38 protein-coding genes, 1 tRNA gene and 3 pseudogenes (1 of these 42 cut by a window edge) are annotated in these 44,557 nt (G+C 51.8%); 22 read left to right on the forward strand and 20 right to left on the reverse strand.

Features of this window, described 5'->3' with window-relative positions:
- Nucleotides 1–461, reverse strand: partial view of an L-serine ammonia-lyase gene (locus ACLJRS_RS07195; RefSeq protein ID WP_001673731.1) — the 5' portion only. The gene continues 907 nt to the left of window position 1, outside the view; only the first 461 of its 1,368 coding nucleotides appear in the window; its start codon is at nt 459–461; its stop codon lies beyond the left edge, outside the window.
- 216 nt (nt 462–677) lie between these two features.
- Between ACLJRS_RS07195 and serB the strand changes: the two genes are divergently transcribed.
- Together serB and ACLJRS_RS07205 are read left to right on the forward strand one after the other, a co-directional pair.
- On the forward strand, nt 678–1,565 hold the full coding sequence (serB, locus tag ACLJRS_RS07200) for a phosphoserine phosphatase SerB (protein ID WP_001625053.1): 888 nt from the start codon (nt 678–680) through the stop codon (nt 1,563–1,565).
- Between the two features lie 32 nt (nt 1,566–1,597).
- Nucleotides 1,598–2,920 (forward strand): MFS transporter, encoded by a 1,323-nt coding sequence (locus ACLJRS_RS07205; protein WP_000023807.1) that lies wholly within the window; start codon nt 1,598–1,600, stop codon nt 2,918–2,920.
- A gap of 43 nt (nt 2,921–2,963) precedes the next feature.
- Here the strand turns inward: ACLJRS_RS07205 and cirA are convergent, their stop codons facing one another.
- From cirA to yieE, 3 genes are all read right to left on the reverse strand, one after another.
- Nucleotides 2,964–4,955 (reverse strand): catecholate siderophore receptor CirA, encoded by a 1,992-nt coding sequence (gene cirA / locus ACLJRS_RS07210; RefSeq protein ID WP_000488255.1) that lies wholly within the window; start codon nt 4,953–4,955, stop codon nt 2,964–2,966.
- A 344-nt stretch (nt 4,956–5,299) separates the two neighbouring features.
- Nucleotides 5,300–6,769, reverse strand: coding sequence for a lysine-specific permease (lysP, locus tag ACLJRS_RS07215; protein WP_000535000.1), 1,470 nt, complete (start codon nt 6,767–6,769; stop codon nt 5,300–5,302).
- A 189-nt stretch (nt 6,770–6,958) separates the two neighbouring features.
- Entirely contained in the window at nt 6,959–7,822 is an 864-nt protein-coding gene (gene yieE, locus ACLJRS_RS07220) for a DNA-binding transcriptional regulator YeiE (protein WP_000548316.1), read from the reverse strand.
- Nucleotides 7,823–7,942: 120 nt separating this feature from the next.
- On the opposite strand from yieE, the gene ACLJRS_RS07225 reads away from it, so the two are divergent.
- Complete coding sequence (locus ACLJRS_RS07225; protein ID WP_000137961.1) at nt 7,943–8,992, forward strand: YeiH family protein; 1,050 nt, start codon at nt 7,943–7,945, stop codon at nt 8,990–8,992.
- Between the two features lie 78 nt (nt 8,993–9,070).
- Complete coding sequence (gene nfo / locus ACLJRS_RS07230) at nt 9,071–9,928, forward strand: deoxyribonuclease IV (RefSeq protein WP_000873920.1); 858 nt, start codon at nt 9,071–9,073, stop codon at nt 9,926–9,928.
- 64 nt (nt 9,929–9,992) lie between these two features.
- Here nfo and fruA read toward each other — a convergent pair whose 3' ends face one another.
- Genes fruA through fruB form a run of 3 tightly spaced genes read right to left on the reverse strand, consistent with a single transcriptional unit; the run spans nt 9,993 to nt 13,766 of the window.
- On the reverse strand, nt 9,993–11,681 hold the full coding sequence (gene fruA, locus ACLJRS_RS07235; RefSeq protein WP_000854408.1) for a PTS fructose transporter subunit IIBC: 1,689 nt from the start codon (nt 11,679–11,681) through the stop codon (nt 9,993–9,995).
- Nucleotides 11,682–11,697: 16 nt separating this feature from the next.
- Entirely contained in the window at nt 11,698–12,636 is a 939-nt protein-coding gene (gene fruK / locus ACLJRS_RS07240) for a 1-phosphofructokinase (RefSeq protein WP_000091249.1), read from the reverse strand.
- The gene (fruB, locus tag ACLJRS_RS07245) at nt 12,636–13,766 is read right to left on the reverse strand and encodes a fused PTS fructose transporter subunit IIA/HPr protein (protein ID WP_410957767.1); all 1,131 of its coding nucleotides are present in this window, start codon (nt 13,764–13,766) and stop codon (nt 12,636–12,638) included. Before fruB ends, fruK begins: the two co-directional genes overlap by 1 nt.
- Nucleotides 13,767–14,134: 368 nt before the next feature.
- On the opposite strand from fruB, the gene setB reads away from it, so the two are divergent.
- Nucleotides 14,135–15,316, forward strand: a complete 1,182-nt coding sequence (gene setB, locus ACLJRS_RS07250; protein ID WP_000551934.1) for a sugar efflux transporter SetB — start codon at nt 14,135–14,137, stop codon at nt 15,314–15,316.
- Between the two features lie 63 nt (nt 15,317–15,379).
- On the opposite strand, the gene ACLJRS_RS07255 is transcribed toward setB, so the two are convergent.
- The 3 genes from ACLJRS_RS07255 to ACLJRS_RS07265 form a co-directional block, all read right to left on the reverse strand.
- A complete protein-coding gene (locus ACLJRS_RS07255; RefSeq protein WP_001213886.1) occupies nt 15,380–16,045 on the reverse strand; it encodes a GNVR domain-containing protein in 666 nt (221 codons plus the stop codon).
- Between the two features lies 1 nt (nt 16,046).
- Complete coding sequence (locus ACLJRS_RS07260) at nt 16,047–16,169, reverse strand: membrane protein (RefSeq protein ID WP_001519564.1); 123 nt, start codon at nt 16,167–16,169, stop codon at nt 16,047–16,049.
- 387 nt (nt 16,170–16,556) lie between these two features.
- Nucleotides 16,557–16,811: a YkgJ family cysteine cluster protein gene (locus ACLJRS_RS07265; protein WP_001669233.1), complete on the reverse strand. Its 255-nt coding sequence runs from the start codon at nt 16,809–16,811 to the stop codon at nt 16,557–16,559.
- Between the two features lie 324 nt (nt 16,812–17,135).
- Here ACLJRS_RS07265 and yeiP point away from each other — a divergent pair, with 324 nt between their 5' ends.
- The 9 genes from yeiP to yejF all read left to right on the forward strand — a co-directional run bounded on the left by yeiP (nt 17,136) and on the right by yejF (nt 28,154).
- Nucleotides 17,136–17,708, forward strand: a complete 573-nt coding sequence (gene yeiP / locus ACLJRS_RS07270; protein WP_001136822.1) for an elongation factor P-like protein YeiP — start codon at nt 17,136–17,138, stop codon at nt 17,706–17,708.
- Between the two features lie 211 nt (nt 17,709–17,919).
- The gene (locus ACLJRS_RS07275) at nt 17,920–18,906 is read left to right on the forward strand and encodes a CobW family GTP-binding protein (RefSeq protein ID WP_000169353.1); all 987 of its coding nucleotides are present in this window, start codon (nt 17,920–17,922) and stop codon (nt 18,904–18,906) included.
- A 29-nt stretch (nt 18,907–18,935) separates the two neighbouring features.
- On the forward strand, nt 18,936–19,655 hold the full coding sequence (locus tag ACLJRS_RS07280; protein WP_000178091.1) for a phosphatase PAP2 family protein: 720 nt from the start codon (nt 18,936–18,938) through the stop codon (nt 19,653–19,655).
- A 413-nt stretch (nt 19,656–20,068) separates the two neighbouring features.
- Nucleotides 20,069–20,641 carry a bifunctional murein DD-endopeptidase/murein LD-carboxypeptidase gene (mepS, locus tag ACLJRS_RS07285; protein WP_000241015.1) on the forward strand — a complete coding sequence of 191 codons (573 nt, stop codon included), beginning with the start codon at nt 20,069–20,071 and terminating at the stop codon, nt 20,639–20,641.
- Between the two features lie 324 nt (nt 20,642–20,965).
- Nucleotides 20,966–22,522: a cyclic di-GMP phosphodiesterase gene (locus tag ACLJRS_RS07290; RefSeq protein ID WP_000957745.1), complete on the forward strand. Its 1,557-nt coding sequence runs from the start codon at nt 20,966–20,968 to the stop codon at nt 22,520–22,522.
- A gap of 106 nt (nt 22,523–22,628) precedes the next feature.
- Entirely contained in the window at nt 22,629–24,434 is a 1,806-nt protein-coding gene (locus ACLJRS_RS07295; RefSeq protein ID WP_000561742.1) for an extracellular solute-binding protein, read from the forward strand.
- A 9-nt stretch (nt 24,435–24,443) separates the two neighbouring features.
- The gene (locus ACLJRS_RS07300) at nt 24,444–25,538 is read left to right on the forward strand and encodes a microcin C ABC transporter permease YejB (RefSeq protein ID WP_000501623.1); all 1,095 of its coding nucleotides are present in this window, start codon (nt 24,444–24,446) and stop codon (nt 25,536–25,538) included.
- Nucleotides 25,538–26,563 carry an ABC transporter permease gene (locus ACLJRS_RS07305; protein ID WP_001137748.1) on the forward strand — a complete coding sequence of 342 codons (1,026 nt, stop codon included), beginning with the start codon at nt 25,538–25,540 and terminating at the stop codon, nt 26,561–26,563. The genes ACLJRS_RS07300 and ACLJRS_RS07305 overlap by 1 nt, the downstream gene beginning before the upstream one ends.
- A 1-nt stretch (nt 26,564) precedes the next feature.
- Nucleotides 26,565–28,154 (forward strand): microcin C ABC transporter ATP-binding protein YejF, encoded by a 1,590-nt coding sequence (gene yejF / locus ACLJRS_RS07310; RefSeq protein WP_000203619.1) that lies wholly within the window; start codon nt 26,565–26,567, stop codon nt 28,152–28,154.
- A gap of 3 nt (nt 28,155–28,157) precedes the next feature.
- On the opposite strand, the gene ACLJRS_RS07315 is transcribed toward yejF, so the two are convergent.
- The 3 genes from ACLJRS_RS07315 to rsuA form a co-directional block, all read right to left on the reverse strand.
- Nucleotides 28,158–28,502, reverse strand: a complete 345-nt coding sequence (locus ACLJRS_RS07315; protein WP_001094639.1) for a YejG family protein — start codon at nt 28,500–28,502, stop codon at nt 28,158–28,160.
- A 390-nt stretch (nt 28,503–28,892) separates the two neighbouring features.
- Nucleotides 28,893–30,083, reverse strand: coding sequence for a Bcr/CflA family multidrug efflux MFS transporter (locus ACLJRS_RS07320; RefSeq protein ID WP_000213349.1), 1,191 nt, complete (start codon nt 30,081–30,083; stop codon nt 28,893–28,895).
- A 27-nt stretch (nt 30,084–30,110) separates the two neighbouring features.
- Nucleotides 30,111–30,806 carry a 16S rRNA pseudouridine(516) synthase RsuA gene (rsuA, locus tag ACLJRS_RS07325; RefSeq protein ID WP_001234836.1) on the reverse strand — a complete coding sequence of 232 codons (696 nt, stop codon included), beginning with the start codon at nt 30,804–30,806 and terminating at the stop codon, nt 30,111–30,113.
- Between the two features lie 151 nt (nt 30,807–30,957).
- Between rsuA and ACLJRS_RS07330 the strand changes: the two genes are divergently transcribed.
- Nucleotides 30,958–32,718, forward strand: coding sequence for a DEAD/DEAH box helicase (locus tag ACLJRS_RS07330; protein WP_000578121.1), 1,761 nt, complete (start codon nt 30,958–30,960; stop codon nt 32,716–32,718).
- 124 nt (nt 32,719–32,842) lie between these two features.
- A complete protein-coding gene (gene rplY / locus ACLJRS_RS07335) occupies nt 32,843–33,127 on the forward strand; it encodes a 50S ribosomal protein L25 (RefSeq protein ID WP_000494192.1) in 285 nt (94 codons plus the stop codon).
- Between the two features lie 107 nt (nt 33,128–33,234).
- Here rplY and ACLJRS_RS07340 read toward each other — a convergent pair whose 3' ends face one another.
- On the reverse strand, nt 33,235–33,855 hold the full coding sequence (locus tag ACLJRS_RS07340) for a hypothetical protein (protein WP_000033442.1): 621 nt from the start codon (nt 33,853–33,855) through the stop codon (nt 33,235–33,237).
- A 27-nt stretch (nt 33,856–33,882) separates the two neighbouring features.
- A complete protein-coding gene (yejK, locus tag ACLJRS_RS07345) occupies nt 33,883–34,890 on the reverse strand; it encodes a nucleoid-associated protein YejK (protein WP_000050806.1) in 1,008 nt (335 codons plus the stop codon).
- Nucleotides 34,891–35,069: 179 nt separating this feature from the next.
- On the opposite strand from yejK, the gene ACLJRS_RS07350 reads away from it, so the two are divergent.
- The 3 genes from ACLJRS_RS07350 (at nt 35,070) to ACLJRS_RS07360 (ending at nt 37,239) form a co-directional block, all read left to right on the forward strand.
- Nucleotides 35,070–35,297 carry a YejL family protein gene (locus ACLJRS_RS07350; protein WP_001135906.1) on the forward strand — a complete coding sequence of 76 codons (228 nt, stop codon included), beginning with the start codon at nt 35,070–35,072 and terminating at the stop codon, nt 35,295–35,297.
- Between the two features lie 31 nt (nt 35,298–35,328).
- Complete coding sequence (gene yejM, locus ACLJRS_RS07355; protein ID WP_000256150.1) at nt 35,329–37,089, forward strand: LPS biosynthesis-modulating metalloenzyme YejM; 1,761 nt, start codon at nt 35,329–35,331, stop codon at nt 37,087–37,089.
- A 73-nt stretch (nt 37,090–37,162) separates the two neighbouring features.
- Nucleotides 37,163–37,239, forward strand: a tRNA-Pro gene (locus ACLJRS_RS07360).
- 310 nt (nt 37,240–37,549) lie between these two features.
- Here ACLJRS_RS07360 and ACLJRS_RS07365 read toward each other — a convergent pair.
- From ACLJRS_RS07365 to ACLJRS_RS07375, 3 pseudogenes are all read right to left on the reverse strand, one after another.
- Nucleotides 37,550–37,770, reverse strand: a pseudogene (locus tag ACLJRS_RS07365) (DUF4113 domain-containing protein); the annotation flags it as partial.
- A gap of 87 nt (nt 37,771–37,857) precedes the next feature.
- Nucleotides 37,858–40,223 (reverse strand): annotated as a pseudogene (gene sspH2 / locus ACLJRS_RS07370) (SPI-2 type III secretion system effector E3 ubiquitin transferase SspH2).
- A 934-nt stretch (nt 40,224–41,157) separates the two neighbouring features.
- A pseudogene (locus ACLJRS_RS07375) lies at nt 41,158–41,838 on the reverse strand (phage tail protein); the annotation flags it as partial.
- Here ACLJRS_RS07375 and ACLJRS_RS07380 point away from each other — a divergent pair.
- Entirely contained in the window at nt 41,798–41,956 is a 159-nt protein-coding gene (locus tag ACLJRS_RS07380) for a hypothetical protein (RefSeq protein ID WP_000340080.1), read from the forward strand. The pseudogene ACLJRS_RS07375 and the gene ACLJRS_RS07380 overlap by 41 nt on opposite strands.
- A gap of 30 nt (nt 41,957–41,986) precedes the next feature.
- A complete protein-coding gene (locus ACLJRS_RS07385; RefSeq protein WP_001142121.1) occupies nt 41,987–42,175 on the forward strand; it encodes a hypothetical protein in 189 nt (62 codons plus the stop codon).
- Between the two features lie 191 nt (nt 42,176–42,366).
- Here ACLJRS_RS07385 and pagL read toward each other — a convergent pair whose 3' ends face one another.
- Nucleotides 42,367–42,930, reverse strand: coding sequence for a lipid A 3-O-deacylase PagL (pagL, locus tag ACLJRS_RS07390; protein WP_000281877.1), 564 nt, complete (start codon nt 42,928–42,930; stop codon nt 42,367–42,369).
- 729 nt (nt 42,931–43,659) lie between these two features.
- On the opposite strand from pagL, the gene narP reads away from it, so the two are divergent.
- Complete coding sequence (gene narP / locus ACLJRS_RS07395) at nt 43,660–44,307, forward strand: nitrate/nitrite response regulator protein NarP (protein WP_001115497.1); 648 nt, start codon at nt 43,660–43,662, stop codon at nt 44,305–44,307.
- Nucleotides 44,308–44,350: 43 nt separating this feature from the next.
- Here the strand turns inward: narP and ACLJRS_RS07400 are convergent.
- On the reverse strand, nt 44,351–44,557 hold a 207-nt coding region (locus tag ACLJRS_RS07400), incomplete at its 5' end, for a tetratricopeptide repeat protein (protein ID WP_410957768.1).

Consider the following 44,557-nt stretch of genomic DNA (forward strand, 5'->3'; position numbering starts at 1 on the left):
CCATGTTTGCGAACCTGTCCGGCGCCGGTCGAAAACCAGGTCTCTTCATACACCGTAAAATAATCATCTCTGGCGCGAAACGTCATGGCATAAGGATGGCCTGGATGCGCCTGGTGATTGGCGATAATCTTGACTTTTATCGTGATTCCGCCCGCGTCAGAGAGCGGGAGTTCGATTTTGTTTTCATTTTCCGCACGCTTAATCACCGCCATATGCGAACGGAGATCGACATTCTCCGGCTGGCAACCCAGCAGCCCAAGATACAGGGCGGTATCCACATTGTGGCACTTGCGGCTTAACGATAACGCGCCATACAGCTCGATTTCAATTTCCCGAATTAGCGGCAACGTCTCTTGTTCTCTGAGCAATGAAATAAAGTGACAGGCGGCGCGCATCGGCCCTACGGTACGTGAGCTGGATGGACCTATTACTATTTTGAATATATCAAGGCAACTCTCCATCGTTATATCAATCCTTTCAGTGTCATTCGCGTTCAGTAATAAATAACATCCTCGCACAGTTGGCATATCAAAAGTGATACCTTTTGTGTCTGAACTTTACCTGGTATCAAAAACAACGCTTTTTTAGCCCTTTTCTGGCTGTGATATCTGTGATAGCACGAGATTCCACGCCACAAAAGAGCCATTATAATACCCGTAAATTAAGGGAGTTATCATATGAGCATTATTTATTTTATTACTACACAGGATATCGATACGTTTCAGAAAAAATTACAGGAAACGTTACTTAATGCCGTCACCATGCCGTTTCCGCTATTATTTGATAAACGTTATGCCGCGCTTATCAATACCGCTTATTTAAAGCTTACGCTTCCAGCGGAATGTCTGACGCCTGAATTTTATCGCTATTTACGCGAACTCTCATTGCAATGGCAGTTTGATTTTTTTATTAAGCCGCAGCCACTGCCTGCTAACGGTATTATCGCGTTTGATATGGACTCGACATTTATTGCGGAAGAAGGCGTGGATGAAATTGCCCGCGAGCTTGGCATGTCGACGCAAATCACCGCCATTACCCAACAGGCGATGGAGGGCAAGCTTGATTTTAACGCCAGTTTTACCCGACGTATCGGAATGTTGAAAGGCACACCGAAAGCAGTGCTGAACGCCGTATGCGATCGCATGACCCTTTCGCCAGGCCTGTTAACTATTCTGCCAGTCATCAAGGCCAAAGGATTTAAAACCGCGATTATCTCCGGGGGACTGGATATATTCACCCAGCGTCTAAAAGAACGGTATCAACTGGATTATGCCTTTTCGAATACGGTTGAAATACGCGATAACGTTCTGACGGATAACATTACCTTGCCGATTATGAATGCCGCAAACAAAAAACAGACGCTGGTTGACCTGGCTGCCCGGTTAAATATTGCCACGGAGAATATTATTGCCTGCGGTGATGGCGCCAACGATCTGCCGATGTTAGAACATGCTGGTACCGGTATTGCATGGAAAGCGAAGCCGGTTGTACGGAAAAAAATCCACCATCAGATTAATTATCACGGTTTCGAATTGCTTCTTTTTCTTATTGAAGATGAATTATAACGCGACTCACCTCGCCGGAAGGGAATTTTAAAATGAGTATAAAAACATTTATTTTCAGCCAGCCCGATAAGCCGATTGTAAAAGAGAAAAAAGAGATAGACCAGACCTATAAAAAATTTCGTTTTGAGATTATCGCCTCGGTCTTTATCTCTTATGCCGTCTTTTATCTTACCCGTAAAAACTTCTCCGCCGCGATGCCGGCCATGCTGACGGAAACGTCGCTGACCGCAGAAGACTTCGCCATTATGTCTTCTATTTTTTACATTCTTTATGGCGCGATGAAGTTTGTCGGCGGGATGCTGGTCGATAAAATTAACCCGAAAGCCATGACCGGCCCGGTGTTGATTGGCGTGGGGATTGTAAATATTCTGTTCGGCTTTTCCGATAGCGTGGCGGCATTCTACGTACTGTACAGCCTCAACGCGATATTACAGGGCACCAGCTTTCCGCCGATGGCGAAAATTATGGCCTCGTGGTTTTCGAAAAACGAACGGGGACGCTGGTGGGCTATCGTTGAAGCGGCGCACAATATCGGCGGCAGCCTCGCGCCACTGCTGACCAGCTTTGCTATCGCCTTTAGCGGTAGCTGGAAAATGGGGTTTTATGTTCCCGGCGCCATTTCGCTGCTGATGGGGATAGTGGCGCTATTTACCATTAAAGATCGTCCCGGTACGTTAGGTTTGCCCAACGTGGGGCAGTGGCGTAACGACCCGACGGAACTGGCCCAGGTCAAGGCCAGCCCGGTCAACCTGAGCTTCTGGCAGATTTTTGTGAAATATATCCTGACCAATCCACTGGTATGGATCATTATTATCGGCGATATGTCAGTTTATATTGCGCGCACTATTCTTAACGACTGGCCGCAGATTTACTATTCGCAGGTTCACGGCTGGAGTCTGATAAAAGCGAACTCGATTATTTCCTGGTTTGAGGCGGGCGGACTGGCAGGTGGGTTGCTGGCAGGCTACTTGTCTGACTTTATGTTCAAAAGTAACCGCTGGATGACCGGATTAATCTTCGCGTTAGCGCTGTGCATATGCATCGTGCTGGTGCCGCTGGTTCAGGATACCTCTTACACCCTCACCGCGATTCTGTTCACCATCATGGGCTTCGCCTTATACGGACCGCATATGCTTTTTGCCGTCGGCTGTCTGGATGTGACCCATAAGGATGCGGCGGGATCGATTACCGGCTTTCGGGGATTGTTCAGCTATGTCGGCGCGGCAATGGCCGGTGTGCCGGTAATTATGGTGAAAAATAGCTGGGCGTGGTCGGGCGTTTATATCTATGCGGTGATCGCCATTCTGCTAACGACTCTGTCGCTGGCGCTGCTCTCCAGGCTGCATCGGTTATAACATTCTGGCGACAGCGGCAAAACGCGGCTGTCGCCAGTCTCTGTCAGAAACGGTAATCCACCGCCATAAAGTAACGACGTCCGTCTTCGGTATAACCGTAGTCGTCGCGTTTGAGATCTTTATCGCCCACGTTCAGAACGCCCGCACGCAGTTTAACGTTTTTCGTCGCCTGCCATGCCGCGCCGGTATCCCAGACCACGTACCCGCCCGGCGTTTTCGCTGTTGCGCTGTCGGCCCGCTTACGCCCGGTATAATTCCCTGATACGTAGAATGACCAGTCTTCGAGCTGCACCGGTTTCCAGTCCAGCGTACCGTTCGCGGTGTGGAACGGCAGATCGGAAAGCGGCTTGTTCCCGCCATTACTGACGTCGCGTCCGTCGTTATAGGTGTAATTCAACGACAGTTTCCACGCCTCGTTAAACGGAACTTTCAACTCGGTTTCCACGCCCTGAATACGCGCTTTATTCACGTTGTAATAACGGAAGACCGGAACGCGCTGTCCCCGACTGTTGGTTTCGAAACCGACAAAGTTGGAATAGCCGGGCGCGGCGTTAACGTCAGGGGTACGACTAATGCTGATGCGATTGTCCACATCGTTACGGAACGTGGTAACGCTCGCTTCCACGCCCTCCAGTATGCCTTCTTCGCCCCGGTAATAAAGGCCGAGCTCCCAGCTTTCACTGGTTTCAGGTTTCAGATCCGGGCTACCGACAATACGGCATCCGCCACGGCAGGAGTTGGTCGCCCAGTCCGGGCTTAATTGCAATAGCGACGGCGCTTTAAAGGCCGTGGCCCACCCACCTTTCACCGTCAGGGTATCCGTTGCGTTATAGACCAGATAAGCACGCGGGCTCCAGTGATCGCCATAGGTTTCATGGTCATCCATACGAATACCGGTGGTCAGCGCCAGCGGTTCGAAGATGCGCCACTCATCTTCAAGGAACAGAGCATACTGGCTGGCGGAGGTTTTAGTACTGGAACCGCCGGTCAGGTTCACCGCATCGCTCAGTTTATCGTGACGCCATTCGCCGCCGAAGGTGAGGAACTGGTTGACAGACGCTAACGGCAGAACGTATTTCCCGTCAATCGAATTGCTTTCTGACGTGATAGGGCTACTGTTGCCGGGGTTTTTGTTTTCCACCTTTTCGCCGTAGAACTTGAGCTCGCTATTGCCGAGATCCCAACGTCCGTTATGGCTCAACGCGTAGTTTTGCCGTTCCAGTCGGTTTTTATCCAGCGAGTCGGAGTCCCGGTCCTGGCGATCAAAACCGTAGCCTGCGGTAACGTCATGATTTTCGTTTGGTGTCCAGGCAAACTCGACGTTTCCATCCCGGCTGGTAAATCCTTCAATGCGCGGCGTTTCACCCGTAGCGGTGGTGGCGGAGCTCTGCTGCTCGTCTTTTTCGCGTTTCGCCAGACTACCGTAGGCTTTCATTCCCAGCACGCCGTCGATCAGCGGACCGCTGGTAAAGAACTGACCGTTATAGGTATCGCCACGGTCGCGATGTTCCTGAATAGTGGAGTCAACCGTGACGCTGCCGTGCCATTTCTGACCAATTTTTTTGGTGATAATGTTGACCACGCCGCCCAGCGCATCGGAGCCATACAGCGAGGACATGGGGCCACGCACCACTTCAATGCGTTCGATAGCGTCAACCGGTATCCAGTTCAGATCAAAATCATTATGGCGGAAGACCGCGTTACGGGAGTTAACGCGCTTACCGTCGATCAGGATCAGCGTATAACTGCTGTCCAGACCACGAATACTCACGCCTTTACGGTTATCCCCTTCGTTAGTGAGCTGTACGCCCGGCACCTCTTTCAGGACATCTTTCAGGTTTTGCACGGGCCTGCGCTGTAAATCTTGCTGGGTAATGACGCTGATACTTGCTGGCGCATCTTTCAGATTTTGTTCGATGGCGGACGCGGTAACGACCATAGTTTCACCATCATCCGTTGCCGCGGCAACCGGCCAGGCCAACGTAACTGCAGACATACAAAGCCCTACCCGAACGAAAGGGTTAAACCTAAACATTCCATTTCTCCATGAGGTAAATACGACAAAAAAATCGGTTATCGCTCACAACGCATTACGTTTCGCCTGCGATAACGGTTATCACGGCGAACTCTTTTTATGCAGGCGAGTCGGGCTCATTAGTGACGGTCGCGCCCGAATCTTCATCCTTTCTGATTTCGAGCGTAACGATAAAGCAAACGATAATAATTATCAATTTAATTGTTAATAATTATGTCATTTGAACCAATCATAAAGAAAAAACAAAAAACCCTCTCGAATGAGAGGGTTAGAAGGGTCAGGTTCAGGCAGTCCGTGCCGGATGGCGGCATAAAGCCTATCCGGCCTATGACGAGAATACCGCGTTACTTTTTAACGCGTTCCGGGAAGTGCATTTCACTATAGCGCACGAAATGCGTACCTTTTATCAGCTTGTAGCCGAACCAGATAAGCAGGAACAGCGGAATACCGATATAGGTCGCCGCGACGCCGCCCCAGTCGATGGTATCTTTCAGGAACGCTTCATAGTTCTGCCCCAACGTAATAATCAGGCACAGTACAAAGGCGAAAATCGGCCCCAGCGGGAAGAACCCGGAACGGTACGGCAAATCATTCACATCATACCCTTGTAACACGTAACCGCGACGGAAGCGATAATGGCTAATGGCAATCCCCAGCCAGGCGATGAAGCCCGTCATACCGGAGGTGTTCAACAGCCACAGATAGACCGTCTGGTTGCCAAACATTGAGGTCAAAAAGCAAAGACCGGCAATCACGGTGGTGGCATAAAGCGCATTGCGCGGTACGCCGCCGCGGGACAATTTCGCAAAAATACGCGGGGCCTTACCGTCACAGGCCAGGGTGTAGAGCATACGGGTCGAGGCATACATCCCGGAGTTACCCGCAGACAGTACCGCCGTCAGGATAACCGCATTCATTATCGCCGCCGCAGACAACAAGCCCGCATGCTGGAACACTAAGGTAAACGGACTGACGCTAATGTCTTTGACGTCGTTACGCAGCAGGTTTGGATCGGTATAAGGAATGATCAGGCTGATAATCAAAATCGCGAAAACATAAAACAGCAGAATACGCCAGAACACCTGACGCACCGCGCGTGGAATATTCTTCTCCGGGTTTTCAGATTCCCCGGCGGCAATACCAATCAGCTCAGTTCCCTGGAAAGAGAAGCCCACGATCATCGCGACGCCAATCATTGCCGCAAAACCGCCAGCGAAAGGCGCATCGCCCGTCGTCCAGTTGCTCCAGCCGACCGGCTCGACACCTTTAAAAATGCCGATAATCATCGCTACGCCAACGATGATGAAGATAATAACGGTCGCGACTTTAATTAACGAGAACCAGTACTCCGCCTCGCCAAAACCGCGTACAGAAATGTAGTTCAGCAAGAAAATGACGCAGAGGAATAGCGCGCTCCAGATCCAGCCCGGCGTGTCCGGGAACCACCAGCCCATCACCAATTGCGCGGCAACCAGGTCAACAGCGATAGTCACCGCCCAGTTGTACCAGTAGTTCCAGCCCAGCGCGAAACCAAAGCCTTCTTCCACATAGTTCTGACCATATGTCGCAAACGAGCCAGATACTGGCATATAGGCCGCCAGCTCGCCAAGACTGGTCATCAGGAAGTAGACCATCAAACCAATCAGAATATAAGAAAACAGCGCGCCGCCTGGCCCCGCCTGAGAAATTGTCGCACCAGATGCAACGAAAAGACCTGTCCCGATGGAGCCGCCAATGGCAATCATCGTCAGGTGACGCGCCTTTAATTCGCGACGTAGCGCGGGCGCTTCTGTGGTTTTAGTTTTGGAACCCATGTGAAAATGCTATCCATCCAAAAAATGAGGCGCGATTGTAACAGACGAAATACTATCCTTCCGACACAAATGCGCGGTTATAAGAGACCTTCATGACCGGCCACGGATTATAAGTAAAGCAGAGAATAACGTATACGTAAGCGGATACTAAAAATGGCGATGCCGCCCGGGCAGCCCTCCTCTTCACCTTTATTCACAGTAACTCAAAAAACGCTGCAACGCGTTAGAAAGATGTTTCTGCCGATGATGAACACGCCACAACGTGCGCACCAGGCGCGGTAACGGCACCGCGACTTCGCCCAGGGTTCCCGCCTGGAGTTGTTCAGCAATCACCCGGCGCGATAAACAGCTTATCCCCAGTCCATGACGCACCGCATGTTTGATCGCTTCTGAATTCCCCAACTCCATCGCCATATGAAAGCGCGGCAAATGCGACAACAGCAAATAATCGACAATTTCCCGCGTACCGGAACCGCGCTCGCGTAAAATCCATGGGGATGCCGCAAGCTGTTCCAGCGTCACCGGCCCCTGCGTCAGCGGCGAAGACGGCGCGGCAAAGACCACCAGCTCATCTTCCAGCCACGGCTCAGAGATAATCTCTGTACTGTGACACGGCCCTTCAATCAGGCCGATATCAACCCGAAAATCCAGCACCGCGTTAATCACGTCCTGGCTGTTTCCCACGCTGAGTTCCAGCGGCAAGGCCGGATAATGCTGGCGATAGCGGGCAATCATGGCGGGTAAAATGTAATTGCCGATGGTGCTACTGGCATAAACCCGTATCGCGCCGTTATCTTCACGAAATAGCTGCTCAATTTCTACCGCTTGCTCCAGCAATGCCAGCGCGCGCGGGTATAACAAGCGCCCATGTTCGTTGACCACCAGCCGTTTCCCCACCCGATCAAACAACTGTACGCCGAGCTGACCTTCCAGATCGGTGAGCGCGGCGCTAACGGCGGACTGCGATAATGACAGCATGACCGACGCCTGGGTTGTTGAACCGCTTTTCAGTACTTCAGCAAACACTTCAAGTTGTCGTAGCGTAATATGCATAGTCGTATCCCACCGATAGCGTTTCACTTACCACTTATAAAGATTAATTATAAATATATAATCAATTTTATTTTTAAACCAGATCACCGTAACCTTATTGTCCATATACAGGAGAAGGTTATGACAGAACTCACCTTGCAGAATCATCGTCGTACAATGTGGCATTTTATACCGGGGCTCGCTCTGAGCGCCGTCATTACAGGAGTCGCCCTGTGGGGCGGCGCTATCCCTGCCGTTGCAGGCGCGGGGTTCAGCGCCCTGACCCTGGCTATCCTGCTGGGTATGGTTATCGGGAATACCATCTATCCACAAATATGGAAACAATGCGACGGCGGCGTGCTGTTTGCAAAACAACATTTACTGCGTTTAGGGATTATCCTTTACGGCTTCCGCCTTACCTTTTCACAAATCGCCGATGTGGGCATTAGCGGTATTGTGATTGACGTATTAACGCTTTCCAGCACGTTCATGCTGGCCTGCTTCTTAGGCCAAAAAGTCTTTGGTCTGGACAGGCATACCAGCTGGCTGATTGGCGCCGGTAGCAGTATCTGCGGCGCGGCGGCGGTACTGGCGACAGAACCGGTGGTAAAAGCGGAAGCCAGTAAGGTTACTGTAGCCGTCGCGACTGTCGTTATTTTCGGCACCATCGCTATTTTCCTTTACCCGGCAATGTATCCGCTGCTGGCGCACTGGTTCAGCCCGGAAACTTACGGCATCTATATCGGCTCAACCATGCATGAAGTCGCGCAAGTGGTCGCAGCGGGTCATGCCGTTAGCCCGGATGCGGAAAATGCGGCAGTTATCGCTAAGATGCTGCGTGTCATGATGCTGGCGCCGTTCCTGATCATTCTGGCGGCGCGCGTTAAACAGCTTTCACCGGCGACCGGCGCGGAAAAAAGCAAAATTACCATTCCGTGGTTTGCTATTTTCTTCATCGTAGTGGCGATCTTCAACTCTTTCCACCTGCTGCCGAAAGCCGTGGTGGATATGCTGGTGACGCTGGACACAGTGCTGCTGGCGATGGCAATGGCGGCGTTGGGTCTGACCACTCACGTTAGCGCATTGAAAAAAGCGGGGGCGAAACCGCTGCTGATGGCGCTGGCATTATTCGCCTGGCTGATTATTGGCGGTGGCGCCATTAACGTCCTAATCCATAGCCTTATCGCATAAATTATTACGTTTCACGCCTGTTAACCCGTTATCATAGCGTTCGTAATGAACCGTTAGCGGGTTTAACAGGAGTCTTTTATGAAATACATCGGAGCGCACGTCAGCGCTGCTGGCGGTCTGGCTAACGCCCCTGCCCGCGCGGCTGAAATTGGCGCAACGGCCTTTGCGCTTTTCACAAAAAACCAGCGTCAGTGGCGTGCCGCCCCCCTTACTCCCCAGGTCATTGATGACTTTAAAATCGCCTGTGAAAAGTATCTTTTCTCGGCGGCGCAAATTCTTCCCCACGATAGTTACCTGATTAATCTGGGCCATCCGGTCAGTGAAGCGCTGGAAAAATCACGCGATGCCTTTCTCGATGAAATGCAGCGCTGTGAACAACTCGGCTTAACCTTGCTTAATTTTCATCCCGGTAGCCATCTGATGCAGATTGCACAGGAGGATTGCCTGGCGCGGATCGCGGAATCCATCAATATCGCCCTCGCGCAGACCGAGGGCGTTACGGCGGTTATCGAAAATACAGCCGGTCAGGGCAGTAATCTGGGGTTTGAGTTTGAACAGTTAGCCGCCATCATCGACGGCGTGGAAGATAAGTCGCGCGTTGGCGTCTGTATCGATACCTGCCATGCCTTTGCCGCCGGATACGATCTGCGTACGCCAGAGGCGTGCGAAAAAACGTTCGCCGAATTCGGGAAAATTGTCGGATTTCAGTATTTGCGCGGAATGCACCTGAACGACGCCAAAAGCGCCTTCGGTAGCCGCGTTGACCGCCATCACAGCCTGGGTGAAGGCAATATCGGCCACGATGCGTTTCGTTGGATTATGCAGGATGGGCGTTTTGACGGTATTCCGCTGATACTGGAGACCATCAATCCTGATATCTGGGCGGAAGAGATTGCGTGGTTAAAAGCCCAGCAAATTGCCGAAGCGGTGGCCTGACGCTCAATGTTCTTCAGGCAATAAAAAAGGCAGAGCGCGCTCTGCCTTTTTTAGCGTGTTTCTCTTACGCCGCTTTTGCCGCGACTTCCGTCTCCGGACGTTTCAGGACGGCATAAGCCAGCCCTGCCACCAGCGTACCGGCCACAATTGCCAGCAGGTATCCCAATACCGGTGTAATTGCGCCTGGGATAAGCAGAACAAACAGACCGCCATGCGGCGCCATCAATTTTGCGCCTACCGCCATAGAAATGGCCCCGGTCAACGCGCCGCCAACGATACAGCACGGCAGTACACGCATCGGGTCGCGTGCCGCAAACGGAATAGCGCCTTCAGTGATAAAGCACAGCCCCAGCACCAACGCCGCTTTACCGCCTTCCTGCTGCGCTTTGTCGAACTTACGGCGCGCCACCATCGTCGCCAGACCCAGCGCTAACGGCGGTACCATACCTGCGGCCATGATCGCCGCCATCGGCGCGTAAGTTTGCGTACTCAGCAGACCAACGCCAAACGCATACGCCGCTTTGTTCACCGGGCCGCCCATGTCGGTACACATCATCCCGCCGAGAATCGCGCCCAGCAGCACCGCGTTTGCCGTCCCCATGGTTTGCAGCCAGTGGGTGAGCCCTTCCAGAATCCCGGCAACCGGTTTACCGATCAGGTAAATCATTGCCAGCCCCACCACCAGACTGGAAATTAACGGGATGATCAGGATTGGCTTCAGCGCTTCCATACTTTGCGGAAGTTTCAGTTTGGTACTGATAAGCTTCGCCATATACCCGGCAAGGAAGCCGGCAATGATCCCGCCGATAAAACCGGAACCGGTGCTAACCGCCAGCATACCGCCAATCAGACCTGGCGTAAGGCCTGGGCGATCCGCGATGGAGAAAGCGATATAACCCGCCAGTACCGGCACCATCAGCGCAAACGCCGAACCGCCGCCAATCTGCATCAGCGCCGCCGCCAGCGTGTCCGGCACCTTAAAGGCTTCAATACCAAAGGCGAAGGAAAGCGCAATACACAGTCCCCCGGCAACCACCATAGGCAGCATGTAAGAAACGCCCGTCAACAGATGCCGGTATGCGCCAGCGCTCTCTTTCTTCCCTTCGGTCGCCGCTTGCGATGCCTTACCCGCCGGTTGATACGGCGTTGCTTCCGCTACGGCTTTATCCAGCTCCTGCGCCGTCTTTTTCAGCGCCAGGCCGGTCGACGTGCGGTACATCGGGAGACCGGCAAACTTCGCCAGATCCACTTCGATATCCGCCGCCACAATCACTAAATCCGCTTCCGCCACCTCTTCCGGGGTGATGGCATTGCCGGCCCCCACGGAGCCGCGCGTTTCGACTTTTACCCACCAGCCGCGTTTTTTCGCTTCCGTTTCAATGGCTTCAGCCGCCATAAAAGTATGGGCGACGCCGGTCGGGCAGGCCGTTACCGCGACCACGCGTTTCGGACCGCCGCTCGCCGCAGGAGCAGCCGCAGCAGGGGCGCTGTAAGGGGTCGCATGGCTTTTGGCTTCACTCAGAAACAGTTCCGGATGCGCGACGGCGCGACCAATATCCCCCAGCCAAACCTTTTTGCCGTTCAGAGCATTGTCGTTCGGCAGAGATTCGCCCAGCACGATCGCCAGTTCAGCATCATTCGGATTGTCGATAATTTCCAGATTTGCTTTATGCGCCGCCGCTCCAAGCAGGGTTTTCGCCATGTAAGCGCGAGCCTGGCCGAGATTAGCGTCAATTATCAGCAGCGTTTTCATTATGCCTCTCCTGCTGTCAGTTAAACGGTTGTAAGTCGACACGCGCCATCATTGCGGCCAACTGAGGACGATCGGTAATACCCACATTGCTCTGGCTGACCGCCAGCGCGGCAACCGCCGTCGCCAGACGCAGCGTATGTTCGCTGGACTCGCGCATCAGCAGGCCGTAAATCAATCCGCCAACCATGGAATCGCCTGCGCCGACGGTACTTACCACGTCCACTGCCGGTGGTTTAGCGATCCATTCTCCTGAGGCGTTAACCCACAGCGCGCCTTCCGCCCCCAGCGAAATCACCACATGAGCGATACCCTGTTCGCGTAACGCGTGCGCCGCATCAATTACATCTTTCATTTCCGGGAGCTTACGACCCGCCCAAATTTCCAGTTCGCGGCGATTCGGTTTCACCAGCCACGGCGCAGCTTTAAGACCGGCGACTAACGCTTCACGGCTACTATCAAAGATAATGCATGGACACTGGCTGCGCAGACGCGTCATCCAGTCGGTGAACGCTTCCGGACTCACGCCAGCCGGTAAGCTACCGCTGACGCAGACCATATCGAACTGGCCCAGCCAGCTCAGGGAGTCGTTAACAAAGCGTTCCCAGTCTGCGGGGGTCACGTCAAAGCCGGAAAAGTTGAAGTCGGTCACTTCGCCATCTTTTTCCGTCAGCTTCACGTTGATGCGGGTCCGGCCCTGAACCACCTGAAAGCGGTTAGCGATGCCCAGTTCGCTGAATAATTGCTGAAAACCGTCCTGGTTATCTTTACCGAGAAAACCGCCGACGGTGACGTCGATGCCTAAGTCTTTCAGCACCTTGGCAACGTTAATGCCTTTGCCCGCCGCGTGCAGACCCGTGGTTTTCACCAGGTTCACTTCGCCGCGTTCGATTTCAGGGCAAAACCCAACCAGATCGTAAGCCGGATTAAGGGTAATGGTGGCGACACGCCTGCTCATTATGCGCCCTCCCCGAGACCGGCGGCGATCGCATCGCCAATCGCTTTCAGCGCCTGTTCAGCATCTTCACCCTGCGCGGTAAAGCGCAGACGATGGCCTTTCTTCACGCCTAATGCCACCACTTTCATCAGACTACGTCCGTTTGCCGGTTTGCCGGTTCCATCAAGGTTTGTCACGGTAATTTCACTGTTAAATTGTTTAATCGTATTCACCAGCATGGTGCCCGGACGGGCATGGAGACCATGCTCATTACGCACTACAAATTCCGCGCTCAGTACGTCATCCGTCAGCGCATCACCACTGGTCAGCAACGCCAGCAGCGTCGCGGCGTCGGCGCTCAGCAGACGATCGGCTTTATTGTTCAGCAACAGGTCGCCGAGGCGTTTTAGCACGGCAATCGGCTGCTCGTCGTTCATCGCGACAGTGACTAATAAGGCTGCTTTTTCACCCTCTACGTCAAACGCCTGGGTCGCACGGCTTACCGCAACAGCGCTGCGCAAATTGCCTTCCGCGCTGTCGTTCAGCCAGATGCCTTGTCCCAGATTCATCGGACTATCGTTAATCGTTTTTGCGACGAACGCCGCATCAACCGCTCCCGCCTCTTTCAGACGCGCCGCATTTAGCGCCTGCAATGTGACCAGCGAGCTGGCGATGACATCCAGCGTCATCGTCTCGTTATCAAGTTTTAATTGTTCACTTTGCTTCTCGCCCATCAGCAATGCGCGCAGCTCTTCCGCCGTTGTCGCGGATTTCAGCTGTTCAGCCACGGAGTCATCGCTCAGCACATGCGTCAGCTGACGCAGCAGGCCGAGGTGTTCGTCCGAACTGGCGGCAATACCAATCGCCACGTAGGCGACCTGGCCTTCTCCCCAGGTAACGCCCTGCGGGAATTGAAAGACCTGGACGCCGGTTTTCAGCACCTGATCGCGCGTGTCTGTTGTGCCATGGGGAATCGCAATACCATTGCCAAGAAAGGTCGAGGTTTGCTGTTCGCGCGCCAGCATACCGTCAACATAGCCGCCCGCCACATTCCCCGCCTGCGCTAACGCGGCGGCGATTTGCCGAATGGCCTCTTCTTTATTTCCGGCCTGCTCGCCCGGATGAATGTCCTGAACCGATAACTGGAACATGTGTCTCCTCTCCTGCTGAATTGAAACGATTCAGCCACTATGAGAAAAAAAGCGCCAATATGAGTTATCAAAAAAACCAGATCGCGCTGAAACGTTTCAAGAAGTCTGGATCTTTCTGCTTCAGCACGCAAGAAAAGTTACCGGTTTTGTAGCAATTTTTTGAGGTAAAGCACATTTTTTCTCCAACAGCCCCTCAATAGCTGACGCATAAAAGGCTTCAGCTTTTTTCTTTCAGCTTGCGTCAGCACACCCAGGTAACAAACTGGAATGCTATTTTGATTTTTCGTGTCGATTTTGATTCAGACGCCTGTTTATTTTCTGACGGGCAGCGTAAACTCCGCCTCTCTTCACACCACTGATATAGAAACATGCACAACAGTCCCGCCGCCGCTGCGCCTAAATCGTTTGACCTGACGTCTACCGCCTTTTTGATCGTGGCTTTTCTCACCGGTATTGCCGGTGCGTTACAGACGCCGACGCTCAGTATTTTTCTGACGGATGAGGTTCACGCCCGCCCCGGCATGGTGGGATTCTTTTTTACCGGCAGCGCGGTTATCGGCATTATCGTGAGCCAGTTTCTGGCCGGTCGCTCAGATAAAAAAGGCGATCGCAAAAAACTGATCGTTTTCTGTTGCGTGCTGGGCATGTTGGCCTGCGTGCTGTTTGCCTGGAACCGCAACTACTTTATTTTGCTGTTTATCGGCGTCTTTCTCAGTAGCTTCGGCTCTACCGCCAACCCGCAGATGTTTGCGCTCGCCCGTGAACATGCCGATCGTACAGGTCGTGAAGCGGTGATGTTCAGCTCAATCCTCCGCGCCCAGGTCTCATTGGCCTGGGTCATTGGGCCGCCGCTGGCCTATGCGCTGGCGATGGGTTTTAGCTTTACGGTGATGTATTTGAGCGCGGCGGTAGCTTTTATCGTCTGCGGCGTCATGGTGTGGTTCTTTTTACCGTCAATGCGCAAAGATGCGCCGCTGGCAACCGGCACGCTGGAAGCACCGCGTCGTAATCGCCGCGATACGCTGTTGCTGTTTGTCATCTGTACGTTAATGTGGGGAACTAACAGCCTGTATATCATTAATATGCCGCTGTTTATCATCAATGAGCTGCATCTTCCGGAAAAACTTGCAGGCGTGATGATGGGCACCGCCGCCGGGCTGGAGATTCCCACAATGCTGATTGCAGGTTACTTCGCCAAACGGTTGGGAAAACGCCTGTTAATGTGCATCGCCGTTGTCGCCGGACTGTGCTTTTATGCGGGGATGTTGCTGGCGCACGCGCCGGCAACGTTACTCGGCTTGCAGTTGCTGAACGCGATTTACATCGGCATTCTTGGCGGGATTGGCATGCTCTATTTTCAGGATCTCATGCCAGGCCAGGCGGGTTCAGCCACCACGCTGTATACCAATACCATTCGCGTCGGCTGGATCATTGCCGGTTCGCTGGCGGGAATCGCCGCAGAAATCTGGAATTATCATGCGGTCTTCTGGTTTGCGTTAGTCATGATTGTCGCCACCATGTTCTGCCTGGCGCGTATTAAAGATGTTTAACTTGCAAGCCTGATACTTTTACTCTTCGACACATTCAGCGCAGAGTTTATCTCTGCGCAATGTTCATGCGCGGTCATTCATTGTCTTTTTCTCAATACGATATTCTGTTAGCGCCCTCCTACATAAAAGACCGGTTATTGAGAAAATTACGCCCATCAGTCCGCAAAGAACCAACACCAGCCGCATCTTATATTTTGGTGTGACAGCAACATCTATCACTTCAATGTTAGCATTATTTTTAACCGCCTCCGACAACAAGGATAGCTTTGCATATGTTTCCGTTTGTAACATATTTTTATGCACGCTATAACGTTTAATGTCACCGTCATCGATATACCATGCTGCCATTTTATCGACACTATTTTTCAGGGTGGAAATAATATTATTGACGCTTTCTTCCCTCCCCTGCGCCTTAAAAAGGACAAGCTGATTTTTCGCGTCAAAACTTATTTTATTTTTATAGTTCGCAGGCAAGAAACGGCTAAACTGGTTAAGGATAACCGTTGTTTTACATTGAATATCATTAGCATAGCCACATAACGCATAGGTAGCAGGCGTATCCAGATTAGGTTTGATCGTAATACTCACAACCTTTGTATCATGCTGCACGCTCACAAAAACATAGCCAATGGCGACAAAAATAAAGGTAGCGATCACGATACTTAGCCATTTTCTTATAAGGAATAAGGAAACGTCGACTAAATCAATTTCACTATTTTCTCCCCGCATTTCACATCCCTTTTAAAACGCTAATAGTCAACCCGAATACTGAAATAACAAAAAGCAACACCAGCGTAAAAATAAACGCCCTGGCTGCGAACGTATATTTCTTCATAAGATAAAACCCACACATAAGAATTCGAGTATTTTAAAGGAAAATAACAACACATTCACACTGGTTATATCGATCGGTAAATACATCAATGATAGATATAAGCTATCAAATTCATGATATCGATCGTTACAAATAATTAAAATCGATCAAAATTCCTCTTTTTAATAGATAAAAACTATCATATAAATAAAATTGATCGTTTTTATTTTATGTGACGGTTTGTTCGGTACACGTTCAGGCACCAACGGGGTTGAGCGGCGACATCTACCGCTTCAGAAGCCACGAAATAAGGGAAGCATGTATTACGCTATTTAATGGTAAAAGGAGGTAATTTGATGCGCAGCTTTTGCAGACTATTTCGGGATATAACGTAAGCCCCTGCACATTTATCAAAAGCGGCTTAGATCATGGTAAGGTTTTCTGTTCGAGTTCCTGCAAATAAATAATGGCCTCTTCCCGGGTCGTTAAACACATGTCCCCTGTCGGTTGCAAACCAGAGCACACTTTTGGGCGTAAAGGCGAGCCAAAGATAAGGCACAAGTTATCTTCCGAAAGCTGCACGCATCTGGTATTCATCGGCTTGCCATTCGGCATTCCGGGTATCGGCGACGAAATTGAAGGCGCAATACAGCAAGCACCACAACCGCTACGACAGTCCATGCTCAGCCCCTCTATTTATAACCAAATGAAAGATAACAGAATTTGTCCAAAGAAAAATCCAGATTTAAAATGTGGACGTCATCATGATCAGGCCTGTCCTCAGACATTCCGAAGACAAGGCTGGAAACAGAAGGGCCAACACAGCACACTTCCCCCCTCCAGGCGACATGCCATCGCCTATTCTCGTTGAACGCGGAGCGGAAAGCGGACGAACAGTATCACCTTTTTTGCACCAGCAAAAGTGACAATTCCACTTGCCTGGACGGCCCGGCGCGAGTAGTTTTACGCGATATTTTAGATAATCTCTACAACAGGATCTCCTCGATGCCAAGAGCGAACGAAATCAAAAAAGGTATGGTACTGAACTACAACGGCAAATTGCTGATTGTGAAAGATATCGACATTCAGTCACCTACCGCCCGTGGCGCCGCCACACTGTATAAAATGCGTTTTTCCGATGTCCGCACCGGTCTGAAAGTGGAAGAACGTTTCAAAGGCGACGATATCGTTGATACCGTCACCCTGAGCCGTCGCGGCGTTGACTTTTCTTATGTCGATGGCAACGAATATGTGTTCATGGATAAAGAAGACTATACGCCGTATACCTTCACCAAAGATCAGATTGAAGAAGAGTTGCTGTTTATGCCTGAAGGCGGAATGCCGGATATGCAGGTTCTGACCTGGGACGGCCAACTGCTGGCGCTAGAGCTTCCGCAGACCGTGGATCTGGAAATCGTCGAAACCGCGCCGGGTATTAAAGGAGCGTCCGCCAGCGCACGTAACAAACCCGCGACATTAAGCACCGGTCTGGTGATTCAGGTTCCCGAATACCTGAGCGCAGGTGAGAAAATCCGCATTCATATCGAAGAGCGCCGTTATATGGGGCGCGCGGATTAAGTTTCGCATTTTTCGGCTGCGCCCCAGGGCGCAGTCTGACCCTTTTCTTTATTGACTGTTCTGCACCAGGCAAGAGAAACGTTAAAAATTTAACATTTTCTGCTCTTAAGATGGCAGAAGCACGACTTCGTCAACTCAGCCCTTCTCTTTTTCACGTTTATTCGCCAGGATTATTAAAGTTGTTATGTTGTATCAATATTCTGGAGCTGACGTGACCAAAACCAATCTTATTACTGGATTTCTCGGTAGTGGAAAAACCACCTCTATCCTTCATTTATTAGCTCATAAAGATCCGGCTGAAAAGTGGGCCGTCCTGGTTAATGAATTTGGTGAAGTGGGTATTGACGGCGCGCTGCTTGCCGACAGCGGCGCACTGCTAAAAGAGATCCCCGGCGGCTGCATGTGCTGCGTCAATGGATTGCCTATGCAGGTGGGGCTCAACACGCTGCTGCGCCAGGGCAAACCTGACCGGTTGCTGATTGAACCAACCGGACTGGGACACCCAAAACAGATTCTGGATTTATTAACTGCGCCGGTTTATGAGCCGTGGATTGATTTACGCGCCACGCTCTGCATCCTTGACCCTCGCCTGCTACTGGACCAACAGAGCGTCGCCAATGAAAATTTCCGCGATCAGCTCGCCTCAGCCGATATTATCATCGCCAATAAGACCGATCGCGCCACGGCGCAGAGCGATGCCGCCCTGCAACAGTGGTGGCGACAGTACGGCGGCGATCGTCAACTGATTCATGCCGAACATGGACAGATAGACGGTAAGCTTCTTGATTTACCACGGCAAAATCTGGCGGAATTGCCGGCCAGCGCCGCGCATTCTCACACTCATACCAGTAAAAAAGGACTCGCCGCGCTAAATCTGCCCGCCCAGCAGCGCTGGCGACGCAGCCTCAATAGCGGACAGGGTCATCAGGCCTGCGGCTGGATTTTCGATGCCGATACCGTGTTTGACACCATTGGCCTACTCGAATGGGCGCGTCTGGCGCCGGTGGGCCGGGTGAAAGGCGTTATGCGCATACAAGAGGGGCTGGTACGCATCAATCGCCAGGGCGATGACCTGCACATCGAAACACAGAGTGTCGCGCCGCCGGATAGCCGGGTTGAACTTATCTCAAACACAGAAACCGACTGGAATACGTTACAGACGGCCTTGTTGAAGCTTCGTTTAGCGACGCACGCGTAAGGTTGCCACCGTTTAAAAACTATGGCGAAATGACGATGAAAACCCGCTATTCCTTGATAATTCTGCTTAATGCCGCCGGTCTGGCGCTGTTTTTGTCATGGTATCTTCCCGTCAATCACGGTTTCTGGTTCACCATTGATTCCGGCATATTCCACTTCTTTAACCAGAAACTGGTGGAAAGCCACGCGTTCCTCTGGTGGGTCGCTATTACCAATAATCGGGCGTTTGACGGCTGTTCGCTGCTGGCGATGGGCGGACTGATGCTCAGTTTCTGGCTAAAAGAAGACGCGTCGGGCCGGCGGCGCATTGTGATAATCGGATTGGTCATGCTGCTAACAGCGGTGGTGCTTAACCAACTCGGTCAGGCGCTGATCCCCGTCAAGCGCGCCAGCCCAACGCTCTCTTTTGAGCATATTTATCGCGTCAGCGAGTTGCTGCACATCCCGACAAAAGACGCGTCAAAAGACAGTTTCCCAGGCGATCACGGTATGATGCTGCTGATATTTTCCGCCTTTATGCTGCGTTATTTCGGCAAAACTGCGGGGATTATCGCCCTTATTATATTTGTGGTTTTCGCGTTTCCGCGCGTTATGATTGGCGCTCACTGGTTCACCGATATTGTGGTCGGGTCGCTCACGGTTATTTTGATTGGCCTCCCCTGGTGGCTGATGACCCCGCTCAGCGACCGGGCGATAGCGCTTTTTGAGAATTATCTCCCGGGCGGAAATAAACAAATTTTAAACAAATAACCTATGTAATTAACATTACCTTCAGCGATAGTTTTACATCGTTGAAGGTAATTTATGATGATATTCCCCCAGCCCATCATTTTTCGGTCATATTATTCCTCTGCAAAATGAACAGCTTGCCCGATTTTTAAACGATTTGCGCTTAATTTGACCCGTGCTGATAGTTCACTTTTCGTATCATAAATTCTTATAAAAAATCACGCGAAATCGCTCGCAATGACAGCAACAATCGGGTAATCTCAAACTCGTTTTGCCTCGCCAGATAATTATTCTCATTGCGAATAAATTTGTGCGTTCCGCCACAGATTTGTGCACAAAGAATTGTCTCAAGCTGTGCAGGTAATTAGTCTCATCACGTTTGGCATTTTTATAACGATATTTATCGTTAAGGACTTCAAGGGAAAACAAACAACATGGTCAAATCTCAACCGATTTTGAGATATATTTTGCGCGGGATTCCTGCGATTGCAGTTGCGGTTCTGCTTTCTGCTTGTAGCACAACCACCAATACCGCAAAGAATATGCATTCTGAGACGCATGCTGTGGGCAATAGCGATAGCTCTTCACTGCAAGCCTCTCAGGATGAATTTGAAAATATGGTGCGTAACCTCGACGTTAAGTCGCGGATTATGGATCAGTATGCTGACTGGAAAGGCGTGCGTTACCGCCTGGGCGGCAGCACTAAGAAAGGCGTCGACTGTTCCAGCTTTGTACAGCGCACCTTCCGTGAACAGTTTGGTTTAGAGCTTCCGCGTTCAACCTATGAACAGCAGGAAATGGGCAAAGCGGTTTCACGCAATAACCTGCGTACGGGCGATCTGGTTCTGTTCCGCGCCGGCTCCACTGGTCGTCATGTCGGTATTTATATCGGCAATAACCAGTTTGTCCATGCGTCTACCAGTAGCGGCGTCATTATCTCCAGTATGAACGAACCGTACTGGAAAAAACGCTACAATGAAGCGCGTCGAGTTCTGAGCCGCAGTTAATCTTCATCAGGCAGCACCTCCCTTGGCTTACCTGATGAGACGACATAAAAAGCACTGCTTCGGCAGTGCTTTTGCTTGTTATCCCTTCTGAACCCGTTTTGCCGAATGGCGACGTGTCGCCTCTTATCCAGCCTATAACACACGAATGTAGGTCTGATAAACATAGCGCCATCAGACATTCAGGTCGTTTCCCCCAACGGCTACTGCGACAATACGCTTTCCTGCACATCACGAAAAGCATGACTATCCGGGGTAATCCAGGCTATAGTCTTATAAATCAACCAGTTTAACCGGCATCCGCCTTTTCAGGTCACACCAGGAATTATGCTTACACGCGACTCCTCTTCCGGTCGGAAAATCCTGCTTACCTGTATCATTACGGGGATAGCAGCAGCATTACTTATTGGTAGCCTGCAATTTTTCCTGTCGTGGCATAAACGGGATGTTAAATACAATACGCTCCTTTCTGATGTACAACATTACCTGGCCAGCTATTTCGCCGACCTGAAAGCCACCACCGATATTCTTCAACCGTTGACGATCAACACCTGTCAGCAGGTTGGCGCAGAACTCACCTCAAGAGCCGCTTTTAGCCTTAATGTCCGCGCCTTCTTATTGATTAAAGATAAAAAAGTGTTCTGCTCTTCCGCCACTGGCGCCATGAATATGCCGCTTCAGCAACTGGTACCGGATATAGATATCCGCAAAGACGTTGCTATGGCGATTCTGCCCGGCACGCCAATGATGCCCAACAAACCGACAATGGTGATTTGGTATCGAAACCCATTATTAAATGACAGCGGCGTATTCACATCGCTGAATATTAACCTGACGCCTTACTTACTCTATACCACGCGCCAGGATGATTTTAACGGCATCGCGCTGATTGTCGGCAATACCGCTCTGTCGACCTTTTCTTCGCGTCTGCTGACCGTCGCGGAGCTGCCGGGTACGCCATCACGACTGGCAACTATCAACGGCCTGCCGCTTAAAATACAGCTTTATGCCGATAGCTGGACCTACAATGACTTGTGGTATGCGTTGATGCTGGGCTGCATTAGCGGCATCGTAGCAGGGTTTATCTGTTACTTTATCTATGCCCTCCGGACGCGACCGGGCAAAGAGATTTTAACGGCGATCAAACACGAGCAGTTTTATGTGGTTTATCAGCCCGTCGTCGATACTCGTACGCTGAGCGTCACCGGGCTTGAAGTCTTACTGCGCTGGCGTCACCCTACGGCAGGCGAGATTCCGCCGGATGCCTTTATCCACTATGCCGAAGCGCAGCAACTTATCGTACCGTTAACGCAGCATCTGTTCGAGCTGATCGCCCGCGACGCGCCCACGCTACAGAAGGTGATGCCCGTCGGTGCCAAATTTGGCATTAACATCGCGCCGGAACATCTGCACAGCGACAGTTTTAAAGAGGATATGCACCGGCTCAGGGACGCCCTGCCCGCGCACCATTTTCATATCGTGCTGGAAATCACTGAACGCGATATGCTCCAGCAGTATGAAGCGGCCAAACTGTTCGAATGGCTGCATTCCGCCGGGTTTGAAATCGCTATAGATGATTTCGGTACAGGCCATAGCGCCCTGATTTATCTGGAGCGATTTACTTTAGATTATCTGAAAATCGATCGCGGCTTTATCCAGGCGATCGGCACGGAAACCGTCACGTCTCCGGTTCTGGATACCGTGCTGACGCTCTCCAGACGCCTGAATATGCTGACGGTGGCCGAGGGCGTTGAAACGCCGGAGCAGGCCCGTTGGCTACGCGATCACGGTGTTAATTACTTGCAGGGGTACTGGATTAGCCGTCCTTTACCCCTTAAAGATTTCGTGCTGTGGATGTCGGCGCCTTCCGTGCCTGAATGGTAGCCCCCTTACGGTTTTAACGGATTCACAGCAGACGCAACGTCACTTATTATTCAGCGAAACGCCTGCCGGTTTGCAGCGGGCAATACGATAAGGAAACCGCCTTCAGATGATTGCGCGCGTAATGCTTCTGCTTGTCGCACTGGTTAGCGCTGGCGCCCAGGCCCAGGAAATCAAAGAAAGCTACGCTTTCGCCGTACTCGGCGAACCTAAGTATGCTTTTAACTTTGATCACTTTGATTATGTGAATCCTGCTGCGCCGAAAGGCGGTCAGATGACGCTTTCCGCCATTGGTACGTTCGATAATTTCAATCGCTATTCGCTGCGCGGCAATCCCGGCGTACGTACCGAAGCCCTTTACGATACGCTTTTTACCACCTCGGATGATGAGCCCGGAAGCTATTACCCGCTGATTGCCGACCATGCCCGCTATGCCGCCGACTATTCCTGGGTGGAAATCTCGATTAACCCCCGCGCTCGTTTTCACGATGGCACGCCCATTACCGCCCGCGATGTGGCTTTTACCTTTCATAAGTTCATGACCGAAGGCGTACCGCAGTTCCGTCTGGTCTATAAAGGTACTACCGTGAAGGCGATTGCGCCTTTAACCGTGCGAATTGAGCTGGCGAAGCCTGGTAAAGAAGACATGCTTAGTCTGTTTTCACTACCGATCATGCCCGAAAAATTCTGGAAAAATCACAAACTCAGCGATCCACTTTCAACGCCGCCCTTAGCCAGCGGGCCATACCGGATTACTCAGTGGAAAATGGGCCAGTACATTGTCTATTCACGCGTCAAAAACTACTGGGCGGCTAATCTGCCGGTCAATCGTGGACGTTTTAACCTCGACACTATCCGCTACGATTACTACCTTGATGACAATGTCGCTTTCGAGGCGTTTAAAGCGGGCGCATTTGATCTACGGCTGGAAAACGACGCTAAAAACTGGGCAACGCGCTATATCGGTAAAAATTTCGATAATCATTACATCATTAAAGAAGAGCAGAAAAACGAGTCGGCGCAGGACACACGCTGGCTGGCCTTTAATATTCAGCGCCCGGTATTTAAAGACCGGCGGGTACGTGAAGCTGTCACCCTGGCCTTCGATTTTGAGTGGATGAATAAAGCGCTGTTCTATAATGCCTGGAGCCGAACCAACAGTTACTTCCAGAATACCGAGTACGCCGCCAGAAATTACCCTGACGCCGATGAGCTGGTATTACTCGCGCCGATGAAAAAAGATCTTCCTCCTGAAGTCTTCACCCAGATCTATCAGCCGCCGGTCTCTAACGGCGACGGCTACGATCGCGAAAATCTTCTTAAAGCTGACGCCTTGTTGACGCAGGCCGGATGGGTGATCAACGGACAGCAACGGGTCAATAGCGTCACCGGTAAGCCTCTGACGTTTGAACTTCTCCTTCCTGCCAGCAGTAATAGCCAGTGGGTTCTGCCCTTCCAGCATAATCTTCAGCGTCTGGGCATTACGATGACTATCCGTCAGGTTGATAATTCTCAACTCACCAACCGGATGCGTAGCCGCGACTATGACATGATGCCGAGGCTATGGCGGGCGATGCCCTGGCCCAGCTCCGATCTACAAATCTCATGGGCGTCGGAATACATTGACTCCAGTTATAACGCTCCCGGCGTACAAAGCCCGGTGGTGGATAAACTGATCGCGCAAATTATCGCAGCGCAGGGTGATAAAGCGAAACTGGTGCCGCTGGGACGGGCGCTGGATCGCGTGCTGACCTGGAACTATTACATGCTGCCGATGTGGTATATGGCGCAAGACAGGCTCGCCTGGTGGGATAAATTCTCCCATCCGGCGATTCGCCCGGTATATACCATCGGGTTAGATACCTGGTGGTATGATGTCAACAAAGCCGCCAAACTACCGGCAGCCAGGAGGTAGTAAGAATCAATGGGCGCCTATCTTATCCGCCGTCTGTTACTGGTGATCCCCACGCTATGGGCCATTATTACCATTAACTTTTTTATCGTGCAGATCGCTCCCGGCGGCCCTGTCGATCAGGCTATTGCCGCGATTGAATTTGGCCAGGGCGGCGCGTTGCCCGGCGCCAGCGGCGAAGGCGTTCGCGCCAGTCATGCGCAAACCGGCGTCGGCAATATCAGCGACAGCCATTATCGCGGCGGCCGGGGACTCGATCCGGAGGTGATCGCGGAGATCACCCATCGCTACGGTTTCGACAAACCACTGCATGAGCGTTATTTCAAGATGCTACGGGACTATCTCTCTTTTGACTTCGGCGACAGTCTGTTTCGCAGCGCATCCGTACTAACGCTGATCAAAGATAGCCTTCCCGTCTCCATTACCCTGGGATTATGGAGCACGCTGATTATTTATCTGGTGTCTATCCCGCTGGGGATTCGCAAAGCCGTCCATAACGGCAGTCGCTTTGATGTGTGGAGCAGCGCGTTTATCATTATTGGTTATGCGATCCCCGCCTTTCTGTTCGCTATTTTATTAATCGTCTTTTTTGCCGGCGGCAGCTACTACGATATCTTTCCGCTACGTGGCCTGGTCTCCGCCAACTTTGACACGTTACCGTGGTACCAGAAAATCACCGATTATTTGTGGCATATTACGCTGCCGGTGTTGGCGACCGTCATCGGCGGTTTTGCCGCCCTGACGATGCTGACGAAAAATTCGTTTCTCGACGAGGTGCGTAAACAGTATGTCGTTACCGCTCGCGCTAAAGGCGTGAGTGAAAAAAACATTCTCTGGAAACATGTTTTTCGTAACGCCATGCTGCTGGTGATCGCCGGGTTTCCCGCCACTTTTATCAGTATGTTTTTCACCGGCTCGCTGCTAATTGAAGTCATGTTCTCGCTCAACGGCCTGGGGCTGCTGGGTTATGAAGCAACCGTTTCGCGCGACTATCCGGTGATGTTCGGCACGCTTTATATCTTTACCCTGATTGGCTTATTACTGAATATCCTGAGCGATATCAGCTATACGCTGGTCGATCCACGCATTGATTTTGAGGGACGATAATGCCGCGATTAAGCCCGGTCAATCAGGCCCGCTGGGCGCGTTTCCGCCATAATCGCCGGGGCTACTGGTCACTATGGATTTTCCTGATCGTGTTCAGCCTGAGCTTATGCGCGGAACTGATTGCTAACGATAAGCCATTGCTGGTGCGCTATGAAGGCCAGTGGTATTTTCCGCTGGTAAAAAATTACAGCGAGCGCGATTTCGGCGGCCCGCTGGCGACAACGGCAGATTATCAGGACCCCTGGCTACAACGGCAGCTTGAGAATCGGGGCTGGGTGTTGTGGGCCCCCGTACGCTTTGGCGCCAATACCATTAATTTTGCCACCACGCAGCCTTTCCCCTCCCCGCCTTCGGCGAAAAACTGGCTGGGCACCGATGCGAATGGCGGCGACGTTTTCGCCCGCATCCTGTACGGCACCCGCATTTCTATTTTATTCGGCCTGATGTTAACGATTTGCTCCAGCGTCATGGGCGTACTGGCGGGCGCGCTACAGGGCTATTATGGCGGCAAAGTCGATTTATGGGGACAACGTCTCATCGAAGTCTGGTCGGGGATGCCGACCCTGTTTCTGATTATTTTACTTTCCAGCGTAGTGCAGCCTAACTTCTGGTGGTTGCTGGCCATAACCGTACTGTTTGGCTGGATGAGTCTGGTGGGCGTGGTGCGCGCCGAGTTTTTACGGACCCGCAATTTTGACTATATCCGCGCCGCGCAGGCGCTTGGCGTCAGCGATCGGGACATTATCCTGCGCCATATGTTGCCTAATGCGATGGTCGCTACCCTGACATTTTTACCGTTCATTTTATGTAGCTCCATCACCACCCTGACGTCGCTGGATTTTCTGGGATTCGGTCTGCCGCTTGGCTCCCCTTCTCTCGGCGAACTTCTTTTACAGGGGAAAAACAACTTACAGGCTCCCTGGCTGGGGATCGCCGCCTTTCTGTCTGTCGCCATTCTGCTATCGCTGCTGATTTTTATCGGCGAAGCGGTACGCGACGCCTTTGATCCTGCTAAGGCGGTATAAGATGACATCTCCATTGCTTGCGATTGAAAATTTATCGGTAGGTTTCCGTCAGCAACAGCACGTGCGCCCTGTCGTTAACGCCATTTCGTTACAGGTGAACGCCGGGGAAACGCTGGCGCTGGTCGGCGAGTCCGGGTCAGGAAAAAGCGTGACGGCGCTTTCCATTCTGCGTCTTTTGCCTACCCCTCCCGCCGTCTACCTCTCCGGCGATATTCGCTTTCACGGCGAATCATTGCTTCATGCCAGCGAGCAGACGCTACGCGGCGTGCGCGGCAATAAAATCGCCATGATTTTTCAGGAACCGATGGTTTCACTTAACCCACTGCATACGCTGGAAAAACAGCTCTATGAAGTGCTGTCGCTCCATCGGGGAATGCGTCGGGAGGCGGCAAGAGCGGAGATGATCGGTTGTCTGGATCGGGTCGGTATCCGCCAGGCGAGCCAGCGTCTGCGCGATTACCCTCATCAGCTTTCCGGCGGCGAACGCCAGCGCGTCATGATAGCCATGGCGCTGTTAACACGGCCGGAATTACTGATCGCCGATGAGCCGACCACCGCCCTCGACGTCTCCGTACAGGCGCAGATTTTATCTCTACTACGGGAACTCCAGCGCGAGCTTAATATGGGATTACTGTTTATCACCCATAACCTCAGCATTGTAAAAAAACTGGCGGATTCAGTAGCGGTAATGCAACACGGCAAGTGCGTAGAGAACCAACGCGCCGACACGCTGCTCTCCGCGCCGACCCATCCGTACACGCAAAAACTACTCAACAGCGAACCCACAGGCGATCCGGTTCCGCTCCCCGCCGGGCAGACGCCGTTGCTGGAGGTGGACAGGCTGCGCGTCGCTTTCCCGATCCGCAAAGGCATTCTGAAGCGCGTCGTGGATCATAATGTGGTGGTTAACAATATCAGTTTCACCCTGCATCCAGGCGAAACGCTGGGTCTGGTCGGCGAGTCAGGATCGGGAAAAAGTACCACCGGTCTGGCGCTGTTACGGCTTATCCGCTCCGAAGGCCGCATCGTGTTTGACGGTCAATCGCTGGATACGTTAAACCGCCGCCAGCTTTTACCTGTTCGCCACCGTATCCAGGTCGTATTCCAGGACCCAAACTCATCGCTAAACCCGCGTTTAAACGTGTTGCAAATTATCGAAGAAGGCCTGCGCGTCCACCAGCCTACGCTTTCAGGCGCGCAGCGCGAACAGCAGGTGAAAGCGGTCATGATGGAAGTCGGCCTGGACCCGGAAACGCGGCATCGTTACCCCGCTGAGTTTTCCGGCGGCCAGCGTCAACGTATCGCCGTCGCCAGAGCGCTGATTTTAAAACCGTCGCTTATTATTCTGGATGAACCGACCTCATCGCTGGATAAAACCGTTCAGGCGCAGATTCTTGCCCTCCTGAAATCGCTCCAGCAAAAGCACCGTCTGGCCTATATCTTCATTAGCCACGATCTGCATGTAGTACGCGCGCTGTGCCATCAGGTTATCGTGCTGCGGCAGGGGGAGGTGGTTGAACAGGGGCAATGCGAGCGCGTGTTTACCGCACCGCAACAGGCCTATACGCGTCAGCTACTCGCGTTAAGCTGACGCCTAAAAAGGATTATTGTTAGAAAAAGGTTCCGCTATCGCCACGCCGAAATTTTTCAGCCGACAGGTGGCGGCAAACTCATCCTGACGATTAACGAACAGGCACGGTTCCCCTTCGCACTCCAGCACGGAGCAAGGAACTTCAATATCGCTTAGCGCCTGACTGAGCTTATGCATCACTGACCACGCGCTATCGCCTGCCGGACTCAACAGTTTAAGCGCCACCAGACTATTCTCGGTGCTCTGCCCGTTTTGCGGAATCGGTTCAACCTTTGACCCCGCAAAACCCGCCGACCAGCGATAGTTTTGCGGCAGACGGTGAACAATTGAGAGCTGTAATGTATTCACTTTCTTTCCCCGGAAGCACAATTACTTCACAATTTACTTACATTTATATTAACACATCATTGACAACCCGTCCTTAAACAGATTGCTAACGCCCTTCTCTCCGTCAGTGGCTCTACAGCAAGCGGGAGTTAAAATAGTTTTACCGACGCGGAGATAGCGGCGGGCTATATGTACCCGTTTCTGCGATCTAACTCAACCTTTTTAACTACAATGATGTGACTTTTTACATAAATGGATTTTACATAAAATAAACATAAAGGAGGAAAATGATGAATTGGTAATTGATATACATCAACTATGAAAGCCGTTTGGCTTTGCCATCGTGTAGCGGATAGCGTCCCCCAACGCCGCCTGCGCATTCTTCGGCGCCATTGAGGGACAGCGCGCCCGTCACCGTTTTTTGGGACGGCTGGCGTAGAGATAAAACAGAATGGAACAGGCGGCGCAAAGCGCAATCGACCAGATCATCGGCCACGCACTGGTAAAGGTAGCCAGCGACAGCAACGCGCCGACGATAGCGCCAATACCAAAGCGGAAAGTGCCCGCCAACGAAGACGCCGTTCCGGCCATATGCGGAAACTCATCCAAAATGACCGCCATCGCATTGGACGAAACCATCGACACACAGCCGACAAACGCCGCAACGCCGACCACCAGCGCCCAGAATCCAATGCCCATCAGCGCGCTGAAAACCATCCATACCGCCATCGCAAACTGAATCCATAGCCCGGCCCGAAACATGTTTAGCGCCCCTACCCGTCTGACAAAACGGCTGTTGATAATCGTCATCACAAACAGAAATACGATGTTCAACGCGAAGTAGTAGCCGAAATCCTGCGGCGGAACATGATTAATTTCGATATAGACAAACGGCCCCGCGCTCAAAAAAGAGAACATACCGGCAAAACTGAACCCGCTCGCCAGCATATAGCTCAGTACGCGTTTGTGGCGAAACAACGCGGCAAAGTTACCTATTGTGGTACGAATATGAAAAGGCTGACGCCGCTCAACGGGCAGCGTCTCTTTAATCAGAGCAAAGATCATGACTGACGCCAGAATCGCCGCAATGGCCAGTATCCAGAAGATATAGTGCCAGCTTAACCATACCAACACCCAGCCGCCAACAATGGGCGCCATTAACGGCGCTATCGTAGTGACCAGCATGACAAATGACATCATGCGCGAAAACTCTTCCTTTGGATAAATATCCCGCATCAGCGCATTGATGACGACGCTTGCCGCCGCAGCCGCCAAACCGTGAAAGAAACGCATCACGATCAGTTGATCGATAGTCTGCGCCAACGCACAGGCGACCGCCGCAGCGGCAAATACCAGCGTCCCGCCCAGGATGACCGGCTTACGCCCGAGGCTATCCGCCATCGGTCCATAGATAAGCTGACCCAGCGCAAACCCCAGAATATAGGTGCTGAGCGTCATCTGCGCGCTACCGGCAGGCACGCCGAATTGCGCAGAAATCACCGGCAGCGCTGGAAGATACATATCAATCGACAGCGGCATTAACATGGCCAACAGGCCAAGAATAAAGACAATGGCAAAGGAAGAGTGCTGCCGGGTGGTCACATCGAACTCCTGAATTTAACGAGATAGTTAGCCGACGCTGGCGATTTCTTCTTCAGTCAACGGGCGGTACTCGCCGGGAGCCAGATTCTCATCCAGCGTAATGGCGCCAATCCGTTCGCGGTGCAGTTCCACAACGCGATTGCCTACTGCGGCAAACATCCGCTTCACCTGATGATAACGGCCTTCGCTGATGGTCAGACGGACCTGCACAGGTGTTATCACCTCCAGCGTAGCGGGTTTAGTGAGATCTTTTTCATTATGCAACTGCACGCCTTTCGCAAATTGCGCTGCCGTATCGTCGGCCACCGGCGACTCCAGGGTCACCAGATAGGTTTTTTCACAGTGATGGCGCGGCGACGTAATGCGGTGCGACCACTGACCGTCATCTGTCATTAACACCAGACCGGTAGTATCGATATCCAGACGTCCTGCGGCATGCAGCTTATACGCCACCGGCTCATCCAGGAAATACAGTACCGTTGGATGATCGGGATCATCGGTTGAACAAACGTATCCCTGCGGCTTGTTAAGCATAAAATAGCGTGGCCCGTGTTGCTGCGCTAAGGGATTGCCGTCATACGCAACCGCATGTTCCGGGAGCAGTTTGAAGGCCGCATTTTTAATGATGTCGCCATCGACGGTAACGCGGTTACCACGAATTTCACGCCCGGCAATAGCGCGGCTGACGCCAAGCTGCTGAGCGATAAATTTATCAAGTCGCATGTGTGTGATTTAGCCTGTAATAATACGGAAATCGGGCATTCTACCCGAAAAAAGGGAATTGCTATCCGCTCAGTATAGCGGGCTAACTATATCCCTCAAGGGAAATGATTCATGGCATACTATTCCCGGAACCGTTTAACGTAGTGAGACCATGATTTTTACACTCCGCCCCTACCAGCAAGAAGCCGTAGACGCCACGCTCAGCCACTTTCGCCGCCACCGTACGCCCGCCGTGATTGTTCTGCCGACCGGCGCAGGTAAAAGCCTGGTGATCGCCGAACTGGCGCGCGTCGCCCGCGGACGGGTACTGGTGCTGGCGCATGTGAAAGAGCTGGTCGCGCAGAACCACGCCAAATATTGCGCGCTGGGGCTGGAAGCGGATATTTTCGCCGCCGGACTCAAACGTAAAGAGAGTCAGGGCAAAGTCGTGTTCGGCAGCGTACAGTCGGTGGCGCGTAATCTTGACGCCTTCCAGGAGGAGTTTTCGCTGTTGATTGTCGATGAATGCCACCGCATCGGTGACGATGAAGACAGTCAGTATCAGCAAATCCTCACTCACCTGAGTAAAGTTAATCCTCACTTACGTCTGCTTGGGCTCACCGCCACGCCCTTCCGCCTCGGAAAAGGCTGGATTTATCAATTTCATTACCACGGTATGGTGCGCGGCAACGACAACGCGCTGTTTCGCGACTGTATTTATGAACTGCCGCTGCGCTATATGATTAAACACGGCTATCTGACGCCGCCTGAGCGGCTTGATATGCCAGTGGTCCAATACGATTTCAGTCGCCTGCAGGCCCAAAGCAATGGGCTGTTCAGCGAAGCCGACCTGAACCGCGAGCTGAAAAAGCAGCAGCGGATTACGCCGCACATCATCAGCCAGATTATGGAATTTGCGCAAACGCGCAAAGGCGTGATGATTTTCGCCGCCACGGTCGAACATGCGAAAGAGATTGTCGGTCTGCTTCCGGCGGACGACGCGGCGCTGATTACCGGCGATACGCCAGGGCCCGAGCGCGACGCGCTGATTGATAATTTCAAGGCGCAGCGTTTTCGCTATCTGGTTAACGTCTCGGTGCTGACCACCGGCTTTGACGCCCCACACGTTGATCTCATCGCGATTCTACGTCCCACGGAGTCAGTTAGTCTTTACCAACAAATTGTCGGGCGTGGTCTGCGCCTTGCGCCGGGAAAGACCGATTGCCTGATTCTTGATTACGCAGGCAACCCGCACGACCTGTATGCCCCGGAGGTCGGTAGCCCGAAGGGAAAAAGCGATAACGTCCCTGTCCAGGTATTTTGCCCGGCCTGCGGCTTTGCCAACACCTTCTGGGGGAAAACCACTGCCGACGGCACGCTGATTGAACACTTTGGCCGTCGCTGCCAGGGCTGGTTTGAGGATGACGACGGCCATCGCGAGCAGTGCGATTTTCGCTTTCGCTTCAAAAACTGCCCGCAGTGTAATGCCGAAAACGATATTGCCGCCCGACGCTGCCGGGAATGTGACGCTATTCTGGTCGACCCGGACGATATGTTAAAAGCGGCGCTCAGGCTCAAGGATGCGTTAGTCCTGCGCTGTAGCGGAATGACGATGCAGCATGGGCAGGATGAGAAAGGCGAATGGCTGAAAATCACTTACTATGACGAGGACGGCGCGGATGTCAGTGAGCGCTTCCGCTTGCACACGCCCGCCCAGCGTACCGCTTTCGAACAGCTATTTATTCGCCCGCATACCCGCACGCCCGGCGTTCCTTTACGCTGGATCACGGCGGCGGATATTGTCGCGCAGCAGGCGCTGTTGCGGCATCCCGATTTTGTGGTCGCGCGGATGAAAGGCCAGTACTGGCAGGTGCGTGAAAAAGTGTTCGACTATGAAGGCCGCTTCCGCCGAGCGCACGAATTACGTGGTTAATTGTACTTTTCATTGATGTAACGGCGATTTGAGTATAGAATCCCGCCCGCCTTTGCATACGCAAAGCAGATCACTTACCTGTTGCTGGGTCGCCTGTAGCAGGAATTATTAAAGAGAGATTTAAATGTTTACTATCAACGCAGAAGTACGTAAAGAGCAGGGTAAGGGTGCGAGCCGCCGCCTGCGCGCCGCTAACAAGTTCCCGGCAATCATCTACGGCGGTTCTGAAGCCCCGATTGCTATCGAACTGGACCACGACCAGGTGATGAACATGCAAGCTAAAGCTGAATTCTACAGCGAAGTTCTGACCCTCGTTGTTGACGGTAAAGAAGTAAAAGTTAAAGCTCAGGCTGTACAGCGTCACGCTTACAAACCGAAGCTGACTCACATCGACTTCGTTCGCGCGTAATCGCCTGGAAGTTGAAGAAAAACCCCGCCCCGGCGGGGTTTTTTATGCGTTTAATTGAATTTGACGACATGCAGAGCAACGAGAAACCACTTTGCTTTTCTGCTTTCTTACACCTCGCCACATTCAATTAGCGCCTCCCCTAATCGAGGATCTGTAGTTTCCGACGCGGTATTCATACCTTTAAGCCGATTGAATAATGCCCGTTGACGAACGCTGGCACTTTCTGGTTTCCATGGCAAAATTCGTATTGGTATAGTTTGCCCGTCATTCAACGCATCAAATACCTTTTCATTGGTCAGTAAGTCGCCGCAGCTCCATGTCTTGCTATCAAACTGAAAATCAAATAAGACATGGAGTTCCAGTTCATCTACACGCACTTGACGCTTTGCATTATCGATGCGTATTTCCACCTTCTCTTTATGCGTCAAAGTTGCATCAAGATTGAGTCCATACCGTTTCAACTGCCCCTTGTCGTAATAGTAACGTATGCTGGACCAGGTTGATTTAAAAGCAAATCCAGTAATGAATAAACCACTTAACAAGAACAGCGGGCATATGAACAAGCTCAGTAACCAGTTGGTGCCATAAGTATAAAACAGTACCAACGAGAGAACGGTGAACACCATGCCGAGCATCAACATCATCAAAAATGCGACAATGTGCGCATACAAAACCTGCCGAAATAAACTGAAATTAACAGGCGGCCTCTGACGTATTCCTTTACTCACTACGGCGTCCTTTTATGTCGTATGCCTTTATTTCCCGCCCGACGTGCGTCGCTGCAACTGATCGCGCAAATTCGGCGGCGTCCCTTTGATAGTCAGGGTATCGGTCGCCGGGTCCCAGAAAATCCGCTCGCCCAGTAGCATCGCATCAAAGTTAATCGTTAACCCGCCGCCGCTGCCGGCATATTTGGTTAACTGGCGTAGCGTACTGCGATCTGCCGGGAAGCTCTCTTCCAGCTCATAGCCTTTTTCGGCGGTAAATTCGCTGAAGCTGACTTCACTGACGCCGGAAAGCTCTTTAGACAGCGATTCCAGCTCAATCTCTTCCCCGGCTTGTAATTGCTCATTGCAGTAGCTGTACACCTGCTGGCGCACGTTCTGACGTTCCGCTTTATCCAACTGCGCTTCTGCGGTGAAATCATCCACTGCCTGCAACAGGCCGCGATTCTGCGCTTTGGCGTTCAACCCTTCGCTGGCGCCGAGGAAATCCATAAAGAAGTCAGCAACCTTGCGCCCTACCCGACCTTTCAGGAACGTCAGATAGCGGGTCGATTGCGGATTAGTTTCCCACTCGGTAAGATCGATACGCGCCACGATATCCGCATGATTGATATCAAGATAATGCGTCGGGTTAATGTCCAGATTTTCATTGACCCGCATACTGCTCAGGTTGTTCAGTACCGTAACCAGCAGATACTCCACCGCCAGGTAGCGATAATGGCAGAACAATACAATGCCGCCGTCCGCAAAGGGGTATTTCGCCAGTTCGTCACGCAGGCGTCCGGTCGCCGCCCGGCTAAAGGCAAGAAAATCTTCTTCCCCCTGACGTTGCAACCGCAGCGCTTGCGCCAGTTCACTCTCTTCATTAAACAGGCCATACGCCTTATTCTTGGCGCTATAGACCCGATGCAGTTCAGCCACCATCTCGACAACGGTGGTTGTCGGCTCCAGCAATGAATCGCGCAAGACCAGCTCAAGATTTTGCTCATCGCGCTTGATAAGCTGGTGCAGGGCAATCTGGTTGATATCCAGACTCATGATAAACTCTCCTTTAAGACCGGGCGGTATTCAACCACCGCCTACCGGAAGACGCAAGCAATCGCCCTGTCATTTCAGGCGTTATCCGTAACGCGAATGATTTAGGGGATAAAAATGCAGAAAAAAAACTGTTGCTACGGTAATATGTTGCCCTTTCATGAACAAACAGATTTTGATTTATGCCACAACTCTCCCGCTATAGTGATGAACATGTTGAACAATTGCTGAGCGAACTGCTCAGTGTACTGGAAAAACATAAGGCGCCGACCGATCTTTCCCTGATGGTGCTGGGAAATATGGTCACCAACCTTATCAACACCAGCGTTGCGCCAGCTCAACGCCGGGCGATTGCGAACTCTTTTGCCCGCGCCTTGCAGTCTTCGATTAGCGAAGACAACGCGCACTAAAAAGCCGACTCCGGAGAAACAAGCGACAGGTATGGTAACTCATCGTCAGCGCTACCGTGAAAAAGTCTCCCAGATGGTTAGCTGGGGGCACTGGTTCGCTCTGTTCAATATACTGTTGGCTACGTTGCTCGGCAGCCGTTACCTGTTTGTCGCCGACTGGCCGACAACGCTTGCGGGTCGCATATACTCCTACCTGAGCATTGTCGGGCACTTTAGCTTTCTGGTGTTCGCCACCTATTTGCTTATTCTTTTTCCGCTCACGTTTATCGTGATGTCCCAGCGGCTGATGCGGTTTTTATCAGCCATTCTGGCGACCGCGGGTATGACGTTGTTGCTTATCGATAGCGAAGTCTTTACCCGTTTTCACCTGCACCTTAACCCCATTGTCTGGGAGCTGGTCATCAACCCTGACCAGAACGAAATGGCGCGCGACTGGCAGCTTATGTTTATTAGCGTGCCGGTTATCTTATTGATTGAGATGCTATTTGCGACATGGAGTTGGCAAAAACTGCGCAGTCTCACGCGCCGTCGCCATTTCGCAAGGCCGCTTGCGGCATTCTTTTTCGTCTCCTTTATCGCATCGCATCTTATCTACATCTGGGCAGACGCTAATTTTTACCGGCCGATTACCATGCAGCGGGCAAACCTGCCGCTCTCTTATCCAATGACGGCGCGACGTTTTCTTGAAAAACACGGTCTGCTGGATGCGCAGGAATATCAGCGCCGTCTGGTAGAGCAAGGCAATCCGGAAGCGGTCTCCGTTCAGTACCCGCTCAGCAATTTGCACTATCGCGATATGGGCACCGGTCAGAATGTGCTGCTCATTACCGTAGACGGCCTGAACTATTCTCGCTTTGAGAAGCAGATGCCGGAGCTGGCTACATTTGCCGAGCAAAACATCGACTTCACCCGTCATATGAGTTCAGGGAATACCACTGATAACGGTATTTTCGGCCTGTTCTATGGCATATCGCCAGGCTATATGGATGGCGTGTTATCCACCAGAACGCCTGCGGCGCTCATTACCGCGTTGAATCAGCAAGGCTACCAACTGGGACTGTTTTCTTCGGATGGCTTCGCCAGCCCGCTTTATCGTCAGGCATTACTGTCCGATTTCTCGATGCCGGCAGCGCAAACGCAGTCTGATGCGCAAACGGCCAGCCAGTGGATAGACTGGCTTGGGCGCTACGCACAGGAAGATAACCGCTGGTTCTCATGGATATCGTTTAACGGTACTAATATTGATGACAGTAACCAGAAAAATTTTGTTAAGCGTTACGCCAGTGCCGCCAGCGACGTGGATGCGCAAATCAATCGGGTTCTGAACGCGCTGCGAGAGGCCGGTAAATTCGACAATACTGTCGTGATCATTACCGCAGGACGCGGCATACCGTTGACGCCGGAAGAAAATCGCTTCGACTGGTCGCAAGGTCATCTGCAAGTACCGCTGGTGATCCACTGGCCGGGGACGCCTGCGCAGCGTATTAATGTGCTTACCGATCATACCGATGTGATGACCACGTTGATGCAACGCCTGTTACATGTCAGCACGCCAGCGAACGAATATTCACAGGGCCAGGACATCTTTACCGTTCCACGTCGTCATAACTGGGTAACGGCGGCAGACGGCAGTACGCTGGCAATCACGACGCCGCAAATGACCCTGGTGCTCAATAATAACGGTCATTATCAGACCTATGACTTACACGGCGAGAAGATCAAAGATCAGAAGCCGCAGCTCAGTCTGCTGCTGCAAGTGCTAACAGAAGAGAAACGTTTTATCGCTAACTGATTAATTATAAATCAGTTAGCACCGTTTCCCCTTGCATTCGCGTTGGAAAGAGGTAGTATTAGCACCCACAAGTCGGCACGTAGCGCAGCCTGGTAGCGCACCGTCATGGGGTGTCGGGGGTCGGAGGTTCAAATCCTCTCGTGCCGACCAAAATTCCCCTTAAAAGCCAGCCTGCCAGGGCTGGTTTTTTTATATATCCAATTTGCAAATGGTGAAATGATGGTGAAATAGCTATCGAAGGTCACTGCAAATTGACTTCAAGCTCCCTCCAACGCGAAAAGTTGAACAGATGACTTAAATACATTGATTAGTCATCCTTAACCAGTAGAATCCGCCACGACTGGTAACTATTCAATACACGCACTATCGAACGATCGCCAGTTTGCCGCAGCCCGTTCTTGCATACAATGTGGCTGCGGCACACCATCACATCAGAAATTTGAAAATCAGGGTAAACCTGTCACTTAACCTGAAGCAGGTCTTCATAGCGGGTGGTATATCGGGGACAGTATGTTTCTCTTCATAGCCCACTGTTGCTGGATACCCTCCCCGGCAAAGTACAGCTTTCCCCAGCCCTTCTTTGCATTCAGGTGATCCAGTACTTCCATCGGCTTCTCGCTACCGGCGCGCGGCGCGTTATCATCGAAAAAGTTTCGCCGCGCCCTGACTGAAGAAGTCTCCCCTATTTCACCTGTACATCATCCGTACTGTCTGATGTTGTTCGTCCGGGAATATCTTTGTCGCACCGCACCTCATTCACCTGGTGCATCAGTTACGACGCCACTGAACGTTCAGATAGCTCCCCAGCATCTCCTCTACAAGAGGTCGCAGGCCATCCAAAAATGTCTTTTTCGCGCTCTCCATCGCTCTTGCTCCGATAGTGCGCTCTGCATCGGTATTACCGACCAGCCCAGACGGTCTCAGCTCTGTGTCAGACAGCATCCGGTACGTTTCCTCATAATCCGATATTTGCTTTTCACGAAGCGCGTTAACGCGTTCCGGCGCTTTGCGCTCCAGCACTCTGTGTAACGGCCCCCACTGCAGTATCCACTCCCTGAACTCGCTTTTTTCAGCGGCTTTCACCTGAAGCTCCGCGTCCTGAAGGTCTGTAACCGTCACGCCGGATACGTCAAAGAAACGCATTTCTGCCGTCACGCTGGTCAGCCCGAGTGATTTCTTCAACTTATTCTGATACGCCAGCCAGACCTCAATTTCATCAACGAGAGCCAGCGTTCTGACCTTTTCCCGGGCAATCTGTTCCAGTTTTCCCAGACGGAACATCTCACGCCCCGTGGCAACCAGCGCCGCGAGATCGTTATCGTATTGCCCTTTTTCTGCATTATGTACCAGCTGTACGTTCTTCATCTGGTGCAAAAAAAATGTGACCCGGTCCTCGCAGCTTGAGGTTGCCTCTGTTGCCATAGCAAAGGTGTTTGCTCTCAACGCCTCATCTTCAGCCAGTTGTGCCAGCCAGGACGATATCTGTGCCTTAAACCCCGCGTCCTTTATGAAGTTTTCCGTCTCACTCAGTCTGTCCAGGAAGAGGCTGAAGGCGTCGGCGTTATCTTCCTGTCCGAACATATGTCATCTGTCTGCAGGAGCCGGTTCCCCCGCCCGGGCAGGCACCAGCCAGTCAGCGGCCGCCAGGTGCAGTGCCCGAGTTTCCCGGGGGGCGGAGGCTCCCGCCATATCGAATTGTATTATGGGGCCTGAATAGCCAGGCGCGCTGGTGATCTCCCGCAGCGCCTGCAAAGTACGTTCAGACAGTGGGTTCCCTTCCAGATTTACGGTTGTCTCTGAAGACAGATGAATGAGACTTTCCGGCAGGCGGGTCAGCTGGTTACGATAGACCGACAGCGACAGTAGTCCTGACGGCAGCATCGGCAGGCTGGTCAGCCGGTTACCAGATACCATCAGCTCCTTCAGTTCTGACGGCAGCACCGGCAGACTGGTCAGCCGGTTACCAGATACAATCAGCTCCTTCAGTCCTGACGGCAACGCCGGCAGGCTGGTCAGCCGATTATTATAGGCCCACAGCTTATATAATTCTGACGGCAGCGTCGGCAGGCTGGCCAGTTGGTTATCAGATACCGACAGCTCCTGTAGCCCTGACGGCAACGTCGGCAGGCTGGTCAGCTGGTTATTATAGGCCCACAGCTTACATAATTCTGACGGCAGCGCCGGCAGGCTGGCCAGTTGGTTATCAGATACCGACAGCTCCTGTAGCCCTGGCGGCAACACCGGCAGGCTGGTCAGTTGATTACCAAAGATCCACAGCTTACATAGTCCTGACGGCAGCGCCGGCAGGTGGGTCAACGGGTTACTAAAGATCGACAGTTCCAGTAGTCCTGGCGGCAGCACCGGCAGGCTAGTCAGCTGGTTACCAGAGACCTCCAGCGTCCGCAGTTCTGGCGGCAGCGCCGGCAGGCTGGTCAGATTATTATCAGGAATAACCAGTGTGGTAATATGCGCGGGTAAACAGTCTGGCAAGGTGGTAAGACCTGATTCTCCCACGTTAAGCACTGCATTGCCATTATTCAGGCAGGCACGCATTTTCTGTACCACTGCTGCACGGCCGCGTGACTCTTCTGCGGGTGCAGCCCTTCTCCACGCTGACCAGACAGCATCATACTCTGCTGGCGTCTGTGGAGCCGTTGTGGCAGGGAGGAAGGATGTCCTGAATGTCCCGGATGCCCCTTCCGCGTGTCCTGTGCCCTCCTCACCCTGTGCTGTGTCCAGGGTGAGGCGATGTGTTTCACTGTACCCCTGGCAATTTACGGTATAGTTCCCGGCATCATCAAGGGTGACTGACAATATCTCCTGACTGTCTTCATCCAGAATACAGAAGTAATTTTCCCCGTGCTGGCCGGAATGAATGCTTTCCTCCCATCCGGCATACGCGAGCGTCCTGAGCAGTTCAAATCTGTTGATCACATCCTCCCGCGTCGTTCCGGCCGGCGGGTGACAAATCGTCCAGATGCACTCCAGCGCTTCAGTCTGGTGCGTTGAGCAAAAAATTCCTTCATTTTTTCCCAGGAACTCATTTCAGGGGGGGTATCAGACCAGGCAATACGATAAATGCGGCGATTACTGATGGTGGCGGGAAGACATCCGCTTCCAATATGAAAGGGCATAACAAAAAACCTTTATAAATTTACATATAGTATCTGTCCGGCAGACATCATCTCTTCCTGGTCTTAATTTCACAATAAGGTTATCGGCGGATTCATGGTCGTCCTGCCATGGCGGGCTTCAGAAGGTGCAGAAGAAAAATCCGTTATGATGACCGGATGGCGGGACTGTCATTTTACAGCTAAAGTGTCGATTTTTCAGGGTCGCTTTCCACGATGACCAGATCATCCGGTATCAACGCCCGGGCGTTCAATTTTCGATTCTGCCTGCCTGCGCAGCTCTTCCGGCGAATAAACCCTTTGAACGACTTTACCGTCTTTAAACTGCCAGCAGCATGAATATCAGCGCGACGGTTTTCATCCGTATCAGGCAACTCTGCAACGCTCTGGCCAGCAGGCCACAGCCCGGAAACATCACGCGTAATACACGTAATAACATCGTTATCGTCGTAGGTAATTTTCAGCGTGTCTGCTGAAAATAATTGCTGGCACCCATACCAGTCCTGACCATCCTCTGATTTAAGATACGCCGCATCGGCGAATAATGTGTCATCTGGTTCCGGTGCATACGGAATGAAATTTTTAATATTTAAAAACTGTTTGTTCTTTTTATTTTTTTTCCGCTGTCATAATTATTCCTTCTTATACACTTGGGGCTGTCACCCACGTATCACCAACCAGATACTGAATGGGACGTTGTCACCCGAATAGTCATCGCGCCACGCACTCCCATTACCTCAATCACTGCGCCAGCGAGACAGATATTACCGCAGCCAGTATCCGTGATGATTTTGTTATAAGCGTAAGACCAGGAGCCACGACACATCCAGTAAGGGTGATTGAATGCGCCCTGAGACTCCAGCCAGACGATAAACTCCGCCGTCGTCCACGGATTATCATCACAGCCGATAGTAACTGCGCCATCAAACGCTCGCGCGGCACCGATACGACGCACAAACAAATCCTTGTCCGGAATATCGCCGCCATTCTGTGATTTTTGTAATGCATCGGCGGCACGACTTATGGTTTCTCGCAAACCAACGTATTCGATAAGACCGTCAACACTTTTTCCTGACAGCGCCGTCAGGGTTTCGTCCAGCGGCTGCTTGCCCGCCAGTTTATTCAGTACCGTGGTGGCAAAGTTCGGATCATTTCCCAACGCGTCAGCCAGTTCCTGCAGGGTGTCCAGTGGCTCCAGTACGGAACCAACCAGCGCGGCAATCAGTTTGCGGACAAACTCCGCGTTTGTTGTCTGAAGCCCTTTAGCATCGCCTGGCGGCGTCGGTGTGGTCGGCGTTCCAGTGAATGCCGGGCTGTCCAGCGGCGCTTTGGTCCGTACCTCACCCATAACGGTTTTTACCGCCTTTGGTGTGGCCGCCAGCGCTTCGCTGTCACTGTCCGTGGCACTGCTTAATTTAACGATACCTTTTTTCGTCAGGCTTGCATCTTCCAGGGAAATCACGTCTGCGATATCCTCGGCCCGTTTCGCGGCCTCTTCGGCTCTGGTTGCCAATTCTCCGGCTGCAGCTCTGCTTTGCGCTGCCAGTGATGCGCTGGTATCAGATGCGGCGGCGTGGGTGGATGCCTCCGATGCTGATGACGAGGCGGCTGCCGCCGTTCTGGCTGTGTCAGCCGACGCCGCGCTGGCTGATGCCTCCCCGGCTTTTGTGGTCGCCGTACCTGCGCTGCTCTCCGCAGATGCTGCGGATGAAGCTGCCGACCAAAATTCCCCTTGAAAACCAGCCTGTCAGGGCTGGTTTTTTTTTATGCCTACAATTAAAAAGTTAGCTGATGCCAGAGACGTTATTTTGCATGAACTGATCGGACATCTTTCCTGTGCAGTGGTCAACGTAAAGTCAATGCAGGCAAATAACGTAAACCATGTTTGTACTAAAACAGAAAAAGCGCATCTACACCCTATACTGGAAAAAATGTTTGCAGTGGCAGGTAAATGAGTAAGCAATCTGTCGCAGCAATAATAAAACGTTCTGGTAAGGTAAACGGCCTACCACGCCTTTGTCGCTAACAATTAGCCTCCCTGTCGCCATAGGGTCGATAACGATCGGCTATTCACAACACGTTTTGTAGACAACGTACGGTGATTAATTACTCCTTCAGCCAGCAACTCGCTAATTGTTATTCAACTTCAGAAATTATAACTAATTGAAGCACCTACAAAATTATGCCCTGAATTTTTATCCGTAAGTGATCCATTCGAGAAATGCCGGATATAAGCTTCTGTAGAAAAAGCCCCAAAGTTCCAGCCAAGAAACGCTTTTTCTCCAAAGGTAAATGCAGAATTGACACGCATATCATCTCGCGACTTAGATTTTATATAAGCCCCCAGACCAATACCGGTATAGATACCAGCGAAATGAACCAGCGCCACATCCTTCGAGATACCCAATACGCCCTGGTTATATTTATTACAGGGAACGCTGCCAGAATGTTTACTGCAATCATCGCTACCCTTAGCCTTAAATCCTCCTAACTCCAGATTATTTCTTGCCTGTAAAAAGAAAAAATCGCTGGGTTCACTGTATGTCAGAAAAGCCGTATATAAGTGCTCAACCCCTCCTCTTCTTATACTTTCTCCCGCAGCAAAAGAGATCTGATGCTTGTTGCCCTTGCCAAAAAAAACATTATCATTAGCAGAACATGCGAATGCACAAGGTAATAATAGATATATAAATATTCTCTTCATATACACTCCACCACCATTTCAATGTCAATAGTTATTTTTAACCGGCTAACATATTTAAAATTTTCTACGCCACGCTTACGCTCACAGAAACGGCTGATATAGCATCCACACTACGTTCTCCCCTTGAGTCGCCCCAACGGGTGCTCAAAACGCCGCGAGTGTTGTTCAGGCACATCCAGGATAAGTTATAAGTGAATGACACTCATTTCTGACCACATTTTCATTTATGATAAGAATATCGTCAGAATCTCTTTATCGCATAAAAATACCTCTGCTATTGACTTAATATTTAATTTAACAGATGTCGCGGTTTATTCGTTCTGCTCAGATGTATTTCATTGGCATTAATAAAACCATAAATAAATTCAATTAAAATAATTTGTTAATAATGAAAATCTTTAGACGCTATGACTTTTAATAAGGAATTTCCTGCCAGTAAAGATAGTCTGGACTTACGGGTGCAAGGGCGCAGCTACATATGCCACACTTCTGTTATGTCACATTGTCCGAAAAAAGCGTCCAGACCAGTATTCAACTTCAGGGAGTATTCTGTTTTCTCTCACAACGGGTTGTTTTATCCTTTCTATCGTTCAGCTAATTACTCGCCTGTCACAGGTTTTACTACTTACCCATGCACTAATTAGGGTAAAATTTACGCGCTTGACAATGTGGCAAATCTGGACGATTTCCGCGCTGAAAACAATAATCATTCTAATAAAACTCAGGAGATACAGCATGCCTGAAGTAACACCTTTTCAGGTGCTTATTGTGGACGACCATCCACTTATGCGGCGAGGTATTCGTCAATTACTGGAACTGGACCCGGCTTTTCATGTCGTTGCCGAAGCGGGTGACGGGGCGAGTGCGATCGATCTGGCGAATCGCATTGAGCCCGATCTGATCCTGCTGGATCTGAATATGAAAGGTCTGAGCGGGTTAGATACCCTGAACGCGCTACGCCGGGATGGTGTGACGGCGCAAATTATTATTCTTACCGTCTCGGATTCCGCCAGCGACATCTACGCGCTGATCGACGCCGGCGCCGACGGTTATTTGCTCAAAGATAGCGATCCGGAAGTGCTGCTGGAGGCCATTCGCAAAGGCGCTAACGGCGGTAAAGTCTTTAGCGATCGGGTCAATGAATATCTGCGTGAGCGCGAACGGTTTGGCGCGCAGGAAGATCCCTTTAGTATCCTGACCGAACGAGAGTTAGATGTTTTGCATGAGCTGGCGCAGGGGCTTTCTAACAAACAGATTGCGTCAGTACTGAATATTTCTGAGCAGACGGTTAAGGTGCACATTCGTAATCTACTTCGCAAGCTAAACGTGCGCTCACGCGTCGCGGCGACCATTCTATTTTTACAAACACGCGGAATACAGTAACAAGCCAGGCCCGATGGCGCCACGCCACCGGGCCGTCAGGGCATTATTTCTCCTGCGCCAGCCGGATACTGCGCTCTATCACCGCCCGCCGGGTATCGTCTGCCGGCAGCAGTTTCAGCATCATCTCCCAGGCCGCCACCGCCTCGCCGAAACGCTGCTGCTCAAAGGCGTTAAACGCATACAGGCTTAACACCCGGATATCCGTGTGGTCGCGGCTCACCAGCTGACGCAGCAGCTCCCCGCCGCGGCG

The sequence above is a fragment of the Salmonella sp. SAL00670 genome (genome assembly GCF_046552235.1).
Classification (GTDB): Bacteria; Pseudomonadota; Gammaproteobacteria; order Enterobacterales; family Enterobacteriaceae; genus Salmonella; species Salmonella enterica.

Bases quoted from the DNA above. Each gene is read 5' to 3' on its own strand.
- ACLJRS_RS07260 (WP_001519564.1), bottom strand. From the start codon at position 16,169: ATGTGTGGGTTTTATCTTATGAAGAAATATACGTTCGCAGCCAGGGCG.
- ACLJRS_RS07300 (WP_000501623.1), top strand. From the start codon at position 24,444: ATGGGCGCCTATCTTATCCGCCGTCTGTTACTGGTGATCCCCACGCTA.
- yejF (WP_000203619.1), top strand. From the start codon at position 26,565: ATGACATCTCCATTGCTTGCGATTGAAAATTTATCGGTAGGTTTCCGT.
- yieE (WP_000548316.1), bottom strand. From the start codon at position 7,822: ATGCATATTACGCTACGACAACTTGAAGTGTTTGCTGAAGTACTGAAA.
- ACLJRS_RS07205 (WP_000023807.1), top strand. From the start codon at position 1,598: ATGAGTATAAAAACATTTATTTTCAGCCAGCCCGATAAGCCGATTGTA.
- setB (WP_000551934.1), top strand. From the start codon at position 14,135: ATGCACAACAGTCCCGCCGCCGCTGCGCCTAAATCGTTTGACCTGACG.
- ACLJRS_RS07385 (WP_001142121.1), top strand. From the start codon at position 41,987: ATGCCTACAATTAAAAAGTTAGCTGATGCCAGAGACGTTATTTTGCAT.
- rsuA (WP_001234836.1), bottom strand. From the start codon at position 30,806: ATGCGACTTGATAAATTTATCGCTCAGCAGCTTGGCGTCAGCCGCGCT.
- yejK (WP_000050806.1), bottom strand. From the start codon at position 34,890: ATGAGTCTGGATATCAACCAGATTGCCCTGCACCAGCTTATCAAGCGC.
- narP (WP_001115497.1), top strand. From the start codon at position 43,660: ATGCCTGAAGTAACACCTTTTCAGGTGCTTATTGTGGACGACCATCCA.
- ACLJRS_RS07225 (WP_000137961.1), top strand. From the start codon at position 7,943: ATGACAGAACTCACCTTGCAGAATCATCGTCGTACAATGTGGCATTTT.
- serB (WP_001625053.1), top strand. From the start codon at position 678: ATGAGCATTATTTATTTTATTACTACACAGGATATCGATACGTTTCAG.
- mepS (WP_000241015.1), top strand. From the start codon at position 20,069: ATGGTCAAATCTCAACCGATTTTGAGATATATTTTGCGCGGGATTCCT.
- ACLJRS_RS07290 (WP_000957745.1), top strand. From the start codon at position 20,966: ATGCTTACACGCGACTCCTCTTCCGGTCGGAAAATCCTGCTTACCTGT.
- rplY (WP_000494192.1), top strand. From the start codon at position 32,843: ATGTTTACTATCAACGCAGAAGTACGTAAAGAGCAGGGTAAGGGTGCG.
- fruK (WP_000091249.1), bottom strand. From the start codon at position 12,636: ATGAGCAGGCGTGTCGCCACCATTACCCTTAATCCGGCTTACGATCTG.
- ACLJRS_RS07255 (WP_001213886.1), bottom strand. From the start codon at position 16,045: ATGCGGGGAGAAAATAGTGAAATTGATTTAGTCGACGTTTCCTTATTC.
- lysP (WP_000535000.1), bottom strand. From the start codon at position 6,769: ATGGGTTCCAAAACTAAAACCACAGAAGCGCCCGCGCTACGTCGCGAA.
- cirA (WP_000488255.1), bottom strand. From the start codon at position 4,955: ATGTTTAGGTTTAACCCTTTCGTTCGGGTAGGGCTTTGTATGTCTGCA.
- ACLJRS_RS07265 (WP_001669233.1), bottom strand. From the start codon at position 16,811: ATGGACTGTCGTAGCGGTTGTGGTGCTTGCTGTATTGCGCCTTCAATT.
- fruA (WP_000854408.1), bottom strand. From the start codon at position 11,681: ATGAAAACGCTGCTGATAATTGACGCTAATCTCGGCCAGGCTCGCGCT.
- yejM (WP_000256150.1), top strand. From the start codon at position 35,329: ATGGTAACTCATCGTCAGCGCTACCGTGAAAAAGTCTCCCAGATGGTT.
- ACLJRS_RS07330 (WP_000578121.1), top strand. From the start codon at position 30,958: ATGATTTTTACACTCCGCCCCTACCAGCAAGAAGCCGTAGACGCCACG.
- ACLJRS_RS07280 (WP_000178091.1), top strand. From the start codon at position 18,936: ATGACGATGAAAACCCGCTATTCCTTGATAATTCTGCTTAATGCCGCC.
- nfo (WP_000873920.1), top strand. From the start codon at position 9,071: ATGAAATACATCGGAGCGCACGTCAGCGCTGCTGGCGGTCTGGCTAAC.
- yeiP (WP_001136822.1), top strand. From the start codon at position 17,136: ATGCCAAGAGCGAACGAAATCAAAAAAGGTATGGTACTGAACTACAAC.
- fruB (WP_410957767.1), bottom strand. From the start codon at position 13,766: ATGTTCCAGTTATCGGTTCAGGACATTCATCCGGGCGAGCAGGCCGGA.
- ACLJRS_RS07305 (WP_001137748.1), top strand. From the start codon at position 25,538: ATGCCGCGATTAAGCCCGGTCAATCAGGCCCGCTGGGCGCGTTTCCGC.
- ACLJRS_RS07295 (WP_000561742.1), top strand. From the start codon at position 22,629: ATGATTGCGCGCGTAATGCTTCTGCTTGTCGCACTGGTTAGCGCTGGC.
- ACLJRS_RS07350 (WP_001135906.1), top strand. From the start codon at position 35,070: ATGCCACAACTCTCCCGCTATAGTGATGAACATGTTGAACAATTGCTG.